Here is a 54,259-nt window from a genome sequence, read left to right on the forward strand (position 1 = left end):
GACATCCGCGACTGGATCAAGACCTGGAACAGAGACCCCAGGCCCTTCACCTGGACCAAGACCGCCGACGAGATCCTCGAACGCCTCGCCTCATATCTTGAACGGATTCCTGGCGCAGGACACTAGGACGCCTTGGCGATGGCCTGCTCGATGTCGGCCCAGAGGTCGTCGGGGTGTTCCAGGCCGACGGCGATCCGAACCGTCCCCTCGCCGATGCCCGCCGCGGCGAGGGCGGCGGCGTCGAGCTGGCGGTGCGACGTGCTGGCCGGGTGCATGACCAGCGTCGACACATCGCCCAGCGAGGGCGCGAGCGAGACGAGGCGTACCGAGTCGGTGAAGACACGGCCGGCCTCGCGTCCGCCGCGCAGCTCGAACGACAGCACCCCGCCGGCGCCGTCCGGGAGGAGCCGCTTGGCCAGCTCGTGCTGCGGGTGCTGGGGCAGCCCGGGATAGGAGACGTGGGCGACCGACGGGTGCGCCGCCAGCCGTGTGGCCAGATCGAGCGCGGTCTGGCCGGCGCGCGCGATCCGCAGCGGCAGCGTCGCGAGCCCGCGGGTCGTCAGCCAGGCCGCGAACGGGTCCGGCGTCGCGCCGAGGTCGAGCGACCGCTTCCACACGGTGTGGTGCAGCACCTCGTCGGCGAACACCGCCGCCCCGCCGATGGTGTCGCTGTGGCCGCTCAGGTACTTGGTGGTCGAGTGGATGACGATGTCGGCGCCGTGGTCGAGGGGACGGCACAGCAGCGGGGCGAAGGTGTTGTCGACGACCGTCGTGACCCCGGACTCGCGGGCCGCGGCGGCCAGCGCGGGCAGGTCGGCGACCTGCGTGGTGGGGTTCGCGATCGTCTCCAGGATCAGCAGCCGGGTCCTGGGCCGCACCGCCCGGCGCACCTCGCCGGGGTCGTCACCGGAGACCATGTCGACCTCCACGCCCCAGCGCTGGGTCAGATCGTTGAGCAGGGAGAACGTCCCCCCGTACAGGCAGGACTGGGCGATCACATGGTCGCCGGTACGCAACAGGCCCATCAGCACCGCGTTGACCGCGCCCATGCCCGAGGAGGTGATCAGCGCGCCGGCGCCGCCTTCCAGGTCGGTCACCGCGTCCTCCAGGGCGCGGACGGTCGGGTTGCCGTAACGGGCGTAGAAGAAGTCCGACCTGGGTCCCTCGAAGGCCGCGGCCAGGTCGTCGGCGCCGTCGAAGGAGAACACGTGCCCCTGGTGGAGCGGCGGGCTCAGCGGCCGGCTCCCCCCAAGCCGGGGCGGGCGATGGTGGACGGCCCTCGTCTCGGGTCGGAGACCTCGTCCGTCGAGGTCATGGGCGTCGGGGCCATGCGAATCGGTCATGTGTTCATGGTCGCGGCCGTCCGGCGCCCATTGACAGGTCCAATCGCGACCAGTGGCCCGGGCCGCGTCCCCCCTGTCGCGACTGCGGCACCGGACCACCGGCTCCCGGCCCGAGCCGCCACCCGCCCGGTGGTCCGTTCACGTGCCTCGGGTTCCCCACCCCGCGAGAGGATCCGTCGGCGGGTCCGAACGGGCCGGGCGGAACGGCCCACGGCCGGAGACTCGACTATGACGCGGAACCCGCCCTCACAACATCCGGGAGATTACGGGCATTTCCCGGGCTTTCTCCGTACCCGGCCCGTACGTGGCTACGTGGTCATGCGGCCGGTCGGTCGCGGGGCTTGGCCTCGCGCACTGGAAGGGTACCGGCCCATCGGCTAGCATCAACCTAGCGATTGCTTGGCTACCGTATCGCCCGCCACGCCCCATGGAGGCCGAGGAGACATGATCGAGTTCCACCCCATGACCCGGAACATCGGCGCCGAGGTCACCGGAGTCGACCTGGCCAAGCCGCTGGACCCGGAGCAGATCCAACAGATCAGGGACGGGCTGCTCAAGCACATGGTGCTGTTCTTCCGCGACCAGCACATCAGCGACGAGGAACACGTCGCCTTCGCCAAGCAGTTCGGCACCGCCAACATGCCGCCCATGGACGTCAGCGGCAGCGCCGTGCACGTCCTCGACCAGACCGACCCCAAGGGCGAGGGCGGCGACTCCTGGCACAGCGACAACACCTTCATGAAGACCCCGCCGATGGGCTCGCTGCTGCGCGCGGTCATCCTGCCCGAGGTCGGCGGCGACACCCTCTGGGCCAACATGTACATGGCCTACGAATCGCTCGCGCCCTGGCTCCAGCGGCTCTGCGACGAGCTGTTCGCCGAGCACGACCTCACCATGTCGGTCACCAAGGCCATCGACAAGGGCCACCGCATGGACCTGAGGGAGATGCAGGAGAAGAACCCGCCCGTCATCCATCCCGTCGTCCGCGTCCACCCGGAGACCGGCCGCAAGGCCCTGTACGTCAACCGGTCCTCGGTCACCCGCCTCATCGGCCTGTCCCGGCGCGAGAACGAGGCGCTGCTGCCCCTGCTGTTCGACGCCGTACGGGACCCGCAGTTCCAGGTACGGCTCAAGTGGCGGGTCGGCACGCTGGCGTTCTGGGACAACCGTCCCACCCAGCACTACGCGGTGGCCGACTACACCCAGCGCCGCAAGATGCACCGGGTCACCATCAACGCCCCCGCCGAGATCGACGACGGCGTTCCCAAGGGCGTCGGCGGCGTGACCGGAGCGGACGCGCCCGCCGAGACGGCCGCCGCCCGCTACCTGTAGCGGCGGCCCGCCTCGGGAGTCGTGGCCGCGCCTAGTCCTTGGACGAACCGCTCGGGCTGGGGCTCGCGCCAGGGCTCGCCGGCGTGGTCGGCAGCCCGCCCTGCTGGTCCTTGTTCTGCTCGTTGACGCCCGACGAGTACTGCTCGGTGACCTTCCAGCGACCGTCGATCTTGGCCAGGCTCAGCCGGATCAGCGTGGCGGGCGAGTCGTTGACGCCCTCGGTGGTCCGCAGGCTCACGTTGACGGAGATGGCCGCCGTCGCGAACCGCTCGTCCACGCTGCCCACGAACACCTGGTCGGTCTTGGACGTCAGCACCAACTGCGGGTTCTGCCTGAAGGTGTTGCCGAGGTTGGGCAGGGTGTTGGTCTTGAAGCTGTCCAGCAGGTCGCCCGCCATGAGCGCCTGGGCCTTCTGCATCTGGGTCTGGTAGTTGCTCGCGTTGTAGTTCAGCGCCACGTCCCCGTACGCGGCGGCGACCTTGGCGACGGCGGCGCGCTCTTCCTTCTCGTGCGCGAGCCTGGCGATCGTCCACCACTGCCAGATCCCGAGGCTGGCCAGCGCCGCCACCAGCACCACGACCACGACCGCCGGGACGCGGCCCATGCCGAGGAACGTCTGTCCCTCCGCCCGGTCCAGGGACACCGGCTCCTTCCGCTCGCGCGGCTCGGCCGACCGCTCGGGTGGCTCAGCCGTCCCCGCGGTCGCCCGCTCGGTCGTCCGCTCGGTCGTCCGTTCGGTGCCGTGCAGGGACTTCTGCCTGGACTCAGGCGGGGTCCGGTCCTCCTCCTCGTCGATCGCGTCGAGGACCTCGTCGAGATCCTCGTCGTCCAGGACCTCGATCACCCGTACCCGCCGCTTGCGCCGCGCGGCCGGACGAGCGCCCGCCGCCCCCTTCTCGACGCGGGCCGGCTCGGTCTCGTCGGCGTCGACGTCCGCGGCGTCCTGCCGGACGTCCTTGGGGGTCTCGCCACTCACGTCGGGCTCTCCTCGGGGGTTGGGGTCAGTCCTTGCGACGGCGGCGCCGCCGTGCCAGCACGGGCACCGAGCCCGCCATCACCCGCAGCAGGACCAGGGCCGCCAGGACCGGCGGGACGTACACCAGCCAGCGCGGCGGCCCGCCGTCCCGGCCCTCGCCGGAGGTGTTCCCGGCCTGGATCGACGGGTCGTGCGTCGGGATGGTCGCTCCGGGGTTCTTGGCCTGGTAGGGCTTCTGGGCGACCTGCTCGGCGGGCCTGCGGCCGTCCGGGCAGGCGGGCTGCCTGTTGGCCCTGGGCTGGGGCAGCGGCGTCTTGTACTCCAGCGCCGCCTTCGTCTGGGTCGTCAGCATGAACGCCACGTTCAGCACCGGCTTTCCCTGGTCGGTGCCCAGGATGTTGTCCAGTACGACCTTCAGTTCGGGCGCCAGCGCCAGGGTCTGCCGCAGATCCCGGTAGACGGCCGGGTTGTACTGGGTCAGGCCCAGCGTAGCGAGCGTGTCCACGGCGCACGCGAAATCCGGCCGGGTCTTGTCGAGCAAGGAGTTCACCGTGGCCAGCAGGTCGGGTCCGGTGTCGCGCAGGGTGGTCAGCTCTCCGCGGACCTGGGCCAGCGCCGCGGTCAGCGCGGCCAGGTTGTCGATGCCCGCGCCGAGCGCGTCGCGGTTCTGGTTGAGCACGCGGGTGATCCTGGCCAGGTCCTCGGTCAGCCCGTCCAGCACCTCGGTGTTCTCCGCGAAGGTTCCGGTGAGCTGGTCGGCGCCGTTGATGATCTGGCGCAGCGAGCCCTCCCGGCCGGACCATCCGGCGGCCAGCTCCCGGGTGAGCACCTGGGCGTCGTGCGGGTCGATGGCCTTCAGCGACGAGATGACCGCGCCGAACAGGTCGCCGTACTTGGGCGGGACGGTGGTCTGCGACACCGGGATCACCGCGCCCGGTTCCATCTTCGGCCCGTCCATCCCGCCACCGGGCGGCGGGGTCAGCTCGACCACCGGCTCGCCGACCGCGGACTTGCGGGCGGCCGCGGCCTTGACCCCGCGCGGGATCTCGACGCCCTTGTCGATGTCCAGCATGACCCGCACCCGGTCGCCGGCCAGCCGTACCGAGTCGATCTTGCCGATGCGCAGGCCCAGATAGTCGACCTCGAAGCCCGGATGCAGGCCGGGCGAGGACGCGAACTCCACGGTGATGTGGTACGGCCGGTCGATGAAGTCGAACCGGATGACGTTGTTGAACGCCCACACCGCCATGACCACGGCCAGGGCGGCGAAGGCCAGCAGGTTGACCGTCAACCGGGTGCTCATCAGCGCGGCCCCCTCAGCAGGTCGTCCAGGTCGGGCAGGGCGCCACGCAGATCCTCGGGAAGCTTGGGCGGCCTGGCATCACCGCCGCCTCCGCCGTCTCCGCCGGTGCGGTCGGGGCGGCCGGTGGGCAGCAGCGGCGTCCCGTCCGGCCACGTGATCCGCAGGATCGGGTAGAGCAGCACCTGGCCGTCATAGCTGGCGCGCGGCAGCTTCGACTCGAAGGTCACCAGCCCGTTCACCAGGTTGGTGAGCCTGGTCCTGTTGTCACCGAGCTGGGCCAGCACGGGGTCGAGGTCGCGCAGCAGCGTGCGGAACCGCTGCACCCTGCCCTCCAGCACCGTGTCGTTGAGCTGGCGGGCCATGTGGGTCAGCCGCCGCACGGTCTGGAGGATCTTCTCCTTGTTGTCGTTCAGCAGCCGGGTGGTGCGTTCGAGCTCGCCCGGCGCCCGGTTCAGCTCGTCCCCGCCCTGCGCCAGCGACCGGCCCAGCCTGGCGAACCGGTCGACCGCCTGGGCGAGCTGGTTCCGCTGGTCGGTGAACACCTTCACCAGCTCGGTGGACTTGGCGATGGTGACGTTCAGCTGCCGCCCGTTGCCGTCCAGCGCCGCCGCGCCGGTGTTGACGATCGTGGCCAGGTCGTCGCCCGCCAGCGCCCGCAGCAGCGGCCCCGCCTGGCCCACCACCTGCTCGAACGACGGCTGGACACGGGTCTGGGTGATCATGGAGCCGGTGGTCAGGAACGGGCCGCGGTCCATGCTCCCGCCCGGGGGCAGCACCAGGTCCACGTAGTTCTCACCGAGCAGCGAGGTCACCTTGATCTCCGCTCGGGTGCCCCGCGGGATCCGGTACCCGTCCTCGATCGACAGCGTGGCGATGGACCGGTAGGTGCGCCTGTCCAGCTCGACCTTGGTGACCGTGCCGATCGTCACGTCGGACATCTGCACGCTGTGCCCGGCGACCAGGCCCTGCACGTCGTCGAAGGCGGCCTTGAGGACCAGCGAGCCCTGCGGCGCCCCCGCCGTCCGGATCGAGCACCCGGCCAGCGCGACCAGGGCGAGCAGCACGGCCGCGACACGGACCGTCATCAGTCGCCCCCTTCCGTGCCCATCCAGGGACAGTTGGAGTTGGGCGCGGGCAGCGGGCAGGGCACCTCGTCGCTGTTGAGGAGGCTTCTGAGCCACGTCCGCAGGAAGGCGTCGGTCGCGAACCGGATCTGCAGCGACTTGGTCTTGGGGTTGTAGCCGCCGATGAGGGCCTCGCTGATGCCGGGCAGCGCGTCGATCAGTTGCGCCAGCGACCTGGCGTTGCCCTTCAGCACCAGCGCGGTCCTGGTGAGCACCGCCAGGTCGTACGGCAACCGGCCCTTGTACTTCTTCAGCAGCTTGTCGCCCTGCCGTGACAGCTCCAGGATCCCGCGGATCAGCTCCTGCAACTCGCCGCGCTCGGCGCTGAGCACCTGCGTGGCCTCGGCGAAGCCGCGGATCACCTGGCCGAGGACCTGCTCGCGGCCCCGCACCACGCCCGCCAGCCGTTGCAGGTTGCGCGCGACCTCCACGAGCTGCCGGTCCTGGCCCGCGACGTTCTCCACCAGCCTGGCGCTCTGCTCCAGCGTCGCGTTGAACTCCCGCCCGTTGCCGTCGAAGCCGTCGGCGGACTTGTCGAGCGCGGCGCGCATCTTGGTCGGGTCCAGCGCGTTCGCCAGGTTGGTGAACGAGCTGAGCGCGTCGTCCACCTCGACGGGGACGTGGGTGCGCTCGATCGGGATGCGGTCGGAGGTCTCCTTCGGCCGGCCCGGCCTCCACGGCGGGTGCAGCACCAGGTTGCGCTCGCCGACCAGGTTGAGCGGGACGATCGAGGCCCGCACGCCCTTCGGCAGCGGGACGTCCTTGTCGATGTGGAAGGTGACCCTGATGCGGTCGCCGGCGTTCTCGACCTTGTCGACCAGGCCCACGTCGGCGCCCATCACCTTGACCCTGGACTCGGGGTAGAACGAGCGGGCCTTGGTGAACTCGACGGTCATGGTCCGCTGCCCGGCGGCGTCGTCCGGCAGCACCGAGCATCCGGCCGCGGCCGCCGTGCACAGGGCGGCCACCACCGCGCCGAACCTCGTGATCGGTCTCATCAGTTCGCCCCCCGGCGTGGGGTGGAGATGGGTCCGGGAGGCTGGATCGGGCCGAGGCCCGTCAGCAGTCCTTCCACCCAGGGCCCGTTGCCCTTGAGGTTCGCGACCTGGACGAAGGTCGGGCCCAGCAGCGAGAAGTCGGTGTTGAGCGCGTCCATGTTGGGGGCCAGCCGGGTCGTGAGCAGGTGCAGGTTGTTCAGCAGGGTGTCCAGCTCCCGCTGGTTGCGCGAGATCACGTTGGACAGCGTCCGCACGGTGCGGTTGCCCTGGCCGATGGTGGCGGCCAGCTCGTCGCGGCGCCGCACCAGGCTTTGCAGCAGCACCTGGCTGGACGCGATGATCTGACGCAGCTCCTCGTCCTTGGCGGCCAGCGTGCCGGTGATCGTCCTGCTGTTGCTGATCAGCTTCTCGACCTCGGGGAACGAGTCGTTCAGCGTTCGCGACAGCTCCCGCAGGTTGAGCAGGATCCGGCGGAGCTGCCGCGCCCCGGGCGTCTGGATCCTGTTGATCTGCGTCAGCAGCGTGTCGATACTGCGCTGGTCCAGCCTGCCGACGATGTTCTGCGCGCTGTCCAGCGCCTGCGGGACGGTGAACGGGACGGTGGTGCGCCGCAGCGGGATGCGGCGGCGCTCCTCGGGCACGTCCGCCATGTACGGCTGGGCGACCGGCCCGGACAGCCGCAGGTAACGGCCGCCCAGCAGGGTCGTGGTCTGGATGTCGGCGCGGGTGGCCGGGCCGAGGTCGATGCCCTCGTCCACATGCCACTTCACGATCACCGTGCCGGTGGAGAAGTCGGGCTCGACGGAGGTGACCCGGCCGACGATGACCCCGGCCACCCGCACGTCATGGCCCTTCTTGATGCCCGCGGTGTCCTCGAAGACGCCGCTCATCGTGTAGCCGCGTTCGAACAGGCGTAGCTGCCCGGCCGCGAACGCGAACACGCACCCGGCGGCGAGCGCGGTGAGCGTGACCACCGCGACGATCCGGTGGTCGGCGTCCCGCAGCGATTTCAGCGCCATCACCGACCACCCGCCAGGATCTTCTTCAGCTTGGCCAGGTCGGCGGGCGACGGCCGCGCCGGCGCCTGCCCGGGCAGCGTCATCGGGAACGGGCACGGCCCCTGGACGATGTTGATGCACAGCGCGGTGGTGCGCAGGAAGTGGCCGCCGTTGACGGCCGCGAAGAGCTGCCGCAGGGTCAGCGGCAGGTTCCGCACCATCTTCTCGAGCTGATCGACGTTCAGCCGGAACGTCTCGCTGAACCGGCCGAGGTTGTCGATGATCCGGGCGAGCTGAGCGTCCTGCCCAGCGAGCACCTGGTTGAGGTTGGTGGTGACGCCGCTGATCTCCACCACGGCGTTCTCCAGCAGCCGGTGGTTGCCGGCGAACACCCGGGTCAGCTCGCGCAGGTTGTCGATGCTGGCGGCGATCTGCCGGTCGCGGGTGGCCACCGCCTCGCTGACCGTCTCGTAGTCCTCGATCATCCGCTGGATGGTGGCGCGGCGCGCGCTGAACGTTTGCAGCAGCGCGTCGAAGTTCTGCACGAGCAGGCCGATGTTCCGCTCGTTGCCGTCCAGCATCTGGGTGAACGCGAAGAGGATCTTGTTGAGCTGGTTGGGGTCCAGGCTCTGCGTCAGCGGGCCCAGGCTGTTGACGATCTCACCGAGGTCGACCACCGAGCGGGTGTGCGGCACGCGGTCACCGTCGCCCAGCCGCCCGGCGCCGCGTCCGGGCTCCAGGTAGACCACCCGCTGGCCCATCACGTTGCGCCAGCGCACCGCGGCGGTGGAGTCGTCGGGGACGCGCACGTCCCGGTCCACCGCCAGCTCCACCACGGCCTTGCCGCGCTCGACCCGGATCCCGCTCACCTGCCCGACCGGCGCCCCGGCGATCTTCACCTGGTCGCCCTCCAGCAGCCCGGTCACATCGTCGAAGACGGCGGTCAGCCGGTAGCGGTCGTTGAAGCCGGCCCCGAGGATCTGCTGGCCGATGAAGAAGGTCAGCGTCCCGGTCAGCGCCACGAACACCAGGAACTTCAGCGTGGTGCTCGGCGTGGGCGCGCGTCCGCTGCGGCTCATGGGCGCCTCACCGCCCCTGCCCCGGGATGGCCCGGCACACGTCGTACAGCAGGAAGCACAGGTCGAGCGGAAGCGTGTTGACCTGCTGGCCGAGCAGCGTGTTGCCGGGTCCCTTGATCCTGATGGTGTCCGACAGCAGCGCGAAGAACCCGTTCAGCGAGTCGATCAGGACCGGGATGTTGTGCTGCTGCCCGGCCATGACGGACGCGATCCTGCCGCCGGTGTCGATGACCGTCCCCAGGTTGCGGCCGTGCCCTTCCAGGGTGTCGCCGACCGTGCCGGCCAGCCGTCCCGACTCGTCCAGCAGCCGCGTCACCTTGTCGGGACGGCCGTTGAGCGCGGGGGCGAGCCGGTTGAAGTCCCTGATCGTCGCGTTCAGCGTGCCGCCGCGGGAGCCGAGCGTGCCGGACAGCCCGGAGATGTCGTTGATCAAACTGTGGATCACCGCGCGGTTGGCGTGCGCCGCGTCGATCACCTGCCGGCCGTTGGTGATGGTGCGGCGCAGGGCAGGGGCCTCGCCCGACAGCCCGGCGGCGAAGGTGTGCACGATCGTGGCCAGCTCGTCCGGGTTGATGGCCCGGGTGAGCTCGTAGGCGGGCCAGGCCGTCTCGGCGAGATCCTGCGGGTCCCTCGTCCGCGCGATCCGGCCGCCGTCGGCCAGGTAGGGGCCGGTCAGCTCGCCGGAGCCAGGGACCAGGTCGACGTCCTTGGGCCCGAACACCGAGACCGGCTCGATCCTGGCGGTGGCGCTCCTGGGCACCTTGACGCCCCGGTCCATCCGCACCCGTACCGTGACCCGTCCGGTGCGCTCCAGCGTGACCGCGTCGACGGTGCCGACCGTGATGCCGCGGATCTTGACGTCCGAGCGTCCCGGGTCCAGGCCCTGGCCGGCCCGTCCGAACGAGGCGGTCAGGTACGTGGACCCCTCGTGCGACTCGGTGGAGCCGAGCGCCACCAGCACCGCCGCCCCGGCGATGACACCGGCGCCCAGCAGCCCGAACAGGGCCCGACTCCGCGCGCTGAGTGGTTCGTCGCTCATGTGCCCTCCCCGCTCATCCGGTCAGCCTCACGGTGCCGCCGTGCCCCCAGAAGATGTACGACAGGACGAGGTTCATGAGGATCATCAGGATCGTGGACTCCCGGATCGCCCGGCCCGCCGCGACGCCCACGCCCACCGGGCCGCCGGCCGCGTAGTAGCCGCGGTAGCAGTGGACGAACATGATGATGAACGCGAACACCGCGACCTTGATCACGCTGTAGAACACGTCGATCGGCGGCAGGTAGAGGTGGAAGTAGTAGTCGTAGATGCCGGGTGAGAGCCCGAAGTACTCGATGGTGATCAGCCTGGTCGCGGCGAACGCCATGAACAGCGAGACCAGGTACAGCGGCACCAGCGCGATGACGCCCGCCGCCACCCGGGTGCAGACCAGGTAGGTCAGCGAGTTGATGCCCATGACCTCCAGGGCGTCGATCTCCTCGGAGATCCGCATCGCGCCGATCTCGGCGGTGAAGCCGGTGCCGACCTGGGCGACCAGCGCGACCCCCGCGATGATCGGCGTGACCTCGCGGACGTTGGAGTAGCTGGCGACCAGCCCGGTGAACGCCTCCGCGCCGATCCGTTCCAGGCCCGGATAGCCCTGCAACCCGACCATGGCGCCGGTGGCCAGCGACATCGTGGCCACCACGAAGATCATGCCGCCGCCGATCACCAGCGCGCCGACGCCGACGGTGATGTCGCTGACCTGCTTGGCCAGGGTCCGGCCGTACTTGCGCCGCAGGACGATGTCGAACAGCAGGCCGTGCAGCACCCGGCCGAGGAAGATCGGCAGGTTGAGGGAGGCCGCCACCCCGGCGGCGCGGCCCTGGAGCACCCGGCCCAGCCGGCGTACGGGGGAGATCGCGACCATCGGCGTCAGTACCTCGGGGGGAAGAGAACCTGGTAGATCATCGTCAGCACGTAGTTGGCGGTGAACACCACGATGGAGGTGACCACCACGGCGCGGTTGACCGCCCGGCCGACGCCGACCGGGCCGTAGTCGCAGGTCATGCCCATGTGGCAGGCGACCGCCGCGGCGATGAACCCGAACACCCACGCCTTGAACAGCGTGATGAGCAGGTCGGGGAACTGGAGCAGGGTCGTGGCGCCGTCGAAGAACGCGCCGGGGCTGACGCCCTGCTGGACGACGTTGAAGTAGTAGCCGCCCAGCACGCCGGCCAGGATCACCACCGAGCACAGCAGCAGCGAGACCGTGCTGGCCGCCCACAGCCGGGGGGTCACCAGCCGGTGCACGGGATTGATCCCCATGACCTCCATGGCGGCCAGCTCGTCCCGGATGTTGCGGGCGCCCATGTCGGAGGTGATGGCCGAGCCGCCGACCCCGGAGACCAGCAGCGCGGCGGCCAGCGGGGCGACCTGCTGGATCATCGCGGCGACCAGCAGCGCGCCGGTGCCGGACTGCGCGCCGAGCTGGCGCGCGATATCGCCGACCTGCAGCGAGATGGTGGCGCCCAGCGGGATGGCGACCAGCATGACCGGCACGCTGGTCACCCGGGCCAGGAACCAGCACTGCTCGATGAACTCGCCCCACCACTGGCGCAGGTCCCAGGTGCGGCGGAGGCCCTCCAGGAAGGTGACGCACAGGAGCCCGGTCTCGTCGAGCGTCCTGCCGATGCGCCTGCGGGCCAGGTCCGGTGCCTTGGCCAGGCTCAGGGCCATCGGCCGGCGACCTTGGGGACGGGGGCAAGGGGGGTCATTCCAGACTCCTCACGTTCGGACGTCGGCGCTCATCCGAGTTCCGATCACGGCCGCCACGGCCGATACCGCGCCCCCGCGATGCCGGCTGGGATCGGAGTCACACATGGGGATCCCGTGTGCCGAGAGCACACGGGCGCCGTGTGTGATCTGGAGCACTCTAAATCAGGAAGCTCTAAAAAGCGAGTACTTACATGGGTATTGGTCCGAAGCTACGATCGTGCGGTGCCCACTTTTACGCACGGAGGCGTAGACCCGCTGGTCGCCGGGGTGTACGAGCGCTGGGAGAAACAGGGGCTGCCGGGCGCCCCGTGGCCCTTCATGAGCATGGTGTCGGTCGCCCGACTGCACCAGTTACTCCAGAAGGCCCTGGAGTCGGAGCTGAAGCGGCTCGGCCTGTCCAGGACCGGGTACTTCCTGCTCACCACGCTCGCACTGATCAGCGAGGGGCACGCGAGCCTGAGCACGCTCAGCCGCCTGGTGATGCTGCACCCCACCTCGGTGAGGCTGACCGTCGACCAACTGGAGGCCGCCGGTCTGGTCGGGCGGCTCCCCCACCCCAGCGACCGCCGCGCCACCCTCGTCCGGATCACCGACGCGGGACGGGAGCGCGCCGGGGAGGTGAACCGGGCGCTGGAGTCGCCCGACGGGCCCATGGGCGTCTTCACCGACTTCCACCGCGAGGTCTTCGAGGCGCTGCAGCCCGTCCGCAGAGCCGCGGGGGACCTGGACGACGTCGCACTGTGACCGCTGTACGCTCGGCCCGCAAGCTACCGAGCCGCGGTGTACCGAACGTTCACCGGAGCATGAACCGAGCGTCACCTCGTGGCCGTACCTCGTGAAGGACGGCGACAGGTCTCAGGCGATAGGGCACTCTACTTCTATGCCACAGAGTCACGGCACGCGCAGAAGACACGCCGCGCCCCAGCAGAAGCGGGCCGGGCGGCGGCGGGCGCGGCCGGGCGGCGGGCCGCCCGCCGGGTCCGCGGCGCCCGCGCGCGAGGCGTACGACCCGTACCGGGACCCGTACGGGCTGGACCGCCCGGACGAGCCGTCCCTGCGGGAAGAGCTGCGCTCCCGCCCGCCCCGGCGCAAGCGCCCGCCCGGCCCCGGCACGGCGCGCAGAATGCTGACCAGCAACGTCACCATCACCGCCGTGGCGCTCGGCGCCGTGCTGGCGGCCGTGGTGATGGTGGACTTCGACCGGCTGTCCGGCGAGGAGAGCCGGCCGTCGGGAGCGGCGGTGGGCAATCTGACCGCCAACGACATGCTCGCGATGATGAGCAGCTCCGACATCGACGCCGTCTCCGCCGACGCGATCGCCGCCGCCAAGAAGCGCGCCTACGAGAAGCACCAGGCGGAGCTGAAGGCGCTGCGGGAGAAGGCCAAGCGCGACGCCGCCGCCCGCGCCAAGCTGCGGGCCCAGCAGGAGCGGGAGCGCCTCGCCAAGTCCAACCCCAGCGCCAAGCAGAACAAGGCGTACGGCAAGAAGATGAACGAGCTCAAGGGGTGGGGCCGGTGCTGGTCGTCCCTTGAGACGCTGTGGGACCACGAGAGCGGCTGGAACGAGCGGGCCGAGAACCCCTCCAGCGGCGCGTACGGCATCCCGCAGTCGCTGCCCGGCTCCAAGATGGCCAGCGCGGGCGCGGACTGGCGCACCAGCTCCCCCACCCAGATCGCCTGGGGCCTGGGCTACATCAAGGCCCGCTACAAGACCCCGTGCGGCGCGTGGGCGTTCTGGCAGGCCCACCACTGGTACTGAGCGCTCGTACGGCCGGGGGACGAACGAAGCCGGCGGCAGCCGACCGTGGGGCACGGGCGGACGCCTTCCGGCGCTGCCGGAGGAGCCGAGCGACGAGCAGAGGTCTGGTGCAATCTCACCGGCCTGGCCGCTGAAGCCTCCTCGCCGCGGCGCCGCTCCCGCTAACCTCTGAAACCCCGTTTATTGACCGCCGCACGGTCCCGACCTGACAGGCGGCCTGACGCCCGCCTCGGCCCCGACCGCCGTGCCCGACCAGGGAGTGCCCCCATGCCCACCTCCACGTGGTTCCGGCTGAGCGTCGGCAAGCGCGAGCATGTCCTCGAGGTGGCGATGCGCGAGTTCGGTGAGCACGGCTACTCCACGGGAAGCCTGAACACCATCGCCCGCGAGGCGGGCATCGCCAAGGGCTCGCTGTTCCAGTACTTCAGCGACAAGCTGGAGTTCTTCGCCTTCGTCTGCGACGAGGTCTCGCGCCGGGTGCGCGAGGAGATGGAGCGGCGCATCGCGCTGACCGACTTCGACCAGCCCTTCGACGCCTGGCTGTTCGACGTGTTCTGCGAGTGGACCGAGTACATGGCCGAGCACCCGCTGGAACGGGCGCTGACGGCGGCGCTGCACTTCGAGCTGGACAACAACGTCCGGTCGGTGGTGCGCGGCACGTCCAACCAGCACTACCTCCAGGTCATCGACCCGATGCTGCGGCTGTGGAAGGAGCGCGGCGCCTTCCGCGAGGACGTGGACCTCGACGTGCTGATCACGACGCTGCTGCTGATGCTGCCGTTCCTGGCGCTGGCCCCGTACTACGACGGCCTGGACCCGGTGCACGACCTCCGCGGGCGGACGCCCGCGGAGCAGCGCCCGGTGATCCGGCAACTGATCGCCGGCATGCGGCCCATGTTCGCCCGGGACGACGAGGAGGACCGGTAGCCGTTCAGCTCAGGACGTACTCCTCGGGCCTGGCCTTGCGGCTGCGCGCCCAGAACTCGAAGGTGAACCCGGGCCAGAGGGTGCGGTTGACGCCCTGGTCGTCCAGGTACCAGCTATCGCACCCGCCCTCGTTCCACACGGCGCGGCGCAGCCGCCGCTGGAGCCGGTCGTTGTACGCGCGCATCGCCTCCGGCCTGGGCTCCACGCTCTGGGCCCCGCGTTCCCGCATGAGCCGCAGGAGGCTCAGGACGTGCTGGATCTGGACTTCGATCATGAAGACGACGGAGTTGTGGCCGAGCCCGGTGTTGGGGCCGAGCATGAGGAACAGGTTCGGGAAGCCGGGGAGCGTGGTGCCGTGATGCGCCTCGACGCCCTTCGCCCACGCCTCCTGGATCTTCACGCCGTCCCGGCCGACGATGTGCCATTCGGACATCGCGTCCACGACCTTGAAGCCCGTGCCGTAGACGATGGCGTCGACCTCGTGCTCGCGGCCGTCGGAGGTGACGATCGAGCGCTCGCGGACCTCGGCGATGCCGGCGGTCTCCAGCTCGACGTGCGGCTGCGCGAGCGCGGGATAGTAGTCGTTGGCCAGCAGGACCCGCTTGCATCCGATGGTGTAGTCGGGGGTGACCTTGGCGCGCAGCTCGGGGTCCTCGATCTGGCGGGCGATATGGCGGCGGGCCATCCGCTCCTGCGGCGCCGACAGCCGCGGGTGGACGGTGAAGCCGAGCGCGCGGGCCTCCAGCGCCCAGTAGATGGCGTTGCGGAACGCGCGGGCCGTACCCGGCACCGTCCTGAACAACATCCGCGCGGCCTTGGGGATCTCGAAGTCGGGCTTGGGCTGGATCCACGGCGGTGTGCGCTGGAAGACCACCAGCCTGCCCGCCCGCTCGGCGAGCCTCGGCACGAACTGGATCGCCGAGGCCCCGGTGCCGATGACGGCGACCCGCTTGCCGGCGAAGTCGTAGGAGTGGTCCCACTCGGCGGAGTGGAACGCGGTGCCCTGGAACCGCTCGATGCCGGGCAGGTCGGGGAAGGACGGGATGTGCAGCGCGCCGACGCCGGAGACCACGGCCTTGGCGTTCAGCACGCCGCCGCCGGCCAGCGTCACCTTCCACTCGCGCCGGTCCTCGTCGTACTCCATCGAGTCGACGGCGGCGCCGAAGCGGATGTGGTCGCGGACGCGGTACTTGTCGGCGGTGCGCTCCAGGTACGCGCGGATCTCCGGCTGCGGCGCGAACATCCGCGTCCAGCCCGGGTTGAGCTCGAAGGAGAAGGAGTACATGTGCGAGGGGACGTCACAGGCGCACCCGGGATAGGTGTTGTCGTGCCAGGTGCCGCCGAGCGCGTGGCTCTTCTCCAGGATCACGAAGTCGTCGAAGCCGTTGCGCTTGAGCTGGATCGCCATGCCCAGCCCGGCGAACCCGGAGCCGATGATGACGATCCTGGGCGAACCCGTGCCCGTGCTGGTGCCCGCTGTGTGGCTCATGGCGTCCCGAGTCCCTTCCGCGCTAACCTACTCCGAGTAAGTTACTACCGGTAATGCTATTGACGAAAGATCCAACGGGAGGCCGACCGCTGTGGGAACCGCCACACCCGGCGCGCCGGGCACGTCCGGAACGCCGCGCCGCCGGATGTCCCGCGCCCAGCGCGAGCGCCAGATGATGGACGTGGCGGAGCGCGTGTTCGGCGAGCGAGGCTACCGCGCCGCCTCGATGGACGAGATCGCCGAGCGCTGCGGGGTCTCCAAGCCGATGCTGTACGAGTACTTCGGCTCCAAGGACGGCCTGCTGCTGGCCTGCGTCGCCCGAGCCCAGGCCGAGCTGCACGAGGTCACCCAGAAGGCCATCGCGGGCGCCACCTCGCCCCGGGACGTCCTGTGGCGCGGGATGGTCGCCTACTTCTCCTTCATCGACACCCACAGCAAGTCGTTCGCGATGCTGGCCAAGGAGCCGCTCGCCGGGGGGCCGGACACCGCGGACGCCATCGAGGCGATCAGGCGGCAGCAGACCGCGCTGGTCGCCGGCGTGCTGACCGGGTTCGCCGCCGACGCGCCCGCCGAGGTCGTCGAGGCGTACACGGAGATCATCATCGGCGGCTCGGAGCGGCTGTCCCTGTGGCGGACGCGGCAGCCCGAGGTGACCGCCGAGCAGGCCGCCCGCTACATGACCGACTTCTGCTGGACGGGCCTCAGCCCGTATCTGCGGGAGGACGGCGCGGAAGAGCGTCCACAGCCCGGATGAGCAGGTCGAGGCCGAACTCGAAGTCGGCCTCGGGATCCTGCTTGGCCAGCTCCGGCGCGAGCGCGGCCGTATGCGGGAAGCGCTCGGGGTCGAGGCGTTCGTAGGCGTCCGCGTTCACGACGTGGTGGAGCCACTTCACCGCGCCGATCTCCCGTACCTGCGCGCCCAGCGCGTAGGCCAGCAGCGCCCGCATGATGCGTACCGAGGTGGCGCCGTCGAACCCGGCGGCGTCGGCCAGCGCCAGCGCCCGCTCCACCGGCCGGACGGCCTCCGGAGTGTCGATCTCATGGGTGAGGACGACCGTCATGCAGCGCGGGTAGTCGTGCGCGACCTTGCGGAACGCCCGCACCAGCGTCCGCGCGCGGGCCCGCCAGTCCTCGTCCGGGTCGCCGTCGAGGTCCATGCCGGCGACGACGTGCGCGGCCACGCCCTCCAGCAGCGCGGCCTTGTTCGGGACGTGGTTGTAGAGGGACATGACGGCCACGCCGAGCAGGCCGGCCACCGCGCGCATCGACAGCGCGTCCGGCCCGTCCCGCTCGATCAGCTCCACCGCCGCGCGGACGATCCGGTCGCGGGTCAGGCCCATCCGCCCTCCCGGCCTTATTGACACCGAGTCCATTGACACCGGTAAGTAGCGCATGACACGGTACGTACATTGTACGTTCTCCTCGTGAACACCCCGGGAGACCAGGAGGCGGGCATGCCCCTCGCGCACTTCGACGGCGCGCTGGCCGTCGTCACCGGAGCGGGCAGCGGGTTCGGCCGCGCCACCACGCTCGCGCTGGCCGAGCGCGGCACCACCGTCATCGCCGCCGACATCGACCTGCCCTCCGCCGAGCGCACCATCGCCATGGCCAAGTCGCTGGGCGCGGACGGCGCCGCCTACCAGGTGGACGTCGCGGACGCCGCCGCCATGGAGGAGTTCGCGGCGGAGATCAAGGACGCCAGGCGCGTCCCCGACATCGTCGTCAACAACGCGGGCATCGCCGTCAGCGGGCCGTTCCTGGAGACCGGCCTCGACGACCTCCGGCGCATCGTCGGCGTCAACCTGTGGGGCGTCGTCCACGGCTCGCGGCTGTTCGGACGGCAGATGGCCGACCGGGTCCGCGCCCTGCCCGTCAAGCCGGACAGGCCCAACCTCGGCGGCCACATCGTCAACATCGCCTCGGCCGCCGCCTTCGCACCCCACCGCGACCTGGGCGCGTACTGCATGACCAAGGCCGCCGTGCTCCAGCTCAGCAACAGCCTGCGCGCGGAACTGGCGGGCCTGCGGATCGGCGTCACCGCGGTGTGCCCCGGCTTCGCCAGCACCGGCATCGGCCGCAACGCCACCATCGTGGGCGTGGACGAGGCCGGCGCCCAGCGGATGAGGGAGCGGATGGACCGCGGCCTCCAGAGGCGCGGCTACCCGCCCGAGAAGGTCGCCGAGCGGATCGTCGACGCCATCATCAAGAACCGCCCGGTCGTGCCCGTCAACTTCGAGGGCCACCTGCTGTACGCGCTGTCCCGGCTCTCCCCGCGCGCGCTGCGCGCGCTCGCCCGGATACCGACACCACGCTGACACGCCACGCCAAGGAGGCGACCATGGCCGTGCCCGCTCCGCCGAACGGCCGCCGCTCCCGTCCCGGCACCTGGACCGCCACGATCCGCTGCCGGGACGGCGACCACACGCTGGAGCTCACCGACCGGGAGGTGGTCGCCGAACGGCTGCTGAAGACCTCCCGCAAGCACTCCTTCGACCCCGACACCGACGTCGACTGGGACGCGCCGCAGGACCCCGACCGCTTCTACGCCCCGCCCCAGCTCGCGTCCCTCTACGAGACCCCGTTGTGGGACGGCCTCAGCCACCGCCAACGGGTGGAGCTGACCAAGCACGAGATGTGCAGCATCGCCTCCTTCGGCATCTGGTCGGAACTGCTGCTCATGCAGGCCCTGGTCCAGCACTCCTACCGGCGGCGCTACGACAGCGACCACGTCGCCTACGCGCTCACCGAGATCGCCGACGAGTGCCGGCACTCGAAGATGTTCGGCCGGATGGTGCGGACCTGCGGGCTGCGCACCCACCGCCCGCGCGCCCTCGACTACCAGCTCGGCAAGCTGTTCATGGCCGCCTACGACCCGCTGCCCACGTTCGCCGGGACGCTGGTGATCGAGGAGTTCACCGACGCCTTCCAGCGCCTGACGTTCCCGGACGAGGACGTCCAGCCGATGGTCCGCCAGGTCACCAGGATCCATGTGATCGAGGAGGCCCGGCACATCAAGTACGCGAGGGAGGAGCTCAAGCGGCTGGTCGCGCGAGCGCACCCGGCGCGGCGGCGGATGGCCGCCTTCGGGCTCGCGCAGGCCACCCGGGCGATGGCCACGCGGCTCATCCACCCGTCCTGCTACGAGGCCGTGGGCCTGGACCCGAAGGTGGCGAGCCGGGTCGCCGCCCGCAGCCCGCACCGCCGCGCCACCATGGCCTGGGCGTTCCGCAAGTGCACCGACTTCTTCGAGGAGGTCGGGTTCCTGGACGGCCCGGCCCGCAAGGTGTGGGTCACGTCAGGTCTGCTCGCGGCCTGAGCAGCTCGGCCACGGGACGCTCGCGCACCCGCACGCCCTCGGGATGGTCCAGCAGCGCGAGGCAGGCGGCGTACCCGGGGCCCGGGTCGAGGGTGCGCATCATGATCCGCTCGGCAAGCCCGGGACGGCCGTCCCAAAGGCGCAACCGTGGCGGCTCGTCCGGCGCAGAGACGCGAACATCTCTGAGCGGAACGCGCAGCCCGTCTCCGGTGGCCTTCAGCAACGCCTCCTTGCGCGTCCAGTACGTCAGCAGCCCCGCGCGACCGCCCGGGGGCTCGTCGCCGGCCAGCAGTTGACGCGCGATGTCGTCGCCGATTCTGCCGCTGTCCTCCTCCACGTCCACGCCGAGCGGCCCGTGCGGCGACACCGCCACCGCGACCCGGTCGCCGGAGTGGGAGACCGACAGGTGGGGGCCGCCGTCCACGACGGGCGGGCCGTGCGGCTCGCCGCAGTCCCGGCAGGCGCGGGTGAGGGGAACGTGTTCCGGTTCCACGCCGAGCCGTCCCGCGACCGCCAGCCTGGTCATCGCCACCCCGAGCGTGAACCGGTCCCTGTCCGCGTCCCGCAGGTAGCGTTCCCTGCGCGCGCGTTCGACCGGGTCGAGCAGGCCGACCAGACCGAACAGCGCGGGGCGCGCCGCACCGAGCTCCGCCCACCACACCGTCACCGGTTCCACTTCGGCCTCGCCTTCCGTCCGGGGGCCACCGGCTCCACCATAGCGGCAATCGAACGTTGGGCATTTTTCTGACGGGAGACATTGCTCCGCCATTTTACGGAGTTTCGGCGGCGGGCACGAAAAAAGGCCGCGGAGCGTTTCCGCTCCGCGGCCTGCCGACCGACGCTCACTCCAGCGTGAGCGTCACCTGACCCAGGACACTCCTCCCGGCCACGCGGCCATAACGATGTTGCCTCCCTCTGGCGTATCGTTTCCTAAACAAGGGAAGCCTAGAAGTAATTAGGAGCGATCATGGCGGGTTCGGCCAATTCAGGTCAGAATTGATTTAACGGAAGGCCCGCAGCACTTCCCGGGCGACCCTGGTGGCCTTGTCCAGGCACGCCTCCTCGCGCGCCTCCGCGCCGCCGGCGCCGCCGCTCCGCTCGCTGTACCCGACCGTGATCACCGTGTTGCGCAGACGGACCGTCACCTGGCCCACCACGGTCGGCTGCCCGCGGTCCTCCTTGAACCAGCGGTACGCCTCGTCCCCCATGCCCGGATGCCTGGCGAGGCTCACCGTCCGCTCCAGGGTCGCGTTGTGGGCCTGCGTCCACTGGGCGCCGTAGTAGCGCCTGGCGTCCTCGACCGGCGTGGGCGTGTTGGCGGGCGAGTACAGGTGCGCCTCCACCCGCAGCCAGCGGAACCCGTCGCTGCCCGAGGAGTACGTGCAGGTGGTGAGGGTCTGGTTGGCGCTCGCCCGCCGCTGCGCGCCCGGAACCAGGCTTCGTACCGTGGCGGCCGGGACCGTCTCGCACGGCGGCGGCAGCGCGGTGATCGGCTCGGGTCCCGACGCCGGGGAGGACGGCGACGGCGCGGCCTCGCCGACCGACGCCTGACGGTCGCCGCGCCCCCCGGGCTCCCCGTCGGGCAGCAGGACGAAGACACCGCCCGCCGTCAGCACCACCGCGGCCGCCGCCACCAGCAGCACGAGCACCCGCGGCCGGCGCGCGGGCGCTGGCGGTTCCGGCGGTGAGTACACCCGCTGGAACGGTTCCGGCGAACGCTGAAGGCCGCCCACTCCACACTCCCCTGATCGCCAGCCGTACCCCTCGAAGGTAAACAGCCGGACCCTCACCCCGCCAGGGCTCCGCGGGGCTCCGCAGGGCGCCAATCACCCAACTCCGAGGACACCCGTTCCACCCGGGCCGACCTCCGCCGGATTCGATGTCGTACTCAGGACGCACAATGGAAACGTGCTGCTCAGCGAGATCGCCCGTACGTCCCGTGCCGTCGCGGGGACGTCGGCGCGCAAGGCCAAGATCGGGTTCCTGGCCGAGTGCCTGCGCGACGCCGGCCCCGGCGAGGCCCCCATCGTGGTCGCCTATCTCTCCGGGGAGCTGCCCCAGCGCCAGATCGGCGTGGGCTACGCCTCGTTCCGCGACATCCCGCCTCCGGCGGCCGAGCCGTCGCTGACCGTCACGGAGGTGGACGCCGCGTTCGGCGAGATCGGCGCGGTCTCGGGCAAGGGCTCGGTGACGCGCCGCCGCGAGCTGCTGTCCACGCTGATGACCAGGGCCACCCATGCCGAGCAGGACTTCCTCATCCGGCTGCTGTCCGGCGAGCTGCGCCAGGGCGCGCTCGACGGGGTGATGGCCGAGGCGATCGCCTCCGCCGCCGGCGTCCCGTCCGCCGAGGTCCGCCGCGCCGTCATGCTGCGCGGCTCGCTCGGCCCCGTCGCCACCGCCGCGCTCGCCGACGGCGTCGACGGCCTGCGCCGCTTCACCCTCCAGGTGGGGCGTCCCATCAAGCCGATGCTCGCCGCGTCCGCCCCGTCCATCGAGGACGCCTACGCCAAGCTGGACCTGCCGCCAGAGATGGGCGCCGCCGTCGAATGGAAGCTCGACGGCATCCGCGCGCAGATCCATGTCCGCGCCGACCCCGCCGAGGTGCGGGTCTTCACCCGCACGCTCGACGACATCACCTCCCGGCTCCCCGAGGTCGTCGAGGAGCTGCGCAAACTGCCGGTGCGGGACGCCGTCTTCGACGGCGAGCTGATCGCGCTGCGCCCCGACGGCTCCGCCCAGCCCTTCCAGGTGACCGCGGCGCGCACCGCCACCAGGGCCGCGAGCCCCTCCCAGGTCCCGCTGTCGATCTTCCTGTTCGACGTCCTGCACCTGGACGGTGACGACCTGCTCGACCGTCCCGGCACCGAACGGCACGCCGTGCTGGCCCGGGTCGTCCCCGAGCGGCTGCGCATGCCGCGCGTCGTCACCGGCGACCCGGCCCGCGCCCGCGAGTTCTTCGACGACGCGGTCGCGCGCGGCCACGAGGGCGTCATGATCAAATCACCGGACACGCCGTACACCGCGGGGCGCCGCGGCGCCGGCTGGATCAAGGTCAAACCCCGGCACACCCTCGACCTGGTCGTGCTGGCCGCCGAATGGGGGCACGGCCGCCGCCAGGGCCTGCTGTCCAACCTGCACCTGGGTGCCCGCGACCCGGCCACCGGCGGCTTCGTCATGCTCGGCAAGACGTTCAAGGGCCTCACCGACCAACTGCTGGCCTGGCAGACCGAGAGGCTGCGCGGCCTGGCCGTCCGGGAGGACGACCGGACCGTCCACGTCCGGCCCGAGCTCGTCGTGGAGATCGCCTTCGACGGCGTCCAGCGCAGCCCCCGCTACCCGGCGGGCATCGCGCTGCGCTTCGCCCGCGTCCTGCGCTACCGGGAGGACAAGACGGCCCAGGAGGCCGACACCATCGGCACGGTGCTGTCCCTGTGGAAGGAGGAGGGCTCCCCCGGCGAGCCGCCCGGCTAGTTGTGCCGTGTCGGCTTGCGCGACGGCGGTTCGGTACGGCGGTGATGGCGGCCGCGGTCGAACGGGGTGTGGCGATGGCGGAACTCCGGCCTGATCAGGTCGTGCCGGCCCGCGATGAACTCCTGCACCCAGATCTTGGCGCGGATGAGGGGGCGGCGGAAACGCTCCTCGTGCCAGACCGCCGAGCGGTGCTTGCGCGAGCCCGGCGCGTACCGCCAGCGGGCCCACGGCGAGCCCGGCCGGGCCACCCTGATCGCGCCGATCACCAGCAGGACGGGCACGAACAGCCCGGCGAGACCCGTCCAGATCTTGCCCTTGAGCAGCGTGAGCACGGCCAGGACCAGGTTGACGACCAGGTACCCCGCATAGATCCCCACCAGCACGGGGCCGTCGAGCCCGCTGCCCGGAGGGGGCTCCCAGCCCGCGAAGCCGACCGGGCGCACCCCGAGCAGCAGCAGCCCGGTGACCGCGATGGCGACGAAGACGGCGTCCACCGAGGCGCGGCCCTTCTCCGTCCAGTAGACGTCGCTGAGATGCAGGATGAGCGCGAACTCGTCCAGCACCAGCGCCGAGCCCACCCCGAAGATCGCCGCCGCGGAGACCGCGAACCCGCGGTAGGCGTCCGGTATCGCGACACTCATCACCCCGCCGACCAGCATCAGCACCACGCCGAACACCACATGGTGAATATGCAGGTCCCCGGCCTTGACGTTGCGGAACCACCAGCGGACGTCGGCGCGGATCAGGCGCACGTTCACCCGGGTCAGCACGAACGTGACGATGAAGGCGACGAAGAACGCCAGCAACGGCAGCCGGCCGCTGTCGTCGATGTGCAGGGTGAAGTACTCGGACATGCTCCTCCGGCCCCCCATCATGCCGCGTGACATGCGCGGGTATCGCGGAACGCCGTCCCCCAGGGGGAGCGGAGATGAGCCGGCCGAGGCTCCGCCGTGACCCCCGGCGCTAACCGGCGAAGCGGATGGGGTTGACCAGGTCCGCGTAGATCAGCAGCCCGCCCATCACGATCAGGACCGCCGCCATCACATAGGTGAGCGGCAGCGCCTTGGCCACGTCCACATAGCCGGGGTCGGGACGGCCGAAGACGCGGGCGAAGAACTTCTTGATCGCCTCCAGCAGCGCGCCCGCCATATGGCCGCCGTCCAGCGGCAGCAGCGGGACCAGGTTGAACAGTCCGACCGCGAGGTTGATCGAGCCGAGCAGCGCGATGAACATCGCGACCTTCTCGACGATGGGGCTCTCCGAGGCGGCGATCTCACCGCCGAGCCTGCTGACGCCCACCACGCCGATCGGGCCGTTGGGGTCGCGCTCCTCGTCGCCGAACGCGGCCTGCCAGACGCCGACCATCTTCTCGGGCATCCGCAGCAGCGCGCCCGCGGTGTGGGCGGTCAGCTCGCCCATGTAGTCCGCGACGGCCACCGGGCCCTGGCGCTCGCGCTCCTGGAGCGGGGTGATGCCGAGGAAGCCGACGCTGACGATCTTCTCCGGGTCGTCCAGGTCGTACATCTGGTTGCGGGTGACCGGCACCTGGAACGACACCGGTCTGCCGTCCCGCTCGACGGTCAGCGCCACGGTGCGCCCGCCCGAGTCGCGGATCAGGCCCTGAAGCTGGTCGTAGTCGGTGATCCGGTGGCCGTCGTAGGTGACGATCCGGTCGCCGGCCCGCAGTCCCGAGGACGCGGCCGGGGTGGGCGTGTAGCCCTCCGGGCACTCGGTGAGCTGGGAGTTGGCCGGGATCGCGCACTTGGCCACCGCGCTGATCACCGGTTGCGGTGTGGGGGTGCCGATCCCCATCAGCAGGATCGCGAAGAAGATCACCGCGAGGATCAGGTTCATCGCGGGGCCCGCGAACATGATGGTGAGCTTCTGCCACCACTTCTTGGCGTAGAAGACCCGGTCTTCGTCGCCCGGCCGGATCTCCTCCAGCGACGCGCCGCGGGCGGACTCGATCAGCCCCTGGAACGGCCCGGTGCTGAGCCGCCGTGCCTGGCCCGGCAGGTCGCCCTTGCGCGGCGGCAGCATGCCGATCATGCGGATGTAGCCGCCGAGCGGGATCCATTTGACGCCGTACTCGGTCTCGCCCTTGTGCCGCGACCACAGCGTCGGGCCGAAGCCCACCATGAACTGCGGGGTGCGGACCCCGAACAGCTTGGCGAACGAGAAGTGCCCCAGCTCGTGCAGGGCGATCGACACCATCAGGCCGAAGAACAGGATCAAGACTCCCGCCAGCCAGCCCATGCGCACCCCGTTCCTCGGCGTTCCCCGGCAACCCGTTCAGACGTTCAAGGTTACGTGATCCGGGCCTCGCACGACCGCGTACCAGTGCACACCCGGGCCGACGGGTCATACGGATAAAGCGATCACGATGGTTCAGGCGGGGGCGGGGGCGGTGTCTGGTGGCACGGTGGGGCCGCTGCTAGCCTGGCCTGCAAGCCGTTCACTCCGCGCGGGAGAGTTGAGTGGTCTTCGTCCGGCCTGTCCCAAGAGCCGAACGCCTGGGGCGACGCGAGGACGAGGAGCGCTCATGGCCCCTGGCAGCCGGCCAGGGGACGCCGAAGGAGCAACTCCTCCCCGGAACCTCTCAGGCCCCAGGACCGCGCGGATCAGGTGACCTCTGGAAAGCGGGGACACGTCGTCCCCCGCCGAAGGTGAAAGCCCCGCCCGCCCCGCGAGGGGCCGGGGTGAAGCTCTCAGGCGCCGCCACGCGGCCGATGACAGAGGGGGAGGCCCGAACACGACCGGGTACGCGTGCGACGATCGGACCACGCGCCCGTGACGAAGGAGCCGAAACCCCATGTCCAGCTCGCCGGCGAAGCACACGCCGCTCTACGACGTCCACCGCGACCTCGGCGCCACCCTCGTCGACTTCGCCGGTTACCTGATGCCGCTCAGGTACGGGAGCGAGGTCGCCGAGCACCAGGCCGTGCGCACCGCCGCCGGGCTGTTCGACCTGTCCCACATGGGCGAGATCTTCGTCAGCGGGCCGGACGCCGCCGCGGCGCTGGACCACGCGCTGGTCGGCGCCCTGTCCCCCATGGCGGTGGGCAAGGCCAGGTACACGATGATCTGCGCGCCGGACGGCGGCGTCCTGGACGACCTCATCGTGTACCGGCTCGCGGCCCAGACGTTCATGGTGGTGGCCAACGCCGCCAACGCCGCGACCGTCCGGGACGCGCTCATCGAGCGGGCGGCGGGCTTCGAGGCGGCGGTGGAGGACCGGTCGGACGCGTACGCGCTGATCGCGCTCCAGGGCCCGGACGCGCAGCGGATCCTGGCGCGCCACACCACGGCCCCGCTGGACGACCTGCGGTACTACGCCATCATGGCGGGCGAGGTGGCGGGCGTGGACGCGCTGATAGCCCGTACCGGCTACACCGGCGAGGACGGCTTCGAGCTGTTCGTGTCGGCGGGTGACGCGGTGGCCCTCTGGGGCGAGCTGGCCGAGGCGAAGCCCGGCGACGAGGAGGATGAGGAGAAGGTCGTCCCGGCCGGGCTGTCGGCGCGCGACACGCTGCGGCTTGAGGCGGGCATGCCGCTGTACGGCAACGAGCTGACCACGGAGACCACACCGTACGAGGCCGGCCTCGGCCGGGTGGTCAAGCTGGACAAGCCCGGGAATTTCGTGGGCAAGGCGGCGCTTGCCGTCCATGCGCAGACCCCTCCAGGCCGTAGGCTCGTGGGGCTGGTGGCCCGCGGGCGGCGCGCCCCCCGCAAGGGGTACGACGTCGTCTCGTCCGGCGGCACGCCGTGTGGAGTGGTGACGAGCGGCGCTCCGTCGCCCACACTGGGCAGGCCGATCGCCATGGCGTACGTGGACGGCGCCGTGACGGAGACCGGGCTGGCGGTGGACGTCCGCGGCCGGCTGGAGCCGGTCGACGTGGTGGACCTGCCCTTCTACAAGCGTTCCTGAAACCAGAGCTGGAGAGAAGAAGCATCGTGAGCGTTCCGGAGCAGCTGCGCTACAGCGAAGAGCACGAATGGGTGGCCGGGCTCGACACCGAGGACGGCGTCGTGACCATCGGCATCACCGCGTACGCCGCCGACGCCCTCGGCGAGATCGTCTTCCTTGAGCTACAGCCCGGCGAGGGCGACCCGGTCGAGGCGGGCGAGCCGTGCGGCGAGGTCGAGTCCACCAAGTCCGTCAGCGACATCTACTCGCCCGTCAGCGGCGAGGTCACCGCGATCAACGCCGCGGTGATCGACGAGCCCAAGGTGATCAACGACGACCCGTACGGCGAGGGGTGGATCTTCAAGGTGCGGATCTCCGACGAGCCCGGCGACCTCCTGGACGCGGAGGCGTACAGCAAGCTCATCGAGGAGTCCTGAGACGTGCCCCTGAACGACCCGCCGCACAACCCTCTGCATGATCCGCTGAACGACCCGCTGGCCGCCGTCGACCCCGACGTGGCCAAGGCGGTCGCGGCCGAGCTCGACCGGCAGCAGTCCACCCTGGAGATGATCGCCTCGGAGAACTTCGCGCCGGTGTCGGTGCTGGAGGCGCAGGGGTCGGTCCTCACCAACAAGTACGCGGAGGGCTATCCGGGCAAGCGGTACTACGGCGGCTGCGAGTACGTGGACGTCACCGAGCAGCTCGCCATCGACCGGGCCAAGGAGCTGTTCGGCGCCGAGCACGCCAACGTCCAGCCGCACAGCGGGGCCCAGGCCAACACGGCGGTGTACTTCGCGCTGCTGGAGCACGGCGACACCATCCTCGGCCTGGATCTGGCGCACGGCGGCCACCTCACGCACGGCATGCGGCTGAACTACTCCGGCAAGGTGCTGAACGTGGTGCCCTACCACGTGCGCTCCTCCGACGGCCTGGTCGACATGGACGAGGTGGCGGCGCTGGCCGCCGAGCACCGGCCCAAGCTGATCGTGGCGGGCTGGTCGGCGTACCCGCGGCACCTGGACTTCGCGAGGTTCCGGGAGATCGCCGACTCGGTGGGCGCGCTGCTCATGGTGGACATGGCGCACTTCGCCGGGCTGGTCGCCGCGGGACTGCACCCGTCGCCCGTCCCGTACGCCGACATCGTCACCACCACCACGCACAAGACGCTGGGCGGCCCGCGCGGCGGGCTGATCCTGTCCCGCGAGGCGTACGGCAAGAAGATCAACTCCGCGGTGTTCCCCGGCATGCAGGGCGGCCCGCTGGAGCATGTGATCGCCGCCAAGGCGGTGGCGCTGCGGATCGCCGGGTCCGAGGGGTTCAGAGAGCGGCAGCGGCGCACCGTCGAGGGCGCCAAGATCCTCGCCGAGCGGCTGCTGGCCGAGGACACCACCAAGGCCGGCGTCAAGGTGCTCACCGGCGGGACCGACGTCCATCTGGTCCTGGTCGACCTGGTGGAGTCCGAGCTGACCGGCAGGGACGCCGAGGACCGGCTGCACGGCATCGGCATCACCGTGAACCGCAACGCCGTCCCGCACGACCCGCGCCCGCCGATGGTCACCTCCGGCCTGCGGATCGGCACGCCCGCCCTGGCCACCCGCGGCTTCACCGCCGCGGACTTCACCGAGGTCGCGGACATCATCGCGCTGGCGCTGCAACCGTCCTACGACGAGGACGCGCTGGCCGAGCGCGTCCGGAACCTGGCGGACCTGCATCCGCTGTATCCGAACCTCTAGCCGGCTCCCGCGCCCGGTCCTTCGTTCAGAGGGACCGGGGCGGGCGAGGTGGACCCCATGGCCATCAGCGTCTTCGACCTCTTCAAAGTCGGCATAGGGCCGTCCTCGTCCCACACGGGCGGGCCGATGGTCGCGGCGCACCGGTTCGCGCGAGGTCTGCACCGGGACGGCCTGCTGGAGAGGACCGCCTCCGTGCGGGTGATCCTGTACGGGTCGCTGGGCCTCACCGGCAAGGGGCACGGCAGCGACAAGGCCGTCGCCCTCGGCCTGGAGGGCGACAGGCCCGAACTGGTCGACGTCGACACGGTGGACGAGCGCCTCGCCGCGATCCGCTCGCGCGGCTCCCTGCGCCTCTTCGGCACCCGCGAGATCCCGTTCGTCGTGGGCGAGCACCTGTCCTTCGAGCGGCCGCCACTTCGTCTCCCTCGACCGCGCCATCAAGACCATGAAGGACACCGGCCGCGACATGCTCGACAAATACAAGGAGACCGCACGCGGCGGACTTGCCGTTAATGTAGTCGAATGCCAACGGAGCGTTGTAATACCATTTCGGTATGCTGGACCTCATGACGACCCGCAGCATCCGTATCCCCGACGAGATCGACGCCCTCTTGGTCAAGGCCGCCGAGGATGAGCACATATCCGTCAACTCCGCCGTCGTCCAAGCCGTGGAGGAATGGACCCGGCTGCGCTCGCACCGTGCCCGCGTCCGCGCCGTGACGGCGCAGGTGATGGCCGAGGACGCCGCGCTTCTCGATCGGCTCGCGGACGCATGACCGAGTACCTGACGGCGGACGACCTCATCGACATCAACGCCGCGGTCCTCGGCGGCACCGCGGCGGTCCGTGATGCCGGACTGGTGTCCTCATCGGCGATGCGCCCGGCGACCGTCGCCTTCGGCATGGAGGCGTACTCCACCGTCGACGAGAAGGCCGCGGCGCTGATGCACTCGGTGATCTGCAATCACGCGTTCCTTGACGGCAACAAGCGAACCGGCTGGACGGCGGCCCGCGTCATGCTGGCCCTCAACGGGAAGCGCCCCACCCTCTCCGACGACGAGGCGTTCGATCTCGTGCTGCGGATCGCGACCTCCTGCTCGACGATCGAGATCAAGGAGATCGCGGCGGCCCTGTGCGTGGTCGAAGACACCCGCTGAGACAGGCCCGCCGGGCCTCCCTCACCTATCGCGCCATCCAGCATCACCAAGGCTGCGGTCCAGTTCCAGTTCGTCCCTGATCGGAATGCCGTACTCGCCGGTCAGGGGGATCTCGGGCTTCAGCCGGGCGCGTGACTCGGTGACGGCGTCGCGGTGCAGTGCGGCGAGCCGGAACCCTCGGCGCTGGTAGAAGCGCACGGCATCGACATTGTCATTGGTCGTGATGAGCCAGAGACGGTCGATGCCGTGCTCCGCCGCCCACCGTTCCATGGCCTCGATCAAAGCCGTACCCGTACCGTGCCATTGTTCGGTGGTATGGAGCGTCAGGATCTCGCACTGCCGTCCGGTCTCGTCCGGGACGTAGGTGAGCACGCCCAAAAGCCGTCCTTCTTCGCTCTCCGCCACGAACGCCGGATGCTCCAAGGGGTGAAGGAGTTCTCCTCGGCGGGCCACTCTGTCGCTGTGGTTTTCGGCGAGGAAAGCGCGGACGGCCGCCAGGTCCGCGTCCGTTCGCCGGCGCACCCTCATGACGTCGGCCGGGAGGAGATGACGCCCCGGCCCACCGGGGTGTGGGCGCCGGCCAAGGCGGGCTCGCCGCAGTGGGCGCACACCGTGACCGGTTCGAGGAACTCGCCGCAGGAATGGTGCCAGCGGACGGGCGGGTCGTCGGGGTTGAGGTAGCGGTCGCCCCATTTCATGAGAGCGATCAGGACCTCGCCGAGCTCCCTGCCCCGAGAGGTGAGGTAGTACTCGAAGCGCGGCGGGTGGTCGCTGTAGCGCTCGCGGCGCACGATCCCGGACGCCTCCAGCTTGCGGAGGCGGGTGGTGAGGATGTCGCGGGACGCCCCGGTGTTGCGGGCGATGCCGTCGAACCGGCGGACGCCGTGGAACAGCTCCCGGATCACCAGGATCGTCCAGCGCCCGCCGATGACCTCCAGCGTATCGGCGATCGAGCAGGGACGGGGATCGGCGTCCTTCGGCATGCCCTCCATCCTAGGGACGGCGTCCGTCATGGACGCTCGATGATGGTGGCGTTGGCCATCCCACCGGCCTCGCACATGGTCTGGAGGCCCAGGCGGGCGTCCCGGTCCTCCATGGCGTGCAGGAGCGTGGTCAGGAGGCGGACGCCGCTGGCGCCGAGGGGGTGGCCGATGGCGATGGCCCCGCCACGGACGTTGACGCGGGACAGGTCGGCGCCGGTCTCGTGCCGCCAGGCCAGCACGACCGACGCGAACGCCTCGTTCACCTCGAACAGGTCGATCGCGGACAGCGGCAGGCCGGCCCTGTCCAGCACCTTGGCGGTGGCCGGGATGATCGCGGTGAGCATGAGCAGCGGGTCGTCCCCGGCGACGGCGAACGCGCGGAAGCGGGCGCGGGGGCGCAGGCCCAGGCGCTCGGCGACGTCGGCGCCCATGATGAGGACGGCGGCGGCGCCGTCGTTGAGTGGCGAGGCGTTGCCGGCGGTGACCCGCCAGTCGATCTCGGGGAAGCGCTCGGCGATCCACGGATCGTAGTAGGCGGGCTTGAGCCCGGCGAGGATCTCGGGGGTGGTGGACGGCCGTACCGTCTCGTCCGGGGCCTTCCAGGCCAGCTCGCGGTCGAACTCGCCGTTGGCGTAAGCCCGCGCGGCCCTGCGGTGGGACTCGTAGGCGTACGCGTCGAGGTCTTCGCGGGAGAGCTTCCAGCGGGCGGCGATCAGTTCGGCGCTGATGCCCTGGCCGACCAGCCCGTCCGGGTACCGGGTGCGCAGCGGGGCGAACGGGTCGGTGCCGGGCAGGACGGCCGAGCCCATCGGCACCCGGGACATCGACTCCACCCCGCACGCGATGGCGATGTCGTAGGCGCCGCTCTGCACGCCCTGCGCGGCGATGTGGACGGCCTGCTGGGACGAGCCGCACTGCCGGTCCACCGTCATCGCGGGCACGCTCTCGGGGAACCCGGCGGCCAGGACGGCGGTGCGGGTGATGTTGGCGGCCTGGTCGCCCGCCTGGGTCACCACGCCGCCGATCACGTCGTCGACCTGGGCGGGGTCGATGCCGGCCCGCTCGACCAGCGTCACCAGGGCGCGGGCGAGGAGGTCGGCGGGGTGGGAGTCGTGCAGGGCGCCGGTGGGCTTGCCCTTGGCGACCGGCGTACGGACGGCTTCGATGATCACGGCGTCGCGCATGACGGTGTCCTCCTAGGCGGTGGTGGCCGGGGTGGGTTCGGAGACGGGTGCGGTGCGGGGACGGCGCAGCAGGGCACAGGAGGCCGCGGTGGCGGCGGTCGCCGCGAGGATGAGCAGCCAGCCGTCCCCGAAGGCGTCCGGGCCTCCCGCGGTGTCGAGGACGGCCACCAGCAGCGCGATGCCGAGGACGGTGCCGAGCTGCCGGGCCATGGTGACCACGGCCGAGCCGGTCGAGAAGGACCGCGGCGGCAGCGCCCCGACGGCCGCGCCGATCAGGGTGGGCAGGACGAGGCCGACGCCGATTCCGGTGAGGATCATGCCGGGCATCATCCCGGCGGCGTAACCGGTGTCCATCCAGGCGTACCACCACCCGATCCCGGCGGCGAAGGCGAGGCAGCCGAGGGCGGCGACGGGTCCCGAGCCGACCTTGCGGGCGACCGGGCCGATGCCGAGCGCCAGCAGCGGCACCATCAGCGGCCCGGGTGCCACCGCCAGCCCGGTGCGAAGCGGCCCCCAGTGCCACACCTGCCGGCACCACAGCACGGCCGACAGCAACATCGCGGCGAACGCCACCGCGAAGAGGACGTTGGCGAACGTGGCGGGGCTGAACGACGGCACGCGCAGCAGGGACAGCGGCAGCACGGGCGCGGGGTGCCGCGCCGACCGCGCGACGAACCCGGCGGCGAGGACGGCCGCGCCGACGAGGGACCCGATGACCTCGGCCGACAGCCAGCCCCAGTCGCCGCTTTTGACCAGTCCCAGCGCGACCGCCGCGACGGCGACGGTGAGCAGGCCGGCGCCGAGCACGTCCGGGCGCGGGCCGCGTTCGGCGGGGGGTACGGCGGGCAGCACGCGCGGTCCCGCGGTGAGCACGGCGATGCCGACGGGGACGTTCACCAGGAACGCCCACCGCCAGTCGGCGCCGGTGAGCAGCCCGCCGGCGGCAGGGCCGAGCGCGGCGCTAAGCCCGCCGATCGCCGTCCAGCCGCGGACGGCCGCGATCCGCCGTTCGGGAGGGGTGGCGGCGAGCAGCAGCCCGAGCGAGGCGGGTATGAGCAGCGCGCCCCCGGCGGCCTGGACGGCGCGGGCGCCGACGAGCGCCCACACGGACGGGGAGAACGCGCACAGGGCGGACGCGGCGGTGAAGACGGCGATGCCCCAGAGGTAGACGCGGCGTGCCCCGGTGCGGTCCGCGAGGTTCCCCGCGGGGACGAGGAGGGCCGCGAAGATGACCGCGTAGGCGTTCAGCACCCAGGAGAGGGAGGCCAGTGAGGCGCCGGCGAAGTGTTCCCCCACCTCGGGGAGTGCGACGTTGACGATGAACAGGTCCAGGTTGACCATCGCCACGCCGGCGACGACCGCCGCCGCGGTGCCCACGGATCGGGGGGACGGGCCCACATCGCCTCCCGCAGTGAGTTGGAAAATCCAACCGACACGCTAGCGCAGTGAGTTGGAAAAGAAAACCCACTGTCGGGAGGGTCACACGACCCTGCGCCCGTGCCCTCCCGGAACCAGGCTCAGCCGCACCACCGTGGGCAGCGACTCGCGTTCGAGGGCGGTGCGGAGCCGGTCGACGGCCTCCTCGTCGATGCGGCGGCGCAACGCGACCAGGTCGGCGTCCCATCCGTAGGTGACGTTCAGCCGCAGGCGCGGCCGCTTGGACCGGCCCAGCAGCCGCGCGCTGACGTTCCGGACGCCCGGGTACGCCGCGATCTCGTCCTCCAGCGCCTTCGTGACCGCCTTGTCCGACAGGTGGGTGCTCCCCTCGCCGGTGTCCTCGTCCAGCGTCAGGGCCGGCAGCCGCTCCGAACGGCCCTGCGCCATCAGCCACAGCAGCCCCAGAAGCGCCAGAACGACCCCGCACGCGGCGACGACCGGCCAGAACCACGCCTGCTCGGCGGCGTACCGGCGCATCGCCCCGGTGATGAGCGGTTCGGACGCCGCCGTCCCCCCGAAGGCGCCGAGCCCGCGCGCCAGCGCGGCCACCCCGGCGGCCAGCAGGATCAGCCCGAGCAGCGTCAGCCCCACATGGTTGATACGTGACGCGTGGCGGTCCATGGCGGGTCCCGTCCCCTAGTCCTCGGCGGTCTTGATCACGACCGCGACGCGCCGTCTCGGCATGGGCCCGATCTCCTCCAGCCGCCGCCGTACCGCGTCCGTGACGGAGCCGCGCAGGTCGTGCTCCTCGCGCATCGCGGTGGCCGCGACGACCTTCACCCGGTGCCGTCTCAGCCCGACCCGGCGGACGCGCGACACGCCCTCGACGGACTCGGCCGCCGAGGCGACCGCGCGCTTGAGGCCGCGGCGGGTGACGCCCACCATCAGGCCGGGGTTGTCGCCGTGCAGCGGGACCAGCCGCCCGCGTCCCGGCCACAGCCCCGCCCACAGGAAGATCAGACCGATCAGCGCCAGCACGGCCGAGATCAGCAGCGCGAGCCAGTCCTTCCACGGCGTCCCGGCCGCCCACGAGGTCACCCGGTCGTAGGGGACGAACCGGGACGGCTCCCCGACCAGCCCTGAGATCGTCTCGATCGCGGTGAGCGCGCCCACCGCCGTGACCAGCAGGGCGCCGAGCAGCGCCGGCCAGACGCGGCGCGAACGGAACGCGCGGCGCGCCGCGCGGTCGGCCTTGCGGGACGGCCCCACCCGTGGCCGTGGATGACCCAGCGCACGCGGCAGCTCATCCTGCGCATGGGGCGCGGACGAGGTCATCGCTCCTCCAGCGGTTCCAGCCTGGCCACCTCGATGTCGAGGTGGCGCACGGTGAGGCCCGTCAGGTCCCGGACGCGTTCGCGGACGCGTTCACGCACCCGCCTGGCCACCTCGCGCACCGGATCGGGATACACCACCGCCAGTTGCACGCGGGCGGTCACCATGGAGCCGTCCACGTTCACGTCGACGCGGGGCCCGCCCAACCGGCCCCGTATCGGGCGCGCGGTCCGCTTCAGGCCGCCGCCGTCCTCGCTCATCACGCGGGCCACGATCCGCTCGACCGCGCGGTCGGCGATCGTGGTGTGCCCGCGCTCGCCGTGGTACGGATCGTCTCTGTCGGGCGAGGGCTCCGGAAGCGGCGGCGGTTCGGCCATCGGCGCCTCCGGCCTGCCGCGCGCCGCGTGGCCCGTCGTCACCGCTCGCCCCTGCCCTGCGCGCCCCTGCCCGCCGTGCCCTTGCCCGCGAACGCGGACATCATGTCGCCCACGTCGAGTTCGCCGCTGATCGCGCGGCCGGCCAGCAGGCCCACGACGCCGAGCAGCAGGACGATCACGAAGGTCCCGAACCCGCCGAACGCCCCGGCGAACCCGAGCGCCGTGCCGAAGGCCAGGCCCGCGACCGGCCAGAGCAGCTTTGCGTCCATGTCAGCTCCCTTCCGACCCTCCCGAAGAGGAGTCGTCCTGGATGTCGGCGATCAGCACGTTCACCGGCAGGCCGCCGGCCAGCGGCAGCACGGCGCCGCGCACCGCGTCCGCGACCTGGGGCAGTGGACGGCCGCGCCGCGCGACCACGCCCACCTCGATCTCTCCGTCCCGCACGGCCACCCCGGTGTACGGGAGGCCGATCCGGTAGGTCACCACCTGCGCCCTGGGACCCGCGCTCAGCCCGGCCACGTCGGGGAGGGCGGTCACCGCCGCCCCGATCCGCTCGGCGCGGCGCTCGCGCTCCCGCGGCCCGGCCGCGTTCGCCGGGCCGTTCACCGGACCTTCGACTCGGTCTGGGCGGGCCGCTCCTCGGAGTCCTCCTCGCCCGGCAGGTGGATGTCGGCCACCTCGATGTTGACCTCGACGACGTCCAGCCCGCACATGTGCTCGACCTCGCCGATCACGTTCTCCCGCACCGCCGAGGCCAGGTCGGGGATGGACGCGCCGTACTCCACGATCAGGTCGAGGTCGATGGCCGCCTGCCGCTCGCCGACCTGCACCGCGACACCGCGCGTCGCGCCCTGGTCGCCCGTGACGCCGGGCAGGCGTTCCCGCATCGTGCCGATGGCCCGGGCCATCCCCGCGCCCATGTCGTGCACGCCGCCGATCTCGCGGGCCGCCAGGCCGGCCACCTTCGCCACCACCGCGTCCGCTATCGTCGTCCGGCCCTGCGAGGTGATCAGCTCTCCCTGCCCGTCGCCGGACGCCTTGCGCGCCCCTTGGGCCTCGTGACCCCGGTCCTGCACGGAGGCGCCTGCGGGCCGCTCTTTCGCCTGAACGCTTCCCTGATTCATTCGGCATCCCCCCTGGTGAGCCGGTATGTATGCAGGATCCTGCTCATATTCGGTCACGATAAAACCACTATTCAGGACAATGCCCAGGTCAATCGGGCCGAATCCGGCGTGGCGCGGCTAGTGCGTGACCGGGTAGAACCTGACCTCGGGGCGGCCCACCTGCCCATACGTGGGGCGGCGCAGGGCCATGCCATTGTCGGCGAGGTACTCCAGATAGCGGCGCGCCGTCACCCGCGACACGCCCGTGAGGGACGCGGCCGCCGCCGCGGACAGCCCGTCGGGCGGCGCCTCCGCGAGCACCTCCGTGATCGCCTCAAGGGTGGGCGCGCTCATCCCCTTGGGCAGCGGCGCCTGACCCGCCGGGCGCAACGCGGCGAGCAGCCCGTCCACATCCGCCTGGCCACTGACCTCCCCCGCGCCTTCCGCGCGCTCGCGGAACCGCGCGTACCCCTCCAGCTTGTCCCGCAGGGACGCGAACGTGAACGGCTTGAGCAGGTACTGGACGACCCCGACCGACACCGCCGTACGCACCACCGCCAGGTCCCGCGCCGAGGTCACCGCGATCACGTCCACCGCCAGGCCACCGGCGCGCAACGCCCGGCACACCGTGAGCCCGTGCGTGTCCGGCAGGTAGAAGTCGAGCAGCACCACGTCCACCGGCTCCCGCTCGCAGAACCGGAGCGCGTCGGCCCCCGTGTGGACGACCCCGGCGACGGTGAAACCCGCGACCCGCTCCACATACTGCCGGTGCGCCTCGGCGACGACCTTGTCGTCATCCACCACCAGCACCCGGATCACGACGCCGGATCACCCGCCTCCACGGGGACGGCGGCGGGCCGGGGAAGCGGCAGCCGGACACGGATCAGCGCGCCGCCGTCCCGTTCCACCTCGATCCGCCCGCCGTACCGCCGCACCGCCTGCCCGACCAGGGCCAGCCCGAGGCCGCGCGGCCCCGCCGGTCCGTCGGACGCCTTGGTCGTCCAGCCGCGCCGGAACATCTCGTGCGCCCGGTCCGGATCCAGGCCGGGTCCGTTGTCCCGCACCTCGACCACCAGCTCGCCGTCCGGGCCGGTGCGGGCGGACACCCGCACCCGCGGCGCCTCCTGTGGTTCCATACCCCCTGGTACGTCCTGGGAGCCCTCGATGGCCGCGTCGATCGCGTTGTCGATCAGATTGCCCATGATCGTGACCAGGTCGCGGGGCGCGATCGCGCCCGAGGTCCCGTCGATCGCGCTGTCCTCGGCGACCACCAGGTCGACGCCGCGCTCGGCCGCCTCCGTCGACTTGCCGAGCAGCAGCGCCGCCAGCACCGGCTCGCGCACCGAGCCGACCACCCGGTCGGTGAGCCGCTGCGCGGTGCGCAGCTCGGCCGTCGCGAACTCCACCGCCTGCGCCGGACGGCCCATCTCCACCAGCGACACCACGGTGTGCAGCCGGTTGGCCGCCTCGTGCGCCTGCGAGCGCAGCGACTCGGCGAACCCGCGCACCGTGTCCAGCTCCCCCATCAGCGCCTGGAGCTCCGTGTGATCGCGCAAGGTGACCACGTTGCCCATCGCCCGGCCCCGCGAGCGCACCGGCGCGGTGTTGACCACCAGGACACGGGTGTCGCCCACATGCAGTTCGTCGGACCGGGGCTCGGCCGAGGTCATCGCGGCGACCAGCTCGGACGGCAGGCCCAGCGCGTCCACGTGCCGGCCGTCCGGGGTCCCGTCCAGGTCGAGCAGCTCGCGGGCGGCGTCGTTGCACAGCTCCACCCGGCCGTTGCCGTCCAGCAGCACCAGGCCCTCGCGCACCGCGTGCAGGATCGCCTCGTAGTAGTCGAACATGCCGCGCAGCTCCGACGGCGCCACCCCGCGGGTCTGCCGCCGCAGCCGCGCCGCCACCAGCCAGCTCCCGCCGATCCCGGCGGCCAGCACCCCGATGGTCACCCCCACCAGGGGGACCAGCCGCTCGCGCAGCTCCGCCGAGATCGTCTGGATGGTGATGCCGACCGCCACCAGCGCCACCACGCGGCGCCGCGCGTCCATCACCGGCGTGACGGTGCGGACGGACGGGCCGAGCGTCCCCGTATAGGTCTCGGTGAAGGTGCGCCCGGCCAGGGCGGGGCCGGTGTTGCCGACGAAGTGCCCCCCGATCCGCTTGGGGTTGGGATGGGTGAAGCGGATACCCGCCGGGTTCATGATCGTGATGAAGTCCACGCCCGTGTCGCGCCGCACCCGCTCGGCGTACGGCTGCAACACCGAAGTGGGGTTCGGGAGCGCGAGCGCCTCCCGGACGCTCGGGCTGTCCGCCACGGTCAGCGCCACCGTCGTCACGGTGCGGCGGGCGTTCTCGTTGGTGACGCGCCGGGCGTCCAGGGACGCCAGGTACGCGCCGGCCACCACGAGGATGCCGACGATGGCGGCCTGCAACGCCAGCAACTGCCGCGCCAGGCTCCAGCGCCTGCCGGACACCGACTACCACCCCCCGACCTCTCATCCCGGGCAGGGACGCCGGTGCGGACGGCACCGCCGTGAACGAAATGTACACAAGCGTGACGTCGTACGCGGGTCCGCGCATAGTCGCCCTGGTACGGCCAGGACCTTACCGAACGCGCGCCCGCGGTCACCCACGGCCATAGGCTCCCGGTTCGGGCTCGAGCTCCCACGTGCCCGAGCCGGGGCCCGGGCTAGCACGGCACACCAGGTCCGCGGTCTCCCGGGACGCCCCCACCGGGCCGAGCAGAGGCCATGGGCCGCTATAAGCCGCTATGGGACAGGTGGAACCGGATCACCACGATCAGGTCGCGCATGGCCATCACCGCGCGGTAGCGGGCGATGGGCCCGTTCACAAGGTCGGTGCGGATCTCGGCGGGGACGGCCTCGGCGTCGCAGGTCACGCTCATCAGCAGCCGGGGCTTCCACCAGGTGCCGGTCAGCCGCAGACGGGCGTCCACCACACCGGGGACCAGCCGGGTCGCGCGCAGCAGCTCGCCACCCGCCACGCCCGCCAGGTTCCGGGTCGGGCCGTCCAGCGCCGCCCGCCGCCTGAGCACCATCCGCCTGACCTGGATCCCGAACCACACCAGCCCGGTGATCGCGGCGACCTCCGCCACGACCGCGGCCGAAGGCCAGAACCACTCGTACCGCTCGGCGAGCCGCGCCAGCGCCGGATCGAGCACCGCACGGGCCGCGACCCCGTCGCCGAACGCGCCGCCCCCGAGGAGCAGCGCCCCTCCCCCCGCTGCCAGCGCCAGCGCCCCGGCGACCGCCGTGCTCTCGGCCCTCATCGCCGTCAGTCCTTCCGCCAGCGCAGTCGGACGCGCACGGGCGGCCCGTCCATCAGGTCCAGTTCGCCGAGCCGGGCCGTCACCGCGGCCTCCACCAGGTCGGTGATGTTGGCGGGGTTGCGGTAGCGGGTGGTGGCCCGTACCGACACCCGCCCGCTGAACCGGCCGCCCATCCGCACCCGCGCCCGGACGATGCCCGGCACGGCCAGCGTCGCCGCGGCCAGCGACCGCCGCACCGCCTGCCTGCTGACCCCCGCGGCCACGCGCGGGTCGGCGGCGCGCATCGGCATCACGCGCGGAAGGCGCCGCGGCAGCAGCGACGGCAGCGCCATCGCCGCGCCCAGAGCGACCAGGGCCACGGCCACGGCCCGTACCGGGCCGTCCTGCCAGGCCGTGCCGCGCAGGCCGGCGGCCCACCGGTCGGCCGGGACCAGCCGGGCCGGGGCGCCCAGCAGCGCGCTCACCACCTCGATCGCGGCAATCGTGCCGCATCCGAACAGCACCAGCGCGGCCACCAGGGCGAACGGTGCGCGCGACACCCGGAACTCGCGTGCCGCCAGGCGCCGTGCCCTCCGGACCGCCTGGGCCTCGGCGGTCGTGACGTTGTCCTCGGCGTCCCCGGCCGCCCCCACGACCGGACGGACGCTCTTGATCAGCGTGTCTCCCATACACCACCCCCGAGGTGTGCCGACACGTGTTACCCAATGGTGATGGAAGATGACGCTGAGCGAAACCGGATTGGTGGATCGAATACCTGCGGCCCACGTCCGCATGCGGACAGCATCCAGGCGGCCACCCTCCGGAAAGGGGGCGTCTCAGCGCCGGGCGTCTCAGCGGGCGGGCGTCTCCGGGGCGGGCGTCTCCGGGGCGGGCGCGTCAGCGGAAGACGACGGTGCGGTCGCCGTTCAGCAGAACGCGGTGCTCCGCATGCCAGCGGACGGCGCGCGCCAGGGCGAGGCACTCCATGTCGCGCCCGACGGCCATCAGGTCCTCGGGCGTGTGGGTGTGGTCGACCCGGGCGACCTCCTGCTCGATGATCGGTCCCTCGTCCAGTTCGGGCGTCACGTAGTGGGCGGTGGCCCCGATCAGCTTCACCCCGCGCGCGTGCGCCTGGTGGTACGGGCGGGCGCCCTTGAACCCCGGCAGGAACGAGTGATGGATGTTGATCACGCGGCCGGGCAGCTTGGCGCAGAAGTCGTCCGACAGGATCTGCATGTAGCGGGCGAGCACCACCAGGTCGGCCCGGTAGTGGTCCACCAGCGTGAGCACCTCGGCCTCCTGCGCCGCCTTGCCGCGCTTGCCCGCCGGCCCCTGCACGGGCAGGTGGTGGTAGTCGATCCCGTACGACTGGGCGAGGGGACGCAGATCGGGGTGGTTGGACACGACCGCCACGACATCGACGTCCAGCAGGCCGGAACGGTGCCGGTAGAGCAGGTCGTTCAGGCAGTGCCCGGCCTTGGACACCATGATCAGCACGCGCTGCCGCTCGGCGGTGTCGGTCAGGCTGAACTCCAGGCCCAGCTCGGGCGACAGCGCGGCGAAGGCCCCGCGCAGCTCGTCGGGGTCGGTGCCCTGCGCTCCCTCGAACTGCACCCGCATGAAGAACCGGCCGCTGTCGCGGTCACCGAACTGCTGGCTTTCGAGGATGTTGCATCCGCGCTCGGCGAGCAGCCCGGAGACGGCGGCGACGATCCCGGGACGGTCGGGACACGAGAGGGTCAGTACATATTCGGACACCCTCCGAAGCCTACGCGCCCCACACCCGTTCACCAGCAGGCTTACCGGTGGGCGGAAGACCGGGACGGGACGGGCGCACCGGCGCGAGAACGAAGGAAGAATACGAGGGATTTTCGCTTCACCGCCGCACTGTGGCACTGTGACGCCCATGAACCTCCGGGACCGATACGACGCCGCGACCGCCGGGCTCGAAGCCCCCCTGGCCGTCGTGGACCTGGACGCCTTCCGCTCCAACGCCGCCGGGCTGGCGCGCCGCGCCGCGGGCAAGCCGATCCGCGTCGCCAGCAAGTCGGTGCGCTGCCGCGCCCTCCTGGACGAGGTCCTGGCGATGGACGGGTTCGCGGGGATCATGGCGTTCACGCTCCCCGAGGCGCTGTGGCTGGCCCGCCACGAGACCAGCGACGACATCCTGGTCGCCTATCCGACGGCGGACCGCACGGCCATCGCCGCGCTGGCCGCCGACGAGCGCGCCGCCGCCGCCGTCACGCTGATGGTCGACTCGGACGCGCACCTCGACCTGATCGAGGAGGCCGCGGGCGGGCGGCCGGTACGGGTGTGCGTCGACATCGACGCCTCGTACCGGCCGCTGGGCGGGCGGCTGCGGTTCGGCGCGCGGCGATCACCGCTGCACTCCCCCGAGCAGGTGCGCGGGCTCGCCGAGCGGATCGTCAAGCGGCCGGGACTGCGGCTGGTCGGGCTCATGGCGTACGAGGCGCAGATCGCGGGCGTCGGCGACCGCCCGCCCGGCAGGCCCGCGCGGGCACGGGCGATCCAGGCCATGCAACGCCGGTCCCGCCTCGAACTGGCCATCCGCCGGTCGAAGATCGTCAAGGCGGTCCGGGAGCTGGCGGACCTGGAGTTCGTCAACGGCGGCGGCACCGGCAGCGTGGAGACCACCGCCCGGGAGAAGGCCGTCACCGAGATCGCGGCGGGCTCCGGGCTGTACCAGCCGCACCTGTTCGACCACTACTCCAACTTCAGCGGGCGGCCCGCCGCGCTGTTCGCCCTGCCGGTCGTGCGCCGCCCCGGCCCGGGCGTGGCCACCTGCCTCGGCGGCGGCTACCTGGCCTCGGGCCCCGGCGACGCCATGCGGCTGCCCCAGCCGTACCTGCCGTCCGGGCTGTCCTTCGACCCCGACGAGGGCGCGGGAGAGGTGCAGACCCCGCTGCTCGGCCCCGCCGCCGACCGGCTGCGCGTCGGGGACCGGGTGTGGTTCCGGCACACCAAGGCCGGCGAGCTGTGCGAGCGGTTCGCCGAGCTGCATGTGATCGACGGTGACCGGCTTGTCCGGACCGTCCCCACCTACCGCGGCGAGGGCGGCACGTTTCTTTGACCTGGACCGCGCTCCAGCGGCTACGTTGGCCGGTATGACCGACGCACCGTTGATCGGGGTCCGCGGCGAGGCCGTCCTCGAAGTGGAGCCGGAGATCGCCCGGCTGTCCGTGCACGTCCAGTCGCAGGAACGGGACCGGCGCACGGCGCTGGAGCGGCTCGCGGAGCGGAACCAGGCCGCGCTCGACCTGATCAGGTCGTACGGGGACGCGATCGAAAAGCTGGACACCGGCGGGCTGTCGATCACGCCGCGGCTGAGGTACGGGGGGCGCAAGGAGGGCGAGATCCGCGCCTACCAGGGCACCGTCTGGATCCGGCTGGTCGTCGCCGACTTCGCGGTGCTCGGCGAGCTGGTGACCAGGCTCGGCGACCTGGAGCGCACCTTCGTCCACGGGCCCGACTGGGGGCTGCGCCGCGACAGCGAGGTCTACAAACGGGCGGCGCGGGAGGCGGCGAACGAGGCCGTCGAGCGCGCCCGCAGTTACGCCGAGGCGCTGGGCTCCCGGCTGACCGGGCTGGTGGAGCTGGCGGACGAGGGGCTGACCAGGGACACCCGCCCGCACACCGAGAGCGTGTCGCTGATGGCGGCCCGCGGCGCGGCCGACACGGGCGAGCCGCCGCCGATCGACCTGGAGCCCGCCACGCAGATCGTCCGGGCCGCGGTGGAGGCCCGTTTCACCGCCACCGCTCCGGAACTCGGCTAGCTAGCACCGGCACACGGGGGACACCACATGACACGGGGACTGCCGGAATCCGAACCGCCCCTTCCGCCGCTCACCGACCCCTGCGCCGAGCGGGGGCCGGCCGGGGACCTCCTGCACAGACGCCAGGACCCCGGGACGGCACAGCGCGATCTGGACGTGTTCCTGACCGGCCAGGTCTTCATGGACATGATCTTCACGGGGCTGCCGGGGCTGCCGCCGCCGGGCACCGAGCTGGTCACCGACGGGCTCGGCTCGGCGCCCGGCGGCGTCGCCAACATCGCCGTCGCGATGAGCCGGCTCGGACTGCGCACCGGGCTCGCCGCCGCGTTCGGCGACGACATGTTCGGCGCCTACCTGTGGCGGACGCTGTCCGAGCAGGAGAACGTCGACCTGCGCTGGGCGCGGCAGGTCGCCGGATGGTCCACCCCGGTGACGGTGTCGCTGGCCTACGCCTCCGACCGCAGCATGGTCACCTACACCCGGCCGCTGCCGCCGCCCTCCGGCGACCTGGTCGCCACGGCGTCGTCCCCGCTGCCCCGCGCCGCGACCTGCTTCGTCGACATCGAGCGTCCCGTCCCCGAGTGGGCCCTGGCGCTGCGCGCGACCGGCGCGCTGGTCTTCGCCGACCTGGGATGGGACCCCACCGAGACCTGGTCGACCGACGTCCTGGACCGTCTCAAGGACGTGGACGTGTTCCTGCCCAACGCCGTCGAGGCGATGGCCTACACCCGTACCCGCACGCCCGACGACGCCCTGAAGGCGCTGTCCGAACGGGTCCCCGTGGTCGTGGTGAAGCAGGGAGCGGGCGGCGCGAGCGCGATCGACTCATCCACCGGCGAGCGCGCCCACGCCGCCGCGTTGCCCGTCACGGCGCTCGACCCGACCGGCGCCGGCGACGTGTTCGCCGCCGGATTCGTGTTCGGCACCCTCGCCGGATGGCCGCTCGAACAGCGGCTGCGCTTCGCCAACCTGTGCGCGGGGCTGTCGGTACGGCACCGCAGCGGCTCGCTCGGCGCGCCCTGCTGGGGGGAGATCGCCGCGTTCGGCGAGTCGGGTGAGGTGCCGGCCGAGGTGCTGGAGCAGTACGCCTTCGTCGTCCCGTACATCCCGGAGACCGAGCTGGAGAGCGGGCCCGACTCGGTCACCCGCGCCGAGCCGACCCTGCGCATGGGGGCCGTGCGATGAAGCTGGCGATCATCGGGGCGGGCAGCGGATACATGCCCGGGATCATCCGCGGGCTGCTGCACCGCGCCGCCGACCTGGACGGGACCGAGGTGGCCTGCCACGACCTCGACGCCGATCATCTGGAGCTGATGGCGGGTCTCGCCCGGCGGATGTTCGCCGCCCGGGGCGCCGCGTTCACGGTCACCACGCACACCGACCTGAAGCCCGCGCTGGACGGCGCGTCCTACGTCCTCACCACGTTCCGGCCCGGCGGGATGGCCGCCCGGCACCTGGACGAGTCGATCCCGCTCCGGCACGGCGTGGTGGGCCAGGAGACCGCGGGCCCCGGCGGGTTCCTGATGGCGTGCCGCTCCGTCCCGGTGCTCATGGCGATCGCGGCGGCGGCCGATCCCGGCGCGTGGATCGTCAACTACACCAACCCGACCAACGTGGTCACAGACGCCGTCACCCGCCACTCCGGCGCCCGCGTCATCGGGCTGTGCGACCAGCATGTCGGCGACACCGAGATGTGGGCCGGCCTGCTCGGGCTCCCGCTCGACCGGCTCGAGGCGGACTGGATCGGCCTCAACCACGCCACCTGGGCGCAGCGGCTCCGCCTCGACGGCCTCGAACTCGACCTGCCCGCCCTCCTGGACGCCATGGAGGTCCCCGGCGGCGGAGCGACCCCGTGGCGCGACCCGGCACGGATGGCGGAGCTGGCCAAGGCACTGGGCTTCCTGCCCAACTCCTACGCCAAGTACTACTTCTTCCACGACGACGTCGTCCGCGAGCTGCGCGAGAAGGGCACCACGCGCGCCGAGGACATCCAGGCCATGCTGCCCGCGTACTACGACGGCATCCGGGCGGAGGCGGCCAAGCCGGACCCCGATCCCAGCCGGGAGCGGGGCGGCGGCGAGCACGGCGAGTTCGCGGTGGACGTGATCTGCGCCCTGCACCGCGACGAGCGCCGCCGCATGATCGTCAACACGGTGAACGGCGGCGCGATCGCCTCGCTGGAACCGGAGGCGATCGTCGAGGTCCCCGCGCTGGTCGGACGTTCGGGACCGGTGCCGCTGTCCATGGGGCCGCTGCCCCGTCCCGTCCGCGGGCTCACCCAGGCGATCCACGAGTACGAGCGGCTGGCCGCCGACGCCGCCGTCACCGGATCGCGGCGCACCGCCCTTCAGGCGCTCATGGCGCACCCGTTCGTCCAGAGCAAGCACACCGCCGAAAAGATCCTGGACGAGGGACTGGCCGCGCACCGCGCGCACCTCCCGCAGTTCGCCTAGGGTCCCGTGAACATCCCAAGGCCAGAACACGTATTGCCTTACGTGGGAGCAGCAAGCGACTGCGGCGACTATCGGATCGGGCTCGGCGTCCTCGCCATCGGGCGGCTCGCCGGCACCGAGGCCGCCGAGTTGCGCGCGCACGTGGCCCGGTGCGGGCCGTGCCGGGCGGAGCTGGCCGAGCTGCGCGCGGTCGCCGACCTGCTCGCGCGGGCGCGCCCGTCCCGCCGGGAACGGCGCGGCGCCCCGTACCGGCTGGTCAACGGCGCCTGCGCCGCCTCCTCCAGACCACCAGGGCGGTGACCACCACCGCGGCGCCGACCCCCACGGCCGCGACCACCCGCGGGTCGGGTCCGCCCTGCCCCGGCTCGTCGTCCTTCTCGGGTCCCGTGCCGTCGGACGGCCTCATCATCGCGCCGACCGCCCTGGCGACCTGACCCGCCTCCTCCTTCAGCCGCTCGGCGCCGCGCTGCGCCACGTTGCTCGGGCTGACCCGCTGGGCCAGCTCGTCGATGGTCTGGGCGAGCTCCAGGCGGGTGCGCTCGATCCGCCGTTCCAGCGTCTCCGGATCGCGGGACCTGTCAGCCATGCCTGTTCCTTATCGTCGGGCGTACGTCCAGTGGCCTGCGCGGCACATGATCCGAACAGTCTTGCAGGTCTTCGCCGGAAACGCCCGCACGGCCTCGGCGGTGCCGGATCCGACGGATCGTCCCTTGCGAAGTTGTGGGTACGGTTGGACGCGATCCATCACTGAGAAAGGCGGTACCCGGTGTCCGAAAGGCTGGAGCCCGGCGACGTCGCCCCCGACTTCGAACTGTCCGACGCCGACGGCGCCACGGTGAGCCTGACATCGCTGCGGGGCAGGCGCGTGATCCTCTACTTCTACCCCGCGGCGCTGACCCCCGGCTGCACCAAGGAGGCGGTCGACTTCCAGGGCAGCCTGCCGGAACTGGAGGCCGCGGGCGTCACGGTGGTGGGCATCTCCCCGGACGAGCCGCGCAAGCTCGCCAAGTTCCGGGAGAAGGAGGGGCTGACCTTCCCCCTGCTCTCCGACCCCGACGCCAAGGTCCTCCAGGAGTACGGCGCGTACGGCGAGAAGAAGCTGTACGGCAGGGTGGTCGTCGGGGTGATCCGGTCCACCTTCCTCATCGACGCCGAGGGCAGGATCGAGAAGGCGTACTACAACGTGCGCGCCACCGGCCACGTCGACCGCCTGCGCCGGGACCTGGGGCTGGGAAGCTGAACGAGCCCCCGATAAGCCCTCGCCGAGCCCTCAATGAGCACTGGCCGAGTGCGGACGGGGGGACTCGAACCCCCACGGTGTCGCCACCAACAGGACCTAAACCTGCCGCGTATGCCTATTTCGCCACGTCCGCTGGGTATGCGGGCCAGCACAGCTTAGCGTTCGCGCGCAGGACCCCGACATACCTTTCGCCCCCGGCCCTTTCCGGCCGTGACGGGGAAGCCTAGGCTGGACGGGTTCCGGGCACGGTGGCGATCGTCAGGGTGGAGTCGTGAGCGAACCGGTCACCCATCGCGTGCTGCCCTATGACGGCATGGAGGGCTATCTCGCGGGCGCCGTCCCGTTCCTGCGCGAAGGGATCGACGCGGGTGACCGCGTGCTGGCGGTGACACCGCTGGGCAGCCGCATGATCCTGGAGGACGCGCTCGGCGCCGCCGCCGACGAGGTCGAGTTCGCCGACCCCTCCGACTGGTACACCCACCCCCCGCGGGCGATGGCCGACACCCTGCATCACGCTGAGGCGGCGCTGTGGGAGGGGCGGCGGCTGCGGGTGCTGGCCGAGCCCACCTGGACGGGACGTCCCCACGCCGAGGTGCTGGAATGGCAGCGCGCCGAGGCCCTGACCACTCTGGCGTACGAGGGCACCGGGGCCGCGTTCCTGTGCCCGTACTCGCGCACGCTGCCCGCGGGCGTCATCGCGGCGGCCCGGCAGACCCATCCGGAGACGGTCAAGGGCACCAGGTCCGTGGCCACTCCCGGCTATCTGGACCCCTGGACGTTCAGCGAGCGCTGCGACGCCGAGCCGCTGCCCGACCCGCCGCCCGGGGCCGACCGGATCCCGCTCGACCGGCCGGACCTGTACTGGCTGCGCCAGTACGTGGCCGACTTCGCCGAGCGCGCCCAGGTCTGCGACGAGCACCTGCAACGCCTGCTGGTGGCGGTCACCGAGGTGGTGACCAACGCGGTGCGGCACGGCGCGCCGCCGATCGTCCTGACGCTGTGGACCGACCCGGACGACCGTTCCCTGGTCTGCCAGGTCGCCGACCGCGGCCGATGGAGGGCGGGCGCCGACGCCGGGCTGCTCCCGCCGCGCGGCGCCACGCCCGGCACGGACGCCCCCGGACGGTTCGGTTTGTGGGCGGTGCGCCTGCTGTGCTCGCTCGTCCAGATCCGCACCGGTGAACGGGGCACCACGGTACGGCTGCGACTCCGCGCTCGCGGGCGTACGCTTGACGTGACCTCGCCGCCCACCATGGACGCGCAATGGAGACCAACTGGTTCGCCAAACGCCCGGTGAAGGACGTACGGCCGGGTGATCATGCCTGGCTGGCCTACTCGGGGGCGGAGGAGCGCGATCTCGTGATCGGCGGCTTCGTCGGCGAGGGACTGGACACGGGCGAGAAGATCGTCTACGTCACCGAGGCCGAGCCGGAGACCCTGCCGGGCGTCGCCACCCGCACCGGAGCCGAGCTGAAGACCTTCCTCGGCTCGCGGCAGCTCCGGGTGATCGGGCACCGGGACGCCTGCCTGGACGGGCGCGGCCGGTTCGTCCCGGAGAAGATGGCCGAGACCATCGACCGGGAGAGCGGCGAGGCGTTCGGCCAGGGCTTCCGGGCGGTACGGATCACCACCGACCACAGCTGGCTGCTGCGCGGCCCCCGCCGGCACGACCTCGGCCAGGTGGTGGGCTGCGAGCACCGGATGGGCAACGCGGTCGCGCCGTCCACCATGGCCATGGCGATCTGCCAGATCGAGCGGCGCGCCTGCCCGCCCGACGAGCTGGCCGCGCTGCGCGACACGCACGAGGTGCTGGTGGAGGTCGACCCGGAGTTCAGCGACGAGGTGCTGACCATCGTGCGCACCTTCGACCCGCCCGGCCTGCGGGTCGAGGGCGAGCTGGACTCCGCGCGGCACACGGTGTTCGCCGACACGCTCGCCAGGGCCTCGGCCGGGCGCCGCGTCGTCCATCTGGACGTGTCCCGGCTCGCCTTCATCGACCTGGGCGGCCTGCACCTGCTGACCCTGCACGCCAACGGCCCGGACGGCGTGCGGATCCTCCTCGACGGCCTGACCCCCGCCGTCGAGGCCGTGATCGACATGGTCGGCCGGCACCGCCTGCCCGGCATCGCCCGTGGCCGGCGGCCCGCGACACCGACCGATCGGTTCGGGGGCGCCATCTGATGACGCTGGAGCACAGGGCCTTTCTGTACGGCGGCATCGAGCACTTCCTGTCGGTGTCGGTGCCGTACATCGCCGAGGGCGTGGAGGCGGACGAGGCGGTGATCGTGGTCGTTCGCGAGCCCGCACTGGGCGCGTTGCGCGACGTCCTGGCACCGTACGGAGAGACGATCGAGTTCCACGACTCCGATGCCTTCTACCAGCATCCGGTGCGGACGCTGAAGAGCTACCAGGAACTCCTGCTGTCGAAGAGGCCGCGCAGCGTGCGCGCGCTGGCCGAGACGGTCTGGGGAGGCTGGACGCCCCGGCAGACCGTGGAGTGGGCCCGCTACGAGTCGCTGATCAACGTGGTGTTCGGCGACGCCGACGCGCGGGCGCTGTGCCCGTACGACATGGACGGGCTGCCCCAGCGGATCATCGATCACGCGCGGCAGACCCACCCCCTGCTGGAGGACCGCGGGCGCACGGTGCGCAACGCCGACTACGTCGAGCCCGCCGTGTTCGGCGGGCGGTGTGACCGCGCTCGCGCCTTCGGCCGTCCGCGGGGCGCCGACTACTACGCCATCACCTCGGACGACCTGCACGGCCTCCGCGCCTTCGTCGGCGAACGCGCTCTCCGGCACGGCCTGGACCCGCAGGCGGCGCAGCACCTGGTCACCGCCGCCAACGAGGTCGCCGCCAACGCGCTGCGGCACGGATCACCGCCGATGGGCGCGTGGGTGTGGGCGGACGGGCCGGAGCTGCTGTGCGAGGTCGGCGACAACGGCCTGTGGCACGCCGGGCCGCTGGTCGGCTTCGTCCCGCCCGACTCCGCCCTGGAACGGGGCTTCGGGCTGTGGACGGTACGGCTGCTGGTGGATCTGATGGAGCTGCGGGCGGGCTGGGACGGGACGTTCGTCCGCCTCCACGTCCGGCGTTGACGCAGGTCGCGGACGAAACCCGAAGCCACGGAAAGTTTCAGATAGCGACGAAAACCCTTGCCGGTCCCCGCATCCCGGCGGTCCCCGGCCGTACCCTGGAAGGGGTCGGCGAGCCCCTGGGGAGGCGTCATGGAGACCCTCTGGTCCATTCGGAGGCCGGTCGGCGAACTGCGTCCCGGGGACCACTGCTGGCTCGCGTACGAGAGCCCTGAGGAGCGCAGCCACGTCGTCGGCGCGTTCACCCGCGCGGGCCTGGACTCCGGGGAGAAGGTCGTCCACGCTCCCGGCCGGACCGTCCCCGCCGGGCGCAACGGGTCGGGGCTCGCGCCCGAGGCGCTGCTGACCTGGGTGAAAGACGCGACCGCCCAGGCCATGCGGCAGGGCCACCGGGGCGTGCGGATCGTCGCGGACCTCTCCTGGGCACTGGACCATCCCCAGGGCCTGGAGTCGCTGTCCGAGTTCGAGCGCGGTCTCGACCTCCTGGTCGGCGAGTCCGCTCAGGTCATCGCCGTCTGCCAGGTCGACCGGCGCCGCTGCGGTCCCGCCGACCTGGACGCGCTGGGCGCGCTGCACGGCGGCGCCGTCGCCGCCGACCCCGAGTTCGAGGACGACGTCCTCCGGATCGACCGCACGTTCCACCCGCCGGGGCTCGCCTTCACCGGGGAGTTGGACGCCTTCCGGCACTCCGCCCTGGTCCGGGTGCTGGGCACCGCCCGTGCCCACGCCAAGGACGGCGAGCTCCATCTGGACATGTCCGGGCTCGTCTTCATGGATCTCGGCGCCCTCAACATCCTGGCCGACACGGCGGCCCGTCCCCTGCACGACCGCGCCATCGTTCTTGACCGCATGCCGCCGCACCTCCGCGGCATCATGGACGCCGTGGGCTGGCACATGCTCCCCGGCGTACGCCTGGGCGCCTGACCGCTCAGCGGCGCGCCGAGCCCAGCGCCCCCGGCAGCAACCCCGCGAGGGCGCGGAAGGCCCGGCCTCGATGGCTGATGGCGTCCTTCTCCTCGGGGGTGAGCTCCGCGGACGTGCGGGTCTCGTCGTCCGGGACGAAGATCGGGTCGTAGCCGAAGCCGCCGGTGCCGCGCGGGGCGCGGATGATCCGGCCGTGCATGCGGCCCTCCACGACATGCTCGGCGCCGGACGGCACCACCAGCGCAGCCGCGGCCACGAAGTGCGCGCCGCGGTGCTCGTCGGGGACCTCGGCGAGCTGGTCGAGGACGAGCCGCAGGTTGGCCTCGTCCTTGTCGGGCGAGGCGTCGCCGAACCGGCCCGACCAGCGGGCCGACAGCACGCCCGGCATGCCGTTCAGGGCGTCCACGCACAGGCCCGAGTCGTCCGCGACGGCGGGCAGGCCGGTGGCGGCGGCGATCGCCCTGGCCTTCAGCAGCGCGTTGCCCTCGAAGGTCAGCTCGGTCTCCGGCACCTCGGGGGCGTCCGGGAAGCCGTCGAGGCCGACCACCTCGACCCCCTGCCCGCTGAGGATGCGCTCCAGTTCGGCGATCTTGCTCTTGTTGCGCGAGGCGAGGACGATCGTCCGCACGCCGGTCACCGGCCCAGAACCTCGTTCTGCAGGCGGGTGAGCTCCGCGCAGCCGCCGGCGGCCAGGTCGAGCAGCGCGTCCAGCTCGGCACGGTCGAACGGGACGCCCTCGGCGGTGCCCTGCACCTCGACGAACCGGCCGTCGCCGGTGCAGACCACGTTCATGTCGGTCTCGGCGGCCACGTCCTCCTCGTAGCACAGGTCGAGCCGCGGCTGCCCCTTCACGACGCCCACGCTGACCGCCGCGACGGAGTTGATCAGCGGGTCGCCCTTGCACAGGCCCCGTTTGCGCATCCACTCCACCGCGTCCGCCAGCGCGATGTAGGCGCCGGTGACCGCGGCGGTGCGGGTGCCGCCGTCGGCTTGGAGCACGTCGCAGTCGAGCTGGACGGTGTTCTCCCCGAGCGCCTTGTAGTCGACGCAGGCCCTGATGGACCGGCCGATCAGCCGGGAGATCTCCTGGGTGCGGCCGCCGAGCCTGCCCTTGACCGACTCGCGGTCGTTGCGGGTGTTGGTGGCGCGGGGCAGCATCGCGTACTCGGCGGTGACCCAGCCGAGGCCGCTGTCGCGGCGCCAGCGGGGCACCGAGTCCTGGACGGACGCTGCGCACAGCACCCGGGTGCCGCCGAACTCGATCAGCACCGATCCCTCGGCGTGGTCGAGCCAGCCGCGCTGGAAACGGACGGGACGGAGCTGATCGGGTGCGCGATCGTCGGGTCGGGCCATGGGACCCACCCTAGGGCCTTGGACACCGCGCCGCCTCCATCCCCCTCCACCGGCGACCCGCGTCCCATGGTTGATCCAGCTCCGGACGGTAATCACACTCATTGAGTCGTGACCGGGGGGATGGGCTCAATGAACAGATATATCGCCGAGGCGGCGGGAACCGCGCTGCTGGTGTTCTTCGGAGTGGGCGCCGCCGTCTTCGGCCTGGCGCAGATCGGCACGCTCGGGGTGGCGCTGGCGTTCGGGCTGGTGCTGCTGACGCTCCTGTACGCGATCGGCCCGGTCTCGGGCGCCCACCTGAACCCGGCGGTGACCGTCGGGTTCCTGGTGGCCAGGCGGATCTCGGCCACCGAGGCCGGCGTCTACATCGTCGCGCAGGTGATCGGCGGCTTCATCGGGATGGGCGTGATCCGGCTGATCTCCACCGCCGGCGCGGTGGAGATGCAGGTGAACGGCGCCAACAGCTACGGGGAACGGATCAATGTCGGCGGGGCGTTCCTGCTGGAAGTGATCATGACGTTCATGCTGGTGCTGGTCTGGCTGATGGTGACCCGCGGCAACGACGTGTACGCCTTCGACGGCCTGGCCATCGGCCTGACGCTGGCGCTGGTCCACCTGATCGGGATCCCGCTGACCGGCACGTCCGTCAACCCCGCCCGCTCGATCGGACCGGCCCTGTTCGGCGGCTCGACGGCGCTGTCACAGGTCTGGCTGTTCATCGTGGCGCCGCTGGTGGGCGGCGTGCTGGCGGCGCTGACCGAGCAGTCCCTGCGCACGTCCAGCCTCCGCACTCCGAACGAGCCCGCGCCGGAGGTCCGGTCGCCGCGCTAGACCTCGTAGACGGCGCCGACCCGGGCCAGCTCGATCGGGCCGCGGAAGTCGCCCTTCCTGGCCTCCGCGAGCGTCTGCTCCGGGCTGTTCCATGGCAGCAGATGGGTGAGGACGAGGGTGCTGACGCCCGCCTTGAACGCGTGGTCGGACGCCTCCCGTCCGGTGAGGTGCATGTCGGGGGGCAGCCCGGGACGCTGGACGAACGCGGCCTCGCAGAGGAAGAGGTCGGCGCCGCGGGCCAGATCGACCAGCTCGGGGCAGGGGCCGCTGTCGCCCGAGTAGGTCAGCGTGCGATCGCCGTGCTCGATCCGCAGCCCGTACGCCTCCACGGGATGGTTCATGAGCGCGGTGGTCACCGTGAACGGCCCGATCGTGGCCGGCCCCGGCTCCAGCGGCCGGAAGTCGAAGGTGTCCAACATCCCGGGATTCGGCTCCAGCTCGTACGCCTTGACCATGTGGTCGGCGGTGCCGGTGGGCCCGTACACGGGGATCCTGGGCGCGGGACCGCCGGGGCAGTAGGTGCGGGCGATCCAGTAGACGCACAGGTCGAGGCAGTGATCGGGGTGCAGGTGGGTGATGCAGATCGCATCGATGTCCAGCACGTCGTGAAAGCGCTGAAGCGTTCCCACCGCCCCGTTGCCCAGGTCGAGAAGCAGGGAGAAGCCCTCCGCCTCGACCAGGTAACAGGACGCGGGGCTGTCCGGCCCCGGGAAGCTGCCCGAGCAGCCGATCACAGTGACCCGCACGCTCACTCCTCCTCTTGATGTCCCCGAGGAATCAGGTGATCAGAGCCGTGTGCTCCATGGCCTCCACGAAACCGATCTCCGGTCCGAGGAAACGGCGGCCGAGCGCTGCGAACACGGCGGGGTCTCCGGTCGCACGGAACCGGTGCGCGGGGGGCGGCAGGGCTTCCGCGCGGGCCATTCCACGGTCGTGCAGCACGCGATAGACGTCCTTCGCGGTCTCATCGGCACTTGAGACCAGTGTGACCCCGTCGCCGACGACATACGAGATCACACCGGTTAGCAATGGGTAGTGGGTGCACCCCAGGATGAGCGTGTCGCACCCGGCCTCGATGATCGGCGCGAGGTACTCGCGTGCGTCCTCCAGCAGCTCATCGCTCATCGTGACGCCCCGCTCCACGTACTCCACGAAACGCGGGCAGGCCGCAGCCACCAGCTCGATGTGCGGCGCGGCGGCGAAGGCGTCCTCGTACGCCCTGCTGGTCACGGTGGCCTGGGTGGCGATCAGCCCGACCCTGCCGTTACGGGTGGCACGA

The 54,259-nt window shown here is 71.7% G+C and carries 61 protein-coding genes, 1 tRNA gene, 1 pseudogene and 2 riboswitches (1 of these 65 cut by a window edge); of the genes and pseudogenes, 26 read left to right on the top strand and 37 right to left on the bottom strand.

Annotated features, from left to right (window positions below; genetic code table 11):
- Positions 1-122: 122 nt before the first annotated feature.
- Positions 123-1,343, bottom strand: a complete 1,221-nt coding sequence (locus tag QSK21_RS29940) for a trans-sulfuration enzyme family protein (protein ID WP_285700801.1) — start codon at positions 1,341-1,343, stop codon at positions 123-125.
- 444 nt (positions 1,344-1,787) lie between these two features.
- On the opposite strand from QSK21_RS29940, the gene QSK21_RS29945 reads away from it, so the two are divergent.
- Positions 1,788-2,675 carry a TauD/TfdA dioxygenase family protein gene (locus tag QSK21_RS29945; protein ID WP_285700803.1) on the top strand — a complete coding sequence of 296 codons (888 nt, stop codon included), beginning with the start codon at positions 1,788-1,790 and terminating at the stop codon, positions 2,673-2,675.
- Between the two features lie 31 nt (positions 2,676-2,706).
- On the opposite strand, the gene QSK21_RS29950 is transcribed toward QSK21_RS29945, so the two are convergent.
- Genes QSK21_RS29950 through QSK21_RS29990 form a run of 9 tightly spaced genes read right to left on the bottom strand, consistent with a single transcriptional unit; the run spans position 2,707 to position 11,869 of the window.
- Positions 2,707-3,651 (bottom strand): hypothetical protein, encoded by a 945-nt coding sequence (locus tag QSK21_RS29950; protein WP_285700804.1) that lies wholly within the window; start codon positions 3,649-3,651, stop codon positions 2,707-2,709.
- A gap of 25 nt (positions 3,652-3,676) precedes the next feature.
- Entirely contained in the window at positions 3,677-4,954 is a 1,278-nt protein-coding gene (locus QSK21_RS29955) for an MCE family protein (RefSeq protein ID WP_285700806.1), read from the bottom strand.
- A complete protein-coding gene (locus QSK21_RS29960) occupies positions 4,954-6,039 on the bottom strand; it encodes an MCE family protein (protein WP_285700807.1) in 1,086 nt (361 codons plus the stop codon). The genes QSK21_RS29955 and QSK21_RS29960 overlap by 1 nt, the downstream gene beginning before the upstream one ends.
- Positions 6,039-7,076, bottom strand: coding sequence for an MCE family protein (locus QSK21_RS29965; RefSeq protein WP_285700809.1), 1,038 nt, complete (start codon positions 7,074-7,076; stop codon positions 6,039-6,041). The genes QSK21_RS29960 and QSK21_RS29965 overlap by 1 nt, the downstream gene beginning before the upstream one ends.
- A complete protein-coding gene (locus tag QSK21_RS29970) occupies positions 7,076-8,095 on the bottom strand; it encodes an MlaD family protein (protein ID WP_285700810.1) in 1,020 nt (339 codons plus the stop codon). Before QSK21_RS29970 ends, QSK21_RS29965 begins: the two co-directional genes overlap by 1 nt.
- A complete protein-coding gene (locus QSK21_RS29975) occupies positions 8,095-9,153 on the bottom strand; it encodes an MlaD family protein (RefSeq protein ID WP_285700812.1) in 1,059 nt (352 codons plus the stop codon). The genes QSK21_RS29970 and QSK21_RS29975 overlap by 1 nt, the downstream gene beginning before the upstream one ends.
- Positions 9,154-9,160: 7 nt before the next feature.
- Positions 9,161-10,192: an MlaD family protein gene (locus tag QSK21_RS29980; protein WP_285700813.1), complete on the bottom strand. Its 1,032-nt coding sequence runs from the start codon at positions 10,190-10,192 to the stop codon at positions 9,161-9,163.
- Positions 10,193-10,205: 13 nt separating this feature from the next.
- The gene (locus QSK21_RS29985; RefSeq protein WP_285700814.1) at positions 10,206-11,060 is read right to left on the bottom strand and encodes an ABC transporter permease; all 855 of its coding nucleotides are present in this window, start codon (positions 11,058-11,060) and stop codon (positions 10,206-10,208) included.
- Between the two features lie 5 nt (positions 11,061-11,065).
- Entirely contained in the window at positions 11,066-11,869 is an 804-nt protein-coding gene (locus QSK21_RS29990) for an MlaE family ABC transporter permease (RefSeq protein WP_285700815.1), read from the bottom strand.
- Positions 11,870-12,130: 261 nt separating this feature from the next.
- Here QSK21_RS29990 and QSK21_RS29995 point away from each other — a divergent pair, with 261 nt between their 5' ends.
- The 3 genes from QSK21_RS29995 (at position 12,131) to QSK21_RS30005 (ending at position 14,594) form a co-directional block, all read left to right on the top strand.
- Positions 12,131-12,652 carry a MarR family winged helix-turn-helix transcriptional regulator gene (locus QSK21_RS29995; RefSeq protein WP_285700816.1) on the top strand — a complete coding sequence of 174 codons (522 nt, stop codon included), beginning with the start codon at positions 12,131-12,133 and terminating at the stop codon, positions 12,650-12,652.
- Positions 12,653-12,788: 136 nt separating this feature from the next.
- Entirely contained in the window at positions 12,789-13,667 is an 879-nt protein-coding gene (locus tag QSK21_RS30000; RefSeq protein ID WP_285700817.1) for an aggregation-promoting factor C-terminal-like domain-containing protein, read from the top strand.
- A 267-nt stretch (positions 13,668-13,934) separates the two neighbouring features.
- Complete coding sequence (locus QSK21_RS30005) at positions 13,935-14,594, top strand: TetR/AcrR family transcriptional regulator (RefSeq protein WP_285700818.1); 660 nt, start codon at positions 13,935-13,937, stop codon at positions 14,592-14,594.
- 4 nt (positions 14,595-14,598) lie between these two features.
- Here QSK21_RS30005 and QSK21_RS30010 read toward each other — a convergent pair whose 3' ends face one another.
- Positions 14,599-16,083 carry a flavin-containing monooxygenase gene (locus tag QSK21_RS30010; RefSeq protein WP_285700820.1) on the bottom strand — a complete coding sequence of 495 codons (1,485 nt, stop codon included), beginning with the start codon at positions 16,081-16,083 and terminating at the stop codon, positions 14,599-14,601.
- A gap of 91 nt (positions 16,084-16,174) precedes the next feature.
- Between QSK21_RS30010 and QSK21_RS30015 the strand changes: the two genes are divergently transcribed.
- The gene (locus QSK21_RS30015) at positions 16,175-16,837 is read left to right on the top strand and encodes a TetR/AcrR family transcriptional regulator (protein ID WP_285700821.1); all 663 of its coding nucleotides are present in this window, start codon (positions 16,175-16,177) and stop codon (positions 16,835-16,837) included.
- Here the strand turns inward: QSK21_RS30015 and QSK21_RS30020 are convergent.
- Positions 16,785-17,423 carry a TetR/AcrR family transcriptional regulator gene (locus QSK21_RS30020; protein WP_285700822.1) on the bottom strand — a complete coding sequence of 213 codons (639 nt, stop codon included), beginning with the start codon at positions 17,421-17,423 and terminating at the stop codon, positions 16,785-16,787. The two genes, QSK21_RS30015 and QSK21_RS30020, sit on opposite strands and share 53 nt — an antisense overlap.
- A gap of 84 nt (positions 17,424-17,507) precedes the next feature.
- Here QSK21_RS30020 and QSK21_RS30025 point away from each other — a divergent pair, with 84 nt between their 5' ends.
- Positions 17,508-18,398: an SDR family NAD(P)-dependent oxidoreductase gene (locus QSK21_RS30025; protein WP_285700823.1), complete on the top strand. Its 891-nt coding sequence runs from the start codon at positions 17,508-17,510 to the stop codon at positions 18,396-18,398.
- A 23-nt stretch (positions 18,399-18,421) separates the two neighbouring features.
- Complete coding sequence (locus QSK21_RS30030) at positions 18,422-19,399, top strand: AurF N-oxygenase family protein (protein WP_285700825.1); 978 nt, start codon at positions 18,422-18,424, stop codon at positions 19,397-19,399.
- Here QSK21_RS30030 and QSK21_RS30035 read toward each other — a convergent pair.
- Entirely contained in the window at positions 19,374-20,075 is a 702-nt protein-coding gene (locus QSK21_RS30035) for a 4'-phosphopantetheinyl transferase family protein (RefSeq protein WP_285700826.1), read from the bottom strand. The two genes, QSK21_RS30030 and QSK21_RS30035, sit on opposite strands and share 26 nt — an antisense overlap.
- A 325-nt stretch (positions 20,076-20,400) precedes the next feature.
- The gene (locus QSK21_RS30040) at positions 20,401-21,132 is read right to left on the bottom strand and encodes a hypothetical protein (RefSeq protein WP_285700827.1); all 732 of its coding nucleotides are present in this window, start codon (positions 21,130-21,132) and stop codon (positions 20,401-20,403) included.
- Between the two features lie 175 nt (positions 21,133-21,307).
- Between QSK21_RS30040 and QSK21_RS30045 the strand changes: the two genes are divergently transcribed.
- On the top strand, positions 21,308-22,870 hold the full coding sequence (locus QSK21_RS30045) for an ATP-dependent DNA ligase (RefSeq protein ID WP_285700829.1): 1,563 nt from the start codon (positions 21,308-21,310) through the stop codon (positions 22,868-22,870).
- Here QSK21_RS30045 and QSK21_RS30050 read toward each other — a convergent pair.
- Together QSK21_RS30050 and QSK21_RS30055 are read right to left on the bottom strand one after the other, a co-directional pair.
- Positions 22,867-23,724 carry a hypothetical protein gene (locus QSK21_RS30050; protein ID WP_285700830.1) on the bottom strand — a complete coding sequence of 286 codons (858 nt, stop codon included), beginning with the start codon at positions 23,722-23,724 and terminating at the stop codon, positions 22,867-22,869. The two genes, QSK21_RS30045 and QSK21_RS30050, sit on opposite strands and share 4 nt — an antisense overlap.
- A 109-nt stretch (positions 23,725-23,833) precedes the next feature.
- Positions 23,834-25,126, bottom strand: a complete 1,293-nt coding sequence (locus tag QSK21_RS30055; protein WP_285700831.1) for a M50 family metallopeptidase — start codon at positions 25,124-25,126, stop codon at positions 23,834-23,836.
- Between the two features lie 199 nt (positions 25,127-25,325).
- Positions 25,326-25,495, top strand: a riboswitch (glycine riboswitch).
- Between the two features lie 4 nt (positions 25,496-25,499).
- Positions 25,500-25,609, top strand: a riboswitch (glycine riboswitch).
- Positions 25,610-25,682: 73 nt separating this feature from the next.
- Here QSK21_RS30055 and gcvT point away from each other — a divergent pair.
- The 7 genes and pseudogenes from gcvT (at position 25,683) to QSK21_RS30085 (ending at position 29,666) form a co-directional block, all read left to right on the top strand.
- Positions 25,683-26,798, top strand: coding sequence for a glycine cleavage system aminomethyltransferase GcvT (gene gcvT / locus QSK21_RS30060; RefSeq protein ID WP_285700832.1), 1,116 nt, complete (start codon positions 25,683-25,685; stop codon positions 26,796-26,798).
- 26 nt (positions 26,799-26,824) lie between these two features.
- A complete protein-coding gene (gcvH, locus tag QSK21_RS30065) occupies positions 26,825-27,214 on the top strand; it encodes a glycine cleavage system protein GcvH (RefSeq protein WP_285700833.1) in 390 nt (129 codons plus the stop codon).
- A gap of 33 nt (positions 27,215-27,247) precedes the next feature.
- The gene (glyA, locus tag QSK21_RS30070; RefSeq protein ID WP_285700895.1) at positions 27,248-28,510 is read left to right on the top strand and encodes a serine hydroxymethyltransferase; all 1,263 of its coding nucleotides are present in this window, start codon (positions 27,248-27,250) and stop codon (positions 28,508-28,510) included.
- Positions 28,511-28,636: 126 nt separating this feature from the next.
- A complete protein-coding gene (locus tag QSK21_RS30075) occupies positions 28,637-29,023 on the top strand; it encodes a serine dehydratase beta chain (protein ID WP_502871610.1) in 387 nt (128 codons plus the stop codon).
- Positions 28,920-29,144 (top strand): annotated as a pseudogene (locus tag QSK21_RS36220) (L-serine ammonia-lyase, iron-sulfur-dependent, subunit alpha); the annotation flags it as partial. The gene QSK21_RS30075 and the pseudogene QSK21_RS36220, both read left to right, overlap by 104 nt.
- Positions 29,065-29,286, top strand: a complete 222-nt coding sequence (locus QSK21_RS30080) for an Arc family DNA-binding protein (RefSeq protein WP_285700834.1) — start codon at positions 29,065-29,067, stop codon at positions 29,284-29,286. The pseudogene QSK21_RS36220 and the gene QSK21_RS30080, both read left to right, overlap by 80 nt.
- Positions 29,283-29,666: a type II toxin-antitoxin system death-on-curing family toxin gene (locus QSK21_RS30085; RefSeq protein ID WP_285700835.1), complete on the top strand. Its 384-nt coding sequence runs from the start codon at positions 29,283-29,285 to the stop codon at positions 29,664-29,666. Before QSK21_RS30080 ends, QSK21_RS30085 begins: the two co-directional genes overlap by 4 nt.
- Before the next feature lie 21 nt (positions 29,667-29,687).
- Here the strand turns inward: QSK21_RS30085 and QSK21_RS30090 are convergent, their stop codons facing one another.
- The 15 genes from QSK21_RS30090 to purU form a co-directional block, all read right to left on the bottom strand.
- Positions 29,688-30,194 carry a GNAT family N-acetyltransferase gene (locus tag QSK21_RS30090; protein ID WP_285700837.1) on the bottom strand — a complete coding sequence of 169 codons (507 nt, stop codon included), beginning with the start codon at positions 30,192-30,194 and terminating at the stop codon, positions 29,688-29,690.
- A complete protein-coding gene (locus tag QSK21_RS30095) occupies positions 30,191-30,649 on the bottom strand; it encodes a winged helix-turn-helix transcriptional regulator (RefSeq protein WP_285700838.1) in 459 nt (152 codons plus the stop codon). Before QSK21_RS30095 ends, QSK21_RS30090 begins: the two co-directional genes overlap by 4 nt.
- A 26-nt stretch (positions 30,650-30,675) precedes the next feature.
- Positions 30,676-31,833 (bottom strand): thiolase family protein, encoded by a 1,158-nt coding sequence (locus tag QSK21_RS30100; RefSeq protein ID WP_285700839.1) that lies wholly within the window; start codon positions 31,831-31,833, stop codon positions 30,676-30,678.
- Positions 31,834-31,845: 12 nt separating this feature from the next.
- Positions 31,846-33,210, bottom strand: a complete 1,365-nt coding sequence (locus tag QSK21_RS30105) for an MFS transporter (protein ID WP_285700840.1) — start codon at positions 33,208-33,210, stop codon at positions 31,846-31,848.
- A gap of 102 nt (positions 33,211-33,312) precedes the next feature.
- Positions 33,313-33,891 carry an alkaline shock response membrane anchor protein AmaP gene (gene amaP / locus QSK21_RS30110; protein ID WP_285700841.1) on the bottom strand — a complete coding sequence of 193 codons (579 nt, stop codon included), beginning with the start codon at positions 33,889-33,891 and terminating at the stop codon, positions 33,313-33,315.
- Positions 33,892-33,906: 15 nt separating this feature from the next.
- Positions 33,907-34,545 (bottom strand): DUF6286 domain-containing protein, encoded by a 639-nt coding sequence (locus tag QSK21_RS30115; protein WP_285700842.1) that lies wholly within the window; start codon positions 34,543-34,545, stop codon positions 33,907-33,909.
- On the bottom strand, positions 34,542-34,961 hold the full coding sequence (locus QSK21_RS30120) for an Asp23/Gls24 family envelope stress response protein (protein ID WP_285700844.1): 420 nt from the start codon (positions 34,959-34,961) through the stop codon (positions 34,542-34,544). The genes QSK21_RS30115 and QSK21_RS30120 overlap by 4 nt, the downstream gene beginning before the upstream one ends.
- Entirely contained in the window at positions 34,958-35,188 is a 231-nt protein-coding gene (locus QSK21_RS30125) for a hypothetical protein (protein ID WP_285700846.1), read from the bottom strand. The genes QSK21_RS30120 and QSK21_RS30125 overlap by 4 nt, the downstream gene beginning before the upstream one ends.
- 1 nt (position 35,189) lies before the next feature.
- Entirely contained in the window at positions 35,190-35,525 is a 336-nt protein-coding gene (locus QSK21_RS30130) for a hypothetical protein (RefSeq protein ID WP_285700847.1), read from the bottom strand.
- Positions 35,522-35,995, bottom strand: coding sequence for an Asp23/Gls24 family envelope stress response protein (locus QSK21_RS30135; RefSeq protein ID WP_285700848.1), 474 nt, complete (start codon positions 35,993-35,995; stop codon positions 35,522-35,524). The genes QSK21_RS30130 and QSK21_RS30135 overlap by 4 nt, the downstream gene beginning before the upstream one ends.
- Positions 35,996-36,160: 165 nt before the next feature.
- Positions 36,161-36,841, bottom strand: coding sequence for a response regulator (locus tag QSK21_RS30140; protein WP_285700849.1), 681 nt, complete (start codon positions 36,839-36,841; stop codon positions 36,161-36,163).
- Entirely contained in the window at positions 36,838-38,496 is a 1,659-nt protein-coding gene (locus QSK21_RS30145) for an ATP-binding protein (protein WP_285700850.1), read from the bottom strand. Before QSK21_RS30145 ends, QSK21_RS30140 begins: the two co-directional genes overlap by 4 nt.
- Before the next feature lie 284 nt (positions 38,497-38,780).
- Positions 38,781-39,311 (bottom strand): hypothetical protein, encoded by a 531-nt coding sequence (locus QSK21_RS30150; protein WP_285700851.1) that lies wholly within the window; start codon positions 39,309-39,311, stop codon positions 38,781-38,783.
- A 5-nt stretch (positions 39,312-39,316) separates the two neighbouring features.
- Complete coding sequence (locus QSK21_RS30155; RefSeq protein ID WP_285700852.1) at positions 39,317-39,979, bottom strand: DUF6286 domain-containing protein; 663 nt, start codon at positions 39,977-39,979, stop codon at positions 39,317-39,319.
- Positions 39,980-40,187: 208 nt separating this feature from the next.
- Positions 40,188-41,048 (bottom strand): formyltetrahydrofolate deformylase, encoded by an 861-nt coding sequence (gene purU, locus QSK21_RS30160; protein WP_285700853.1) that lies wholly within the window; start codon positions 41,046-41,048, stop codon positions 40,188-40,190.
- Between the two features lie 148 nt (positions 41,049-41,196).
- On the opposite strand from purU, the gene QSK21_RS30165 reads away from it, so the two are divergent.
- Genes QSK21_RS30165 through QSK21_RS30185 form a run of 5 tightly spaced genes read left to right on the top strand, consistent with a single transcriptional unit; the run spans position 41,197 to position 45,837 of the window.
- Positions 41,197-42,381, top strand: coding sequence for an amino acid deaminase/aldolase (locus QSK21_RS30165; RefSeq protein WP_285700854.1), 1,185 nt, complete (start codon positions 41,197-41,199; stop codon positions 42,379-42,381).
- A gap of 34 nt (positions 42,382-42,415) precedes the next feature.
- The gene (locus QSK21_RS30170; RefSeq protein ID WP_285700855.1) at positions 42,416-43,084 is read left to right on the top strand and encodes an SIMPL domain-containing protein; all 669 of its coding nucleotides are present in this window, start codon (positions 42,416-42,418) and stop codon (positions 43,082-43,084) included.
- 27 nt (positions 43,085-43,111) lie between these two features.
- Complete coding sequence (locus QSK21_RS30175; protein WP_285700856.1) at positions 43,112-44,269, top strand: carbohydrate kinase family protein; 1,158 nt, start codon at positions 43,112-43,114, stop codon at positions 44,267-44,269.
- Positions 44,266-45,537 (top strand): family 4 glycosyl hydrolase, encoded by a 1,272-nt coding sequence (locus QSK21_RS30180; protein ID WP_285700857.1) that lies wholly within the window; start codon positions 44,266-44,268, stop codon positions 45,535-45,537. Before QSK21_RS30175 ends, QSK21_RS30180 begins: the two co-directional genes overlap by 4 nt.
- Positions 45,538-45,579: 42 nt before the next feature.
- A complete protein-coding gene (locus QSK21_RS30185; protein WP_285700858.1) occupies positions 45,580-45,837 on the top strand; it encodes an anti-sigma factor in 258 nt (85 codons plus the stop codon).
- On the opposite strand, the gene QSK21_RS30190 is transcribed toward QSK21_RS30185, so the two are convergent.
- Positions 45,794-46,123 (bottom strand): DUF3618 domain-containing protein, encoded by a 330-nt coding sequence (locus tag QSK21_RS30190; protein ID WP_285700859.1) that lies wholly within the window; start codon positions 46,121-46,123, stop codon positions 45,794-45,796. The two genes, QSK21_RS30185 and QSK21_RS30190, sit on opposite strands and share 44 nt — an antisense overlap.
- A 180-nt stretch (positions 46,124-46,303) precedes the next feature.
- On the opposite strand from QSK21_RS30190, the gene bcp reads away from it, so the two are divergent.
- Positions 46,304-46,777 (top strand): thioredoxin-dependent thiol peroxidase, encoded by a 474-nt coding sequence (bcp, locus tag QSK21_RS30195; protein WP_285700860.1) that lies wholly within the window; start codon positions 46,304-46,306, stop codon positions 46,775-46,777.
- Between the two features lie 49 nt (positions 46,778-46,826).
- Here bcp and QSK21_RS30200 read toward each other — a convergent pair.
- Positions 46,827-46,910: transfer RNA gene (locus tag QSK21_RS30200), tRNA-Leu, on the bottom strand.
- A gap of 138 nt (positions 46,911-47,048) precedes the next feature.
- Between QSK21_RS30200 and QSK21_RS30205 the strand changes: the two genes are divergently transcribed.
- From QSK21_RS30205 to QSK21_RS30220, 4 genes are all read left to right on the top strand, one after another.
- Entirely contained in the window at positions 47,049-48,074 is a 1,026-nt protein-coding gene (locus tag QSK21_RS30205) for an anti-sigma factor RsbA family regulatory protein (RefSeq protein WP_285700861.1), read from the top strand.
- On the top strand, positions 48,041-48,958 hold the full coding sequence (locus tag QSK21_RS30210; RefSeq protein WP_285700862.1) for an MEDS and STAS domain-containing protein: 918 nt from the start codon (positions 48,041-48,043) through the stop codon (positions 48,956-48,958). The genes QSK21_RS30205 and QSK21_RS30210 overlap by 34 nt, the downstream gene beginning before the upstream one ends.
- Positions 48,958-49,875, top strand: a complete 918-nt coding sequence (locus QSK21_RS30215; protein ID WP_285700863.1) for an anti-sigma factor RsbA family regulatory protein — start codon at positions 48,958-48,960, stop codon at positions 49,873-49,875. Before QSK21_RS30210 ends, QSK21_RS30215 begins: the two co-directional genes overlap by 1 nt.
- Positions 49,876-50,004: 129 nt before the next feature.
- A complete protein-coding gene (locus QSK21_RS30220; protein ID WP_285700864.1) occupies positions 50,005-50,796 on the top strand; it encodes an MEDS and STAS domain-containing protein in 792 nt (263 codons plus the stop codon).
- Between the two features lie 4 nt (positions 50,797-50,800).
- On the opposite strand, the gene rdgB is transcribed toward QSK21_RS30220, so the two are convergent.
- Together rdgB and rph are read right to left on the bottom strand one after the other, a co-directional pair.
- Positions 50,801-51,433 (bottom strand): RdgB/HAM1 family non-canonical purine NTP pyrophosphatase, encoded by a 633-nt coding sequence (gene rdgB, locus QSK21_RS30225; protein ID WP_285700865.1) that lies wholly within the window; start codon positions 51,431-51,433, stop codon positions 50,801-50,803.
- A complete protein-coding gene (gene rph / locus QSK21_RS30230) occupies positions 51,430-52,149 on the bottom strand; it encodes a ribonuclease PH (protein ID WP_285700866.1) in 720 nt (239 codons plus the stop codon). Before rph ends, rdgB begins: the two co-directional genes overlap by 4 nt.
- 129 nt (positions 52,150-52,278) lie before the next feature.
- Here rph and QSK21_RS30235 point away from each other — a divergent pair, with 129 nt between their 5' ends.
- Positions 52,279-52,980: an MIP/aquaporin family protein gene (locus tag QSK21_RS30235; RefSeq protein ID WP_285700867.1), complete on the top strand. Its 702-nt coding sequence runs from the start codon at positions 52,279-52,281 to the stop codon at positions 52,978-52,980.
- On the opposite strand, the gene QSK21_RS30240 is transcribed toward QSK21_RS30235, so the two are convergent.
- Entirely contained in the window at positions 52,977-53,726 is a 750-nt protein-coding gene (locus QSK21_RS30240) for an MBL fold metallo-hydrolase (RefSeq protein ID WP_285700868.1), read from the bottom strand. The genes QSK21_RS30235 and QSK21_RS30240 overlap by 4 nt on opposite strands.
- A gap of 31 nt (positions 53,727-53,757) precedes the next feature.
- Positions 53,758-54,259 carry the 3' portion of a glutamate racemase gene (gene murI, locus QSK21_RS30245; RefSeq protein ID WP_285700869.1) on the bottom strand. Its footprint extends 335 nt past the window's final position, so 502 of the gene's 837 nt are visible here — the last part of the coding sequence; its start codon lies off the right edge, out of view; it ends in the stop codon at positions 53,758-53,760.

The organism is Actinomadura sp. NBRC 104412, from assembly GCF_030269515.1.
Classification (GTDB): Bacteria; Actinomycetota; Actinomycetes; order Streptosporangiales; family Streptosporangiaceae; genus Spirillospora.

Coding starts and splice junctions, on each gene's coding strand:
- QSK21_RS29940 (WP_285700801.1), bottom strand. CDS start 1,343: ATGACCGATTCGCATGGCCCCGACGCCCATGACCTCGACGGACGAGGT.
- QSK21_RS29945 (WP_285700803.1), top strand. CDS start 1,788: ATGATCGAGTTCCACCCCATGACCCGGAACATCGGCGCCGAGGTCACC.
- QSK21_RS29955 (WP_285700806.1), bottom strand. CDS start 4,954: ATGAGCACCCGGTTGACGGTCAACCTGCTGGCCTTCGCCGCCCTGGCC.
- QSK21_RS29960 (WP_285700807.1), bottom strand. CDS start 6,039: ATGACGGTCCGTGTCGCGGCCGTGCTGCTCGCCCTGGTCGCGCTGGCC.
- QSK21_RS29965 (WP_285700809.1), bottom strand. CDS start 7,076: ATGAGACCGATCACGAGGTTCGGCGCGGTGGTGGCCGCCCTGTGCACG.
- QSK21_RS29970 (WP_285700810.1), bottom strand. CDS start 8,095: ATGGCGCTGAAATCGCTGCGGGACGCCGACCACCGGATCGTCGCGGTG.
- QSK21_RS29975 (WP_285700812.1), bottom strand. CDS start 9,153: ATGAGCCGCAGCGGACGCGCGCCCACGCCGAGCACCACGCTGAAGTTC.
- QSK21_RS29980 (WP_285700813.1), bottom strand. CDS start 10,192: ATGAGCGACGAACCACTCAGCGCGCGGAGTCGGGCCCTGTTCGGGCTG.
- QSK21_RS29985 (WP_285700814.1), bottom strand. CDS start 11,060: ATGGTCGCGATCTCCCCCGTACGCCGGCTGGGCCGGGTGCTCCAGGGC.
- QSK21_RS29990 (WP_285700815.1), bottom strand. CDS start 11,869: ATGGCCCTGAGCCTGGCCAAGGCACCGGACCTGGCCCGCAGGCGCATC.
- QSK21_RS30000 (WP_285700817.1), top strand. CDS start 12,789: ATGCCACAGAGTCACGGCACGCGCAGAAGACACGCCGCGCCCCAGCAG.
- QSK21_RS30005 (WP_285700818.1), top strand. CDS start 13,935: ATGCCCACCTCCACGTGGTTCCGGCTGAGCGTCGGCAAGCGCGAGCAT.
- QSK21_RS30010 (WP_285700820.1), bottom strand. CDS start 16,083: ATGAGCCACACAGCGGGCACCAGCACGGGCACGGGTTCGCCCAGGATC.
- QSK21_RS30020 (WP_285700822.1), bottom strand. CDS start 17,423: ATGGGCCTGACCCGCGACCGGATCGTCCGCGCGGCGGTGGAGCTGATC.
- QSK21_RS30030 (WP_285700825.1), top strand. CDS start 18,422: ATGGCCGTGCCCGCTCCGCCGAACGGCCGCCGCTCCCGTCCCGGCACC.
- QSK21_RS30050 (WP_285700830.1), bottom strand. CDS start 23,724: ATGTCCGAGTACTTCACCCTGCACATCGACGACAGCGGCCGGCTGCCG.
- QSK21_RS30055 (WP_285700831.1), bottom strand. CDS start 25,126: ATGGGCTGGCTGGCGGGAGTCTTGATCCTGTTCTTCGGCCTGATGGTG.
- gcvT (WP_285700832.1), top strand. CDS start 25,683: ATGTCCAGCTCGCCGGCGAAGCACACGCCGCTCTACGACGTCCACCGC.
- QSK21_RS30075 (WP_502871610.1), top strand. CDS start 28,637: ATGGTCGCGGCGCACCGGTTCGCGCGAGGTCTGCACCGGGACGGCCTG.
- QSK21_RS30080 (WP_285700834.1), top strand. CDS start 29,065: ATGCTGGACCTCATGACGACCCGCAGCATCCGTATCCCCGACGAGATC.
- QSK21_RS30085 (WP_285700835.1), top strand. CDS start 29,283: ATGACCGAGTACCTGACGGCGGACGACCTCATCGACATCAACGCCGCG.
- QSK21_RS30090 (WP_285700837.1), bottom strand. CDS start 30,194: ATGAGGGTGCGCCGGCGAACGGACGCGGACCTGGCGGCCGTCCGCGCT.
- QSK21_RS30095 (WP_285700838.1), bottom strand. CDS start 30,649: ATGCCGAAGGACGCCGATCCCCGTCCCTGCTCGATCGCCGATACGCTG.
- QSK21_RS30100 (WP_285700839.1), bottom strand. CDS start 31,833: ATGCGCGACGCCGTGATCATCGAAGCCGTCCGTACGCCGGTCGCCAAG.
- amaP (WP_285700841.1), bottom strand. CDS start 33,891: ATGGACCGCCACGCGTCACGTATCAACCATGTGGGGCTGACGCTGCTC.
- QSK21_RS30115 (WP_285700842.1), bottom strand. CDS start 34,545: ATGACCTCGTCCGCGCCCCATGCGCAGGATGAGCTGCCGCGTGCGCTG.
- QSK21_RS30125 (WP_285700846.1), bottom strand. CDS start 35,188: ATGGACGCAAAGCTGCTCTGGCCGGTCGCGGGCCTGGCCTTCGGCACG.
- QSK21_RS30150 (WP_285700851.1), bottom strand. CDS start 39,311: ATGAGGGCCGAGAGCACGGCGGTCGCCGGGGCGCTGGCGCTGGCAGCG.
- QSK21_RS30155 (WP_285700852.1), bottom strand. CDS start 39,979: ATGGGAGACACGCTGATCAAGAGCGTCCGTCCGGTCGTGGGGGCGGCC.
- QSK21_RS30165 (WP_285700854.1), top strand. CDS start 41,197: ATGAACCTCCGGGACCGATACGACGCCGCGACCGCCGGGCTCGAAGCC.
- QSK21_RS30170 (WP_285700855.1), top strand. CDS start 42,416: ATGACCGACGCACCGTTGATCGGGGTCCGCGGCGAGGCCGTCCTCGAA.
- QSK21_RS30175 (WP_285700856.1), top strand. CDS start 43,112: ATGACACGGGGACTGCCGGAATCCGAACCGCCCCTTCCGCCGCTCACC.
- QSK21_RS30180 (WP_285700857.1), top strand. CDS start 44,266: ATGAAGCTGGCGATCATCGGGGCGGGCAGCGGATACATGCCCGGGATC.
- QSK21_RS30190 (WP_285700859.1), bottom strand. CDS start 46,123: ATGGCTGACAGGTCCCGCGATCCGGAGACGCTGGAACGGCGGATCGAG.
- QSK21_RS30210 (WP_285700862.1), top strand. CDS start 48,041: ATGGAGACCAACTGGTTCGCCAAACGCCCGGTGAAGGACGTACGGCCG.
- QSK21_RS30215 (WP_285700863.1), top strand. CDS start 48,958: ATGACGCTGGAGCACAGGGCCTTTCTGTACGGCGGCATCGAGCACTTC.
- QSK21_RS30220 (WP_285700864.1), top strand. CDS start 50,005: ATGGAGACCCTCTGGTCCATTCGGAGGCCGGTCGGCGAACTGCGTCCC.
- rph (WP_285700866.1), bottom strand. CDS start 52,149: ATGGCCCGACCCGACGATCGCGCACCCGATCAGCTCCGTCCCGTCCGT.
- QSK21_RS30235 (WP_285700867.1), top strand. CDS start 52,279: ATGAACAGATATATCGCCGAGGCGGCGGGAACCGCGCTGCTGGTGTTC.